Source organism: Amycolatopsis sp. NPDC000009, from assembly GCF_055563465.1.
The window spans coordinates 46,339-102,042 of sequence record NZ_JBVHDI010000014.1 but is presented as its reverse complement, the minus strand read 5'-3'; the positions used below and the strand labels follow the sequence as shown (position 1 = coordinate 102,042).

At 69.2% G+C, this 55,704-nt stretch carries 56 protein-coding genes (1 of these 56 only partly in view); 20 read left to right on the top strand and 36 right to left on the bottom strand.

The window, feature by feature from the left end:
• From ACZ3HL_RS30420 to ACZ3HL_RS30375, 10 genes are all read right to left on the bottom strand, one after another.
• Positions 1-569, bottom strand: the 5' portion of a protein-coding gene (locus tag ACZ3HL_RS30420) for a M48 family metallopeptidase (protein WP_465418883.1). It extends 472 nt beyond the left edge of the window; 569 of the gene's 1,041 nt are visible here — the first part of the coding sequence; it begins with the start codon at positions 567-569; its stop codon lies off the left edge, out of view.
• Between the two features lie 98 nt (positions 570-667).
• Positions 668-1,273, bottom strand: a complete 606-nt coding sequence (locus ACZ3HL_RS30415; protein WP_465534961.1) for a DUF2567 domain-containing protein — start codon at positions 1,271-1,273, stop codon at positions 668-670.
• 139 nt (positions 1,274-1,412) lie between these two features.
• Positions 1,413-1,616: a biotin synthase auxiliary protein BsaP gene (gene bsaP, locus ACZ3HL_RS30410; protein WP_126733760.1), complete on the bottom strand. Its 204-nt coding sequence runs from the start codon at positions 1,614-1,616 to the stop codon at positions 1,413-1,415.
• Complete coding sequence (gene bioB / locus ACZ3HL_RS30405) at positions 1,603-2,619, bottom strand: biotin synthase BioB (protein WP_400562928.1); 1,017 nt, start codon at positions 2,617-2,619, stop codon at positions 1,603-1,605. The genes bsaP and bioB overlap by 14 nt, the downstream gene beginning before the upstream one ends.
• Positions 2,620-2,703: 84 nt before the next feature.
• Entirely contained in the window at positions 2,704-3,420 is a 717-nt protein-coding gene (gene bioD / locus ACZ3HL_RS30400; RefSeq protein ID WP_465419064.1) for a dethiobiotin synthase, read from the bottom strand.
• 53 nt (positions 3,421-3,473) lie between these two features.
• On the bottom strand, positions 3,474-5,681 hold the full coding sequence (locus tag ACZ3HL_RS30395) for a SulP family inorganic anion transporter (protein ID WP_465535033.1): 2,208 nt from the start codon (positions 5,679-5,681) through the stop codon (positions 3,474-3,476).
• Between the two features lie 252 nt (positions 5,682-5,933).
• Positions 5,934-8,192 carry a bifunctional SulP family inorganic anion transporter/carbonic anhydrase gene (locus ACZ3HL_RS30390; RefSeq protein WP_465534960.1) on the bottom strand — a complete coding sequence of 753 codons (2,259 nt, stop codon included), beginning with the start codon at positions 8,190-8,192 and terminating at the stop codon, positions 5,934-5,936.
• 239 nt (positions 8,193-8,431) lie between these two features.
• On the bottom strand, positions 8,432-9,712 hold the full coding sequence (locus ACZ3HL_RS30385) for an adenosylmethionine--8-amino-7-oxononanoate transaminase (RefSeq protein WP_465534959.1): 1,281 nt from the start codon (positions 9,710-9,712) through the stop codon (positions 8,432-8,434).
• Between the two features lie 25 nt (positions 9,713-9,737).
• Positions 9,738-10,937, bottom strand: a complete 1,200-nt coding sequence (locus ACZ3HL_RS30380; RefSeq protein ID WP_465534958.1) for a cytochrome P450 family protein — start codon at positions 10,935-10,937, stop codon at positions 9,738-9,740.
• Positions 10,938-10,962: 25 nt separating this feature from the next.
• Entirely contained in the window at positions 10,963-11,316 is a 354-nt protein-coding gene (locus ACZ3HL_RS30375) for an SRPBCC domain-containing protein (RefSeq protein ID WP_465419068.1), read from the bottom strand.
• Positions 11,317-11,440: 124 nt separating this feature from the next.
• On the opposite strand from ACZ3HL_RS30375, the gene ACZ3HL_RS30370 reads away from it, so the two are divergent.
• Complete coding sequence (locus ACZ3HL_RS30370; protein ID WP_465534957.1) at positions 11,441-12,064, top strand: nucleoside/nucleotide kinase family protein; 624 nt, start codon at positions 11,441-11,443, stop codon at positions 12,062-12,064.
• Positions 12,065-12,068: 4 nt separating this feature from the next.
• On the opposite strand, the gene ACZ3HL_RS30365 is transcribed toward ACZ3HL_RS30370, so the two are convergent.
• The 4 genes from ACZ3HL_RS30365 to ACZ3HL_RS30350 all read right to left on the bottom strand — a co-directional run bounded on the left by ACZ3HL_RS30365 (position 12,069) and on the right by ACZ3HL_RS30350 (position 16,666).
• Positions 12,069-13,226 (bottom strand): glycosyltransferase family 4 protein, encoded by a 1,158-nt coding sequence (locus ACZ3HL_RS30365; protein ID WP_465418897.1) that lies wholly within the window; start codon positions 13,224-13,226, stop codon positions 12,069-12,071.
• A 77-nt stretch (positions 13,227-13,303) separates the two neighbouring features.
• Complete coding sequence (locus tag ACZ3HL_RS30360) at positions 13,304-14,356, bottom strand: C40 family peptidase (protein ID WP_192741106.1); 1,053 nt, start codon at positions 14,354-14,356, stop codon at positions 13,304-13,306.
• A gap of 445 nt (positions 14,357-14,801) precedes the next feature.
• Positions 14,802-15,044, bottom strand: a complete 243-nt coding sequence (locus ACZ3HL_RS30355) for a hypothetical protein (RefSeq protein WP_192741105.1) — start codon at positions 15,042-15,044, stop codon at positions 14,802-14,804.
• Between the two features lie 233 nt (positions 15,045-15,277).
• On the bottom strand, positions 15,278-16,666 hold the full coding sequence (locus ACZ3HL_RS30350) for an NYN domain-containing protein (RefSeq protein WP_465418902.1): 1,389 nt from the start codon (positions 16,664-16,666) through the stop codon (positions 15,278-15,280).
• Positions 16,667-16,751: 85 nt separating this feature from the next.
• Here ACZ3HL_RS30350 and ACZ3HL_RS30345 point away from each other — a divergent pair, with 85 nt between their 5' ends.
• Together ACZ3HL_RS30345 and ACZ3HL_RS30340 are read left to right on the top strand one after the other, a co-directional pair.
• On the top strand, positions 16,752-18,470 hold the full coding sequence (locus ACZ3HL_RS30345) for a DEDD exonuclease domain-containing protein (RefSeq protein ID WP_465534956.1): 1,719 nt from the start codon (positions 16,752-16,754) through the stop codon (positions 18,468-18,470).
• Between the two features lie 161 nt (positions 18,471-18,631).
• Entirely contained in the window at positions 18,632-18,916 is a 285-nt protein-coding gene (locus tag ACZ3HL_RS30340) for an Lrp/AsnC family transcriptional regulator (RefSeq protein ID WP_126733773.1), read from the top strand.
• A 76-nt stretch (positions 18,917-18,992) separates the two neighbouring features.
• Here ACZ3HL_RS30340 and qcrB read toward each other — a convergent pair whose 3' ends face one another.
• Genes qcrB through ctaE form a run of 4 tightly spaced genes read right to left on the bottom strand, consistent with a single transcriptional unit; the run spans position 18,993 to position 23,323 of the window.
• Positions 18,993-20,660: a cytochrome bc1 complex cytochrome b subunit gene (gene qcrB, locus ACZ3HL_RS30335; RefSeq protein WP_465534955.1), complete on the bottom strand. Its 1,668-nt coding sequence runs from the start codon at positions 20,658-20,660 to the stop codon at positions 18,993-18,995.
• Entirely contained in the window at positions 20,657-21,790 is a 1,134-nt protein-coding gene (qcrA, locus tag ACZ3HL_RS30330) for a cytochrome bc1 complex Rieske iron-sulfur subunit (protein WP_465534954.1), read from the bottom strand. The genes qcrB and qcrA overlap by 4 nt, the downstream gene beginning before the upstream one ends.
• Complete coding sequence (qcrC, locus tag ACZ3HL_RS30325; protein WP_465534953.1) at positions 21,787-22,644, bottom strand: cytochrome bc1 complex diheme cytochrome c subunit; 858 nt, start codon at positions 22,642-22,644, stop codon at positions 21,787-21,789. The genes qcrA and qcrC overlap by 4 nt, the downstream gene beginning before the upstream one ends.
• A gap of 55 nt (positions 22,645-22,699) precedes the next feature.
• Positions 22,700-23,323 (bottom strand): aa3-type cytochrome oxidase subunit III, encoded by a 624-nt coding sequence (ctaE, locus tag ACZ3HL_RS30320; protein ID WP_409495809.1) that lies wholly within the window; start codon positions 23,321-23,323, stop codon positions 22,700-22,702.
• 95 nt (positions 23,324-23,418) lie between these two features.
• Between ctaE and ACZ3HL_RS30315 the strand changes: the two genes are divergently transcribed.
• From ACZ3HL_RS30315 to trpD, 3 genes are all read left to right on the top strand, one after another.
• On the top strand, positions 23,419-23,835 hold the full coding sequence (locus tag ACZ3HL_RS30315; RefSeq protein WP_465418913.1) for a hypothetical protein: 417 nt from the start codon (positions 23,419-23,421) through the stop codon (positions 23,833-23,835).
• A gap of 61 nt (positions 23,836-23,896) precedes the next feature.
• Positions 23,897-24,307 carry a hypothetical protein gene (locus ACZ3HL_RS30310; RefSeq protein WP_016336048.1) on the top strand — a complete coding sequence of 137 codons (411 nt, stop codon included), beginning with the start codon at positions 23,897-23,899 and terminating at the stop codon, positions 24,305-24,307.
• Between the two features lie 4 nt (positions 24,308-24,311).
• Positions 24,312-25,343: an anthranilate phosphoribosyltransferase gene (gene trpD, locus ACZ3HL_RS30305; protein ID WP_465534952.1), complete on the top strand. Its 1,032-nt coding sequence runs from the start codon at positions 24,312-24,314 to the stop codon at positions 25,341-25,343.
• Positions 25,344-25,360: 17 nt separating this feature from the next.
• Here the strand turns inward: trpD and ACZ3HL_RS30300 are convergent, their stop codons facing one another.
• Complete coding sequence (locus tag ACZ3HL_RS30300) at positions 25,361-25,582, bottom strand: hypothetical protein (protein ID WP_465534951.1); 222 nt, start codon at positions 25,580-25,582, stop codon at positions 25,361-25,363.
• A 7-nt stretch (positions 25,583-25,589) separates the two neighbouring features.
• Here ACZ3HL_RS30300 and ACZ3HL_RS30295 point away from each other — a divergent pair, with 7 nt between their 5' ends.
• Complete coding sequence (locus ACZ3HL_RS30295; protein WP_465534950.1) at positions 25,590-26,030, top strand: hypothetical protein; 441 nt, start codon at positions 25,590-25,592, stop codon at positions 26,028-26,030.
• 132 nt (positions 26,031-26,162) lie between these two features.
• Here the strand turns inward: ACZ3HL_RS30295 and ACZ3HL_RS30290 are convergent, their stop codons facing one another.
• Positions 26,163-27,128: a helix-turn-helix domain-containing protein gene (locus tag ACZ3HL_RS30290; protein WP_465418921.1), complete on the bottom strand. Its 966-nt coding sequence runs from the start codon at positions 27,126-27,128 to the stop codon at positions 26,163-26,165.
• Between the two features lie 52 nt (positions 27,129-27,180).
• On the opposite strand from ACZ3HL_RS30290, the gene ACZ3HL_RS30285 reads away from it, so the two are divergent.
• Entirely contained in the window at positions 27,181-27,576 is a 396-nt protein-coding gene (locus ACZ3HL_RS30285; protein WP_465418923.1) for a cupin domain-containing protein, read from the top strand.
• Here the strand turns inward: ACZ3HL_RS30285 and ACZ3HL_RS30280 are convergent.
• On the bottom strand, positions 27,573-28,535 hold the full coding sequence (locus ACZ3HL_RS30280; protein WP_465534949.1) for a GlxA family transcriptional regulator: 963 nt from the start codon (positions 28,533-28,535) through the stop codon (positions 27,573-27,575). The two genes, ACZ3HL_RS30285 and ACZ3HL_RS30280, sit on opposite strands and share 4 nt — an antisense overlap.
• An 82-nt stretch (positions 28,536-28,617) precedes the next feature.
• Between ACZ3HL_RS30280 and ACZ3HL_RS30275 the strand changes: the two genes are divergently transcribed.
• Complete coding sequence (locus ACZ3HL_RS30275; protein ID WP_465534948.1) at positions 28,618-29,493, top strand: DMT family transporter; 876 nt, start codon at positions 28,618-28,620, stop codon at positions 29,491-29,493.
• 64 nt (positions 29,494-29,557) lie between these two features.
• On the opposite strand, the gene ACZ3HL_RS30270 is transcribed toward ACZ3HL_RS30275, so the two are convergent.
• Both ACZ3HL_RS30270 and ctaC read right to left on the bottom strand, forming a co-directional pair.
• Complete coding sequence (locus ACZ3HL_RS30270; RefSeq protein WP_125787918.1) at positions 29,558-29,977, bottom strand: cytochrome c oxidase subunit 4; 420 nt, start codon at positions 29,975-29,977, stop codon at positions 29,558-29,560.
• 40 nt (positions 29,978-30,017) lie between these two features.
• Positions 30,018-30,956: an aa3-type cytochrome oxidase subunit II gene (gene ctaC, locus ACZ3HL_RS30265; RefSeq protein WP_465418930.1), complete on the bottom strand. Its 939-nt coding sequence runs from the start codon at positions 30,954-30,956 to the stop codon at positions 30,018-30,020.
• A gap of 192 nt (positions 30,957-31,148) precedes the next feature.
• Between ctaC and asnB the strand changes: the two genes are divergently transcribed.
• The gene (gene asnB / locus ACZ3HL_RS30260; protein WP_465534947.1) at positions 31,149-33,083 is read left to right on the top strand and encodes an asparagine synthase (glutamine-hydrolyzing); all 1,935 of its coding nucleotides are present in this window, start codon (positions 31,149-31,151) and stop codon (positions 33,081-33,083) included.
• Between the two features lie 36 nt (positions 33,084-33,119).
• Positions 33,120-33,770, top strand: a complete 651-nt coding sequence (locus ACZ3HL_RS30255; RefSeq protein WP_465534946.1) for an alpha/beta fold hydrolase — start codon at positions 33,120-33,122, stop codon at positions 33,768-33,770.
• Between the two features lie 59 nt (positions 33,771-33,829).
• On the opposite strand, the gene ACZ3HL_RS30250 is transcribed toward ACZ3HL_RS30255, so the two are convergent.
• The gene (locus ACZ3HL_RS30250) at positions 33,830-34,819 is read right to left on the bottom strand and encodes a carbohydrate kinase family protein (protein ID WP_465418936.1); all 990 of its coding nucleotides are present in this window, start codon (positions 34,817-34,819) and stop codon (positions 33,830-33,832) included.
• A 141-nt stretch (positions 34,820-34,960) separates the two neighbouring features.
• Between ACZ3HL_RS30250 and ACZ3HL_RS30245 the strand changes: the two genes are divergently transcribed.
• On the top strand, positions 34,961-35,149 hold the full coding sequence (locus tag ACZ3HL_RS30245) for a hypothetical protein (RefSeq protein WP_126733786.1): 189 nt from the start codon (positions 34,961-34,963) through the stop codon (positions 35,147-35,149).
• A 72-nt stretch (positions 35,150-35,221) separates the two neighbouring features.
• Here ACZ3HL_RS30245 and ACZ3HL_RS30240 read toward each other — a convergent pair whose 3' ends face one another.
• Positions 35,222-35,599, bottom strand: coding sequence for a HesB/IscA family protein (locus tag ACZ3HL_RS30240; RefSeq protein ID WP_005164197.1), 378 nt, complete (start codon positions 35,597-35,599; stop codon positions 35,222-35,224).
• 143 nt (positions 35,600-35,742) lie between these two features.
• On the opposite strand from ACZ3HL_RS30240, the gene ACZ3HL_RS30235 reads away from it, so the two are divergent.
• On the top strand, positions 35,743-36,399 hold the full coding sequence (locus ACZ3HL_RS30235; protein WP_465418939.1) for a DUF3043 domain-containing protein: 657 nt from the start codon (positions 35,743-35,745) through the stop codon (positions 36,397-36,399).
• 55 nt (positions 36,400-36,454) lie between these two features.
• The gene (locus tag ACZ3HL_RS30230) at positions 36,455-37,444 is read left to right on the top strand and encodes an aldo/keto reductase family protein (protein WP_465534945.1); all 990 of its coding nucleotides are present in this window, start codon (positions 36,455-36,457) and stop codon (positions 37,442-37,444) included.
• A gap of 79 nt (positions 37,445-37,523) precedes the next feature.
• Here the strand turns inward: ACZ3HL_RS30230 and ACZ3HL_RS30225 are convergent, their stop codons facing one another.
• The 3 genes from ACZ3HL_RS30225 to ACZ3HL_RS30215 are packed head-to-tail and all read right to left on the bottom strand — an operon-like array spanning position 37,524 to position 39,341.
• Complete coding sequence (locus tag ACZ3HL_RS30225) at positions 37,524-37,751, bottom strand: hypothetical protein (RefSeq protein ID WP_034321469.1); 228 nt, start codon at positions 37,749-37,751, stop codon at positions 37,524-37,526.
• Complete coding sequence (locus ACZ3HL_RS30220; protein ID WP_465534944.1) at positions 37,744-38,595, bottom strand: phosphoribosylaminoimidazolesuccinocarboxamide synthase; 852 nt, start codon at positions 38,593-38,595, stop codon at positions 37,744-37,746. The genes ACZ3HL_RS30225 and ACZ3HL_RS30220 overlap by 8 nt, the downstream gene beginning before the upstream one ends.
• Positions 38,592-39,341, bottom strand: a complete 750-nt coding sequence (locus ACZ3HL_RS30215) for a GntR family transcriptional regulator (protein ID WP_465418946.1) — start codon at positions 39,339-39,341, stop codon at positions 38,592-38,594. The genes ACZ3HL_RS30220 and ACZ3HL_RS30215 overlap by 4 nt, the downstream gene beginning before the upstream one ends.
• 170 nt (positions 39,342-39,511) lie before the next feature.
• Here ACZ3HL_RS30215 and ACZ3HL_RS30210 point away from each other — a divergent pair, with 170 nt between their 5' ends.
• The gene (locus ACZ3HL_RS30210; RefSeq protein ID WP_465418948.1) at positions 39,512-39,916 is read left to right on the top strand and encodes a hypothetical protein; all 405 of its coding nucleotides are present in this window, start codon (positions 39,512-39,514) and stop codon (positions 39,914-39,916) included.
• Here the strand turns inward: ACZ3HL_RS30210 and ACZ3HL_RS30205 are convergent.
• Complete coding sequence (locus ACZ3HL_RS30205) at positions 39,913-40,581, bottom strand: IspD/TarI family cytidylyltransferase (RefSeq protein ID WP_465535032.1); 669 nt, start codon at positions 40,579-40,581, stop codon at positions 39,913-39,915. The genes ACZ3HL_RS30210 and ACZ3HL_RS30205 overlap by 4 nt on opposite strands.
• A gap of 93 nt (positions 40,582-40,674) precedes the next feature.
• Between ACZ3HL_RS30205 and cobT the strand changes: the two genes are divergently transcribed.
• Entirely contained in the window at positions 40,675-41,751 is a 1,077-nt protein-coding gene (cobT, locus tag ACZ3HL_RS30200; protein WP_465534943.1) for a nicotinate-nucleotide--dimethylbenzimidazole phosphoribosyltransferase, read from the top strand.
• Between the two features lie 157 nt (positions 41,752-41,908).
• Here the strand turns inward: cobT and ACZ3HL_RS30195 are convergent, their stop codons facing one another.
• Positions 41,909-43,012 (bottom strand): branched-chain amino acid aminotransferase, encoded by a 1,104-nt coding sequence (locus ACZ3HL_RS30195; RefSeq protein WP_465534942.1) that lies wholly within the window; start codon positions 43,010-43,012, stop codon positions 41,909-41,911.
• Positions 43,013-43,129: 117 nt separating this feature from the next.
• Between ACZ3HL_RS30195 and ACZ3HL_RS30190 the strand changes: the two genes are divergently transcribed.
• Positions 43,130-43,450, top strand: a complete 321-nt coding sequence (locus tag ACZ3HL_RS30190; protein WP_465418954.1) for a hypothetical protein — start codon at positions 43,130-43,132, stop codon at positions 43,448-43,450.
• Here ACZ3HL_RS30190 and ACZ3HL_RS30185 read toward each other — a convergent pair.
• Both ACZ3HL_RS30185 and ACZ3HL_RS30180 read right to left on the bottom strand, forming a co-directional pair.
• Positions 43,447-44,073 carry a DUF402 domain-containing protein gene (locus tag ACZ3HL_RS30185; RefSeq protein ID WP_465418957.1) on the bottom strand — a complete coding sequence of 209 codons (627 nt, stop codon included), beginning with the start codon at positions 44,071-44,073 and terminating at the stop codon, positions 43,447-43,449. The genes ACZ3HL_RS30190 and ACZ3HL_RS30185 overlap by 4 nt on opposite strands.
• Entirely contained in the window at positions 44,066-44,941 is an 876-nt protein-coding gene (locus ACZ3HL_RS30180) for a hypothetical protein (RefSeq protein WP_465534941.1), read from the bottom strand. The genes ACZ3HL_RS30185 and ACZ3HL_RS30180 overlap by 8 nt, the downstream gene beginning before the upstream one ends.
• Positions 44,942-45,052: 111 nt before the next feature.
• On the opposite strand from ACZ3HL_RS30180, the gene ACZ3HL_RS30175 reads away from it, so the two are divergent.
• From ACZ3HL_RS30175 to ACZ3HL_RS30165, 3 genes are all read left to right on the top strand, one after another.
• A complete protein-coding gene (locus ACZ3HL_RS30175; RefSeq protein ID WP_465534940.1) occupies positions 45,053-46,555 on the top strand; it encodes a leucyl aminopeptidase in 1,503 nt (500 codons plus the stop codon).
• A gap of 369 nt (positions 46,556-46,924) precedes the next feature.
• Complete coding sequence (locus ACZ3HL_RS30170) at positions 46,925-48,058, top strand: nucleotide disphospho-sugar-binding domain-containing protein (RefSeq protein WP_465534939.1); 1,134 nt, start codon at positions 46,925-46,927, stop codon at positions 48,056-48,058.
• 39 nt (positions 48,059-48,097) lie between these two features.
• Positions 48,098-49,531 (top strand): cation:proton antiporter, encoded by a 1,434-nt coding sequence (locus ACZ3HL_RS30165; protein ID WP_465534938.1) that lies wholly within the window; start codon positions 48,098-48,100, stop codon positions 49,529-49,531.
• Between the two features lie 138 nt (positions 49,532-49,669).
• Here the strand turns inward: ACZ3HL_RS30165 and ACZ3HL_RS30160 are convergent, their stop codons facing one another.
• From ACZ3HL_RS30160 to ACZ3HL_RS30145, 4 genes are all read right to left on the bottom strand, one after another.
• Positions 49,670-50,944, bottom strand: a complete 1,275-nt coding sequence (locus ACZ3HL_RS30160; protein ID WP_465534937.1) for a class I SAM-dependent methyltransferase — start codon at positions 50,942-50,944, stop codon at positions 49,670-49,672.
• A gap of 117 nt (positions 50,945-51,061) precedes the next feature.
• Positions 51,062-52,042 (bottom strand): DNA polymerase domain-containing protein, encoded by a 981-nt coding sequence (locus ACZ3HL_RS30155; protein ID WP_465534936.1) that lies wholly within the window; start codon positions 52,040-52,042, stop codon positions 51,062-51,064.
• Between the two features lie 19 nt (positions 52,043-52,061).
• Positions 52,062-54,347: an ATP-binding cassette domain-containing protein gene (locus ACZ3HL_RS30150; RefSeq protein ID WP_465534935.1), complete on the bottom strand. Its 2,286-nt coding sequence runs from the start codon at positions 54,345-54,347 to the stop codon at positions 52,062-52,064.
• Positions 54,348-54,412: 65 nt separating this feature from the next.
• Positions 54,413-55,537 carry an ATP-dependent DNA ligase gene (locus ACZ3HL_RS30145; protein WP_465534934.1) on the bottom strand — a complete coding sequence of 375 codons (1,125 nt, stop codon included), beginning with the start codon at positions 55,535-55,537 and terminating at the stop codon, positions 54,413-54,415.
• Positions 55,538-55,704 lie beyond the last annotated feature (167 nt).

The following is a 55,704-nucleotide window of genomic DNA, read 5'->3' as shown; positions in this document are numbered from 1 at the left end:
CACGACAGTTCGGCCTTGCGGTACCACTCGCGCAGCGCGGCGATGACCACGCGGATGCCGATCGCGCTCACCGGCGTCCACGACATCGACATCTGCAGGCCGATCAGCCGGATCATGATCGTGCGGTACACCGCGTGCCCGGACAGCACGTGCCCCATCTCGTGCCCGATCACGAACCGCAGCGACGCGAGGTCCATCGCCTCGACGGCCGCGGTGTTGAGCACGATGAACGGCTCGTCCATGCCGATCGTCTGCGCGTTGACCTCGGGGCTGCGGGCGACGAACAGGTTCGGCACGCGGTCGAGGTCGAGCGTTTCGGCGCATTCGTTGCGCAGTTTGTCCAGCTCGGGATACTGCTTCGGGCCGACCCTGATCGCGGACGCGAGGGCCATCAGCCGCTCGCCGCGTTCGGCGTAGAAGCCCGAAACCGCCTTCACGACCTGCGCGAATCCGGGAACGGCGCGCAGCGTGGCCAGTGCGCCGCGGTCCACGGGGTGTTCGTAGGCGCGCGGGCTGATACCCGGGAAGCGGACGGCGTTGTGCCGGGAAACCTCGATGTCGTCGGTCAAGAGAATGTCCCCCCTTGCCCCCGCCACCACCCTCAGCGGAGGCGCTCGCGCCCAGTATCGAATCCAGAGAAGTTGCCGCCCACCCTAGAGGAAATTCGTCAGCCGAGGCGGCGGCCCAGGTCTTCCCGTCCGTTCCACGCGGTCAGCAACGTGTACGCCAGCGTGGTCATCAACGGCGCGGCGAGCATGATCCACGGGGATTCGATCTGCGGCGCCTTCGCGATGACGTCGCCGACGGCGGGCGCCGCGCCGATCTCGTAGCGGCCGTTGGCGAACGCGACCCCCATCGTCGTCCCGAGCCAGCCCGCGAGGGTCGCGCCGCCGGTCGCGGCGATCAGCACGACCGGACCGCGGCGCTCCCGCAGCAGCCAGGTCACGATGCCGATCAGCAGCCCGGCGCCGAGCGCGAGGAAACCGTAGACGGCGAGGTCGTCGAAGCGGTGCCAGCTCTCCAGCTCCAGTGGGGCGAGGGTGCCGCGGTCGTTGATCACGCGCATCCGCTGGGGCGGCGCGAGCCGCGACCAAAGCCAGGCCAGCGGAAACCCGAGCAGCCCCGCCGTGGACAGGACGCTGACCGCCGGCAGCAGATCGGCCTTGACGACGACCTTGGGGTGCGGGCGGCGCGGCCTCGGCAGCACGGGCACCGACCAGGGGTCGGGCACGCTGGAAGACAGGTGCGCCGGTTTACCGGTCGTCTCGCCCAACCCCGGACTCCTCCCTCGTGCGGCTTGTGCAGAGCGTAACCAATGACGCCCGCAGCGCACGCGCCTCCACCGCGTTTCGTCCTCTGAATGCGGTCGTTGCGCGTGCAACTACCGCATTCAGAGGACGAAACGCGGGAAGTCAGCCGGCGAGTTCACCGTGACGGCTGCACCGGGCCGTCCAGCCGACCGGGGTGATCTGGACGACCATCCGCCGCGCGCAGTACGTGCAGTAGCGCGGCGGTTCGAGCGCGGTTCTCGGGTTGTGGCAGGCCGGATGTTCCGCGCCACCGTCGGACGGCTGTCCACAGTGGACGCAGAACGCGGGTTCGTCAGAGGACGTCACTGATCGCCTTCACCGGCATCTTCAGCTCGTCGAGCATCGCCAGGTCCGCGGTGGCCGGGCGGCCGAGGTTGGTCAGGTAGTTGCCGACGATGATCGCGTTGATGCCGCCGAGCATGCCCTGCTTGGTCCCCAGGTCGCCGAAGGTCAGCTCACGGCCGCCGGAGAAGCGGAGCAGCGGACGGGGCATCGCCAGCCGGAACGCGGCCACGGTCCGCAGCGCGTCCTTGCCCTCGACGACCTCGTATCCCTCGTACGGCGTACCCGGCTGCGGGATGAGGAAGTTCATCGTGCACTCGTCGGGGTTCAGTTCGGCCAGCTGCGCCGCGAACTCGGCGCGCTGCTCGATGCTCTCCCCCATGCCGATGATGCCGCCGCAGCAGACCTCCATGCCCGCCTCGCGGATCATGCGCAGGGTCTCCCAGCGCTCTTCCCACGTGTGCGTGGTGACGACGTTCGCGAAATGCGAGCGCGCGGTCTCCAGGTTGTGGTTGTAGCGGTGCACGCCCATCTCGACGAGCTCGTCGACCTGCTCCTGGGTGAGCATGCCGAGCGAGCAGGCGATCTGGATGTCGTTGCCGTCCTCGCGGATGGCCTTGATCCCCTCGCGGACCTGCGAGAGCAGCCGCTTGTCGGGGCCGCGGACGGCGGCGACGATGCAGAACTCGGTCGCGCCGGTCTCGGCGGTCTGACGGGCGGCCTTGACCAGGCCGGGGATGTCCAGCCACGCCGAACGCACGGGCGTCGGGAAGCGGCCGGACTGCGAGCAGAAGTGGCAGTCCTCCGGGCAGCCGCCGGTCTTGAGGCTGATGATGCCCTCGACCTCGACCTCGGGGCCGCACCAGCGCATCCGGACCTCGTGGGCCAGCGCCAGCAGGTCGGTCAGGTGGTCGTCGCCGAGCCGCAGGACCTCGAGGATCTGCTCTTCACTCAGCCCGACACCACGCTCGAGGACCTGGTCACGCGCCACGGCGAGGATGTCGACGGTCTCCGGGGCAGTGGTCACGAGGCGGCTCCTGTTCGGGGTGGGGCGGTGAAGCGAAGGCACATCATCGTGCACGACCGGGCGTCCCGGCCACAGCGACGCAGGTCACTTCTGGGCCGACGCGCGGCCGACGAAGCATTCGGGGTCGAACTCCCCGCCGAACCACGGCGAGAGACCCGCCTTGGCCAGGTCGACGAACTCGGAGTGCCCGGCCGAGCCCAGGCCGGCCGGCAGCGCGCCCAGCAGCGGGGCGCCGGCGGCGACCGGCAGGTCGGCCAGGTTCGACACCGCCGCCAGGTCCGGCTCGTCCGGCCACGAGCCGATGATCACCCCGGCCACGGTGAGCCCCCGTTTGGTGGCGACCTCGGCGGTCAGCGCGGTCGCGTTGAGCGTGCCCAGCCCGGCCTCGGCGACGATGATCACCAGCGCGCCCAGGGACCACGCGACGTCGGCCAGCGTGGCCCCGTCGGCGTCGAAGCGGACCAGCAGGCCGCCCGCGCCCTCGACGAGCGTGAGGTCGTGATCGCCGTCGAGGTCGCTCGCCGCGGCGGCGATCTCGCTCGGCGTCAGCGCCGGGAGTCCCGAGAGCCTGGCGGCCGCCTCCGGCGACAGCGGATCCGGGTATCTTCGCAGCTCACGCGTGGTGACCGGACCGGCGAGCCGGAGCACGTCGGCGAGGTCGCCCGGTTCGTCCGGGCCCACCCCGGTCTGCGCCGGTTTCAGCACGGCGACACGCTGGCCCTGACCGGCGGCCAGAGCGGCGATGGCGGCGGTGGAGATCGTCTTGCCGACACCCGTACCGGTGCCGGTCATGACCAGCATGCTCACGTGCGTTGAACTTAGTGGGTCGGAGTGAAGGATGGCTGAACGGGCCGTCAGCTCCCCTGCCGGGGCACGGCGGCGACGGCGCCGACCGGGGTGAACGCCGGGCTCTCGTCGTCGGACAGGTAGACCTGCGCCGCCCCGACGTCGAAGTACATCCCGGTCAGGTGCAGTTCGCCGCGTGCCTCCGCCTCGGCGATCAGCGGGTAGTGGCGCAGGTGCTCCAGCTGTTGCAGCACGTTCTGCAGCGCCAGCCGGTCGACCTCGGTGGCCGGGCGTTCACCGTCGAGGGTCACCGCCGCCTTGCGGTTCGCGCTCGGCTCGGCGTGCCGCAGCCACGAAGCCAGCATCGGCGCCCCGTCCGGGGCACCGGTGGCCAGCGCCTGCATCGCGCCGCAGCCGGAATGCCCGCAGACCACGATCTCCCGCACCTTCAGCACACCGACGGCGAACTCGACGGTGGCACCCATCGACGGGTCCGCCCGGCGGGCGGGTACCAGGTTCCCGATGTTGCGGACGGTGAACAGGTCGCCGGGACCGCTGGTGGTGATCATGTTCGGCACGATCCGCGCGTCACCGCAGGTGATGAACAGGGTGTGCGGCGACTGGCCGCCCGCCAGCTTGCTGAGCGCGGGCTGCATGAGCGCGGCGGTACGCCGCTGGAACTCGGTCGCCCCGCGCAGGGTGGGCCCGCCGCGCTGCCCGGGCACCTGGATGTCCTTGGCCTGCCAGTCGGACCACGGCGCGAGGAATCGCGGCACCGACCGCACCGCGGCCGTCCTGCTCAGCGTGGGGTCGCCGGATTTGCCGTTGGCGAACCACGGATGTCCGACCTCGTCGACGATCACCTGCCCGCCGGCGCGTTCGTGCGCCTGCTGCCAGTTCGAAAGGCTTTCGAAGGCGGCGTGGTCGAGGTAGTCGACGACCAGTTCCAGAGTCACCTTCGCGCCGTCGGGCACGGTCGCGAGCACCCGGCTGAGCCTCGGCACCGAAAGGAACGTCAGGACGCCTTCGACGACGACGCGCCAATCGTCACCGTCGCGTTCGGCGTGGATCCCGGACCACACCGTGCGCCGCAGCATCAGCAGCACCGAAAGCGCGATCCCGAGCAGAACGCCGGTGAGCAGGTCGAAGACGACGACCCCGGCGAGCGTCACCAGGTACAGCCCCAGGTCGCCGTGTTTGAGGACCTCCTTCATGTGGCCGGGGTTGACCAGCTTCGCGCCGACGTGGACGAGCAGGCCCGCCAGTGCGGCGAGCGGGATGTTCTGGATCAGCCCGGCGAACGCCGCGACGAAGACCAGGATCCAGACGCCGTGCAGGATCGCGGACAGGCGGGTGCGGGCGCCGGCGGCGACGTTGGTGGAACTGCGGACGATCACACCGGTGACCGGGAGCCCGCCCAGCGCGCCGGAGGTCATGTTCGCGGCGCCTTGCCCGACCAGCTCGCGGTCGAGGTTCGATCGCGGCCCGGTGTGCATCTTGTCGACGGCGACGGCCGAGAGCAGGCTTTCCACGCTGGCGATCAGCGCGATGGTGATGACCGCGACGGCGAACGCGCCCCAGCCGGCGTCCGGGAATTCCGGCGCGAAGCGGATGGTGAGCAAGTCACCCGGGAGGTTGACGCGAGGCAGCGTCATCCCGGCGGCGACGGACAGCACGGTCACCAGCGCGATCGCGGCGAGCGGGCCGGGCACCTTGCGGACGGACTCGGGAAGCCGCGGCCAGAGCAGCAGGATGCCGATGGTGAGCACGCCGATCAGCGCGGCGGTGTCGTGGTGCCCGACGATCTGCGCGGGCAGTTCGGCGATGTTCTTGAGCGCCGAGCTCTGGGCCGTTCCGCCGAGTACGACGTGAAGCTGGCCGAGGACGATCGTGACGCCGATTCCGGCGAGCATGCCGTGGACGATGGCCGGCGAGATCGCGAGCGCCGCGCGGGCGATGCGGCTCAGGCCGAGCAGGATCTGGAGCGCGCCCGCGGCGACGGTGATCGCGCAGGTGGTCGCCCAGCCGAAGGTCGCGATGGTCTCGGCCATGATCACCGTCAACCCGGCGGCCGGGCCGCTGACCTGGAGAGCAGAGCCGCCGAGGGCTCCGGCGACCACACCTCCCACCACGGCGGCGATCAACCCCGCGACGATCGGCGCCCCTGACGCGAGCGCGATCCCGAGTGACAGCGGGACGGCGACGAGGAACACCACCAACGAGGCGGGCAGGTCGTGCCGGAGCACGGCGAGAGGTTTTTTGATGATCACCATCATGATCACCAGGAAACTGATGAATTGTCCGATATGCACCACCCTATCGAGTGAATATCACCCTGCAGGCGAGTGGTGTGGCCCACTTTCGGCCCGTTTTGTTGCCCGGAGATGTCTCCAGCATTGCGAAAAGCCTTACAGGCTCCCGAATTCTGGGATGTACCGGTCGGCCGCCCGGTCAACTCGACCGTCCGTGAAGGCCTCCTTCCCTACCCTGAAGGTAGGCAAGGAGGCCTTCACGGACTTGCGGAGAACTCAGGACTTCACCGGGGTCGCCGCCGAGGTGAACGACCGCAGCGCCTCGTCGAGCAGGTACACGTTCGCCTTCCCGACGTCGAAGTACATCCCCGTCAGCCGGAGTTCGCCACGCGCCAGCGCGGCCTCCACCACCGGGTACGAGCGCAGGTTTTCCAGTTGCTGCACCACGTTGTGCAACGCCAGCAGATCCGCCTCGTGGCCGGGACGGACACCGTCGAGCAGCACCGGCCCTTCGCTTTCCCTGCGCCGCATCGTCGCCTCGCCGTGCCGCAGCCAACCACCGAGGTGCACGAGACCGGAGGGCGCGTCACCGAGCAGCGCCTTCATCGCCCCGCAGCCGGAATGCCCGCACACCACCACTTCCCGCACCCGCAGCAGCCCGACGGCGTACTCGATCGCCGCCCCCACCGAGAAATCCGCCTCGGCACTGGCGTGCGGGACGAGATTTCCGATGTTCCGCACGGTGAACAGGTCCCCCGGCCCGCTGGTGGTGATCAGGTTCGGCACGATCCGCGCGTCGCCACAGGTGACGAACAACGTATGCGGCCGCTGCCCGTTCGCCAGTCCGTCCCACGTGCTCCGCAGCAGCGGCGCCGTCCGCCGCTGGAATTCCGAAGCACCACGGCACAACGGAACACTGCCGCCGCGCTGGCTCGGCAGTTCGAGATGTCCGGCCTGCCATTCCGACCACGGCGCGAGCCATCGCGGCACCACGCGCGAGGCGACGCCGCGCCGTACGGTCGGGACGCCCGCCTTCCCGCGTCCGAACCACGGATGCCCGATCTCGTCGACGATCACGGTCCCCCCGGCGCGTTCGTACGCGCGCTGCCAGCCGCGCAAGCAGTCGAAGGCGGCGTGGTCGAGGTAGTCGACGAACAGTTCGAGCGTCACCTCCGAACGTCCGGGGACTTCGGCGAGGACGGTCGTGAGCCTTGGCACGGAAAGGAAAGTGAGCGCGCCTTCGATGACGACGCGGCTCCGCGGGCCGTCCCGTTCGACGTGGACCCCGGAGAACAGCATCCGGCGCAGCATCAGCGCGAGCGCCACCACGATCCCCGCGGCGACACCGGTGAGCAGGTCGACCGCGACCGCGCCGAGCAGGGTCGCGAGGTAGACCGGCAGGTCGCCGTGACGGCGGACCTCACGGAGATTGGTGAGGTTGACCAGTTTCGCGCCGACGTAGACGAGGAGGCCGGCGAGCGCGGCCAGCGGGATCAGACGCAGCGCGCCCGCCAGGAACAGGCAGCAGCCGAGGATCCAGACGCTGTGCAGGATCGCCGACATCCGGGTGCGGGCGCCCGCTTCGAAGTTGGTCATGGTGCGTACGACGACGCCGGTGACCGGGAATCCGCCGAGCGACCCGGAGGCGGCGTTCGCCAGGCCCTGCCCGATCAGTTCGCGGTTGAGGTCGGTGCGCGGCCCCTCGCGCAGTTTATCGATGGCGACGGCGGAGAGCAGGCTCTCCAGGCTGGCGATGAGCGCGATGGAGAGGACGGCGGCGACGATCGCGGCCACGGAACCGGACGGCGCCTCGGGGACGAAACCCAGCCCTGGCAAGCCGTTCGGGAGGTCGACACGCGGCAGGTCCATCCCGGCCGCGACGGAAAGGCCGGTCGCCAGCGCGACGGCGGCGAGCGGGCCGGGAACGCGGCGCACCGAACGCGGCATCCGGGTCCAGGCCAGCAGAACACCGACGGTGACGACACCGATCAGTGCGGCCTGGTCGTGGTGCCCGACGATCCGGCCCGGCAGCGCGAGGACGTTCTCGATCGCGGAACTCCGCGGCGTGCCACCGAGTACGACGTGCAGCTGGCCGAGGACCAGGATCAGGCCGATCCCGGCGAGCAGGCCGTGCACGATGGCGGGCGAGATCACCAAGCTCGCCCGCGCGACGCGGCAGACGCCGAAGAGGATCTGGACCACGCCCGCCGCGGCGGTGATGGCGCAGGTGGCCGCCCAGCCGAAGGTGGCGATGGTCTCCGCGATGACGATGGTCAGCGCGGCGGAGGGACCGCTGACTTGCAGAACGGAGGCGCCGAAGAGGCTCGCGACGATTCCGCCGACGACGGCGGAGACGAGTCCGGCGAGCAAGGGGGCCCCGGCGGCGTGTGCGACGCCGAGCGAAAGCGGGACGGCCACGAGGAAGACGACGACCGAAGCCGGGAGGTCGTGGCGAAGGTTCTTCAGGAGGGTCGTTGCGGGATTGCGGCGGCCCGGAGGCCCGGTGTCGTGCTCGTCACCAACGAAGTCGATCATGGGGGCAGGAAACCCGATCCGCGCGCAAAAGTCCGCTACGCAAAGGTTTCTCAGGTTTGCTTGTGCACCAGGGAACTAGGACAAACCACGCTTTCACGACAAAGGGTCCGAGTTGGACCTCGATCGGACTCGCCCGTTCGCTTGACCAAGATCAACTCGCGACCACGCTCTGTACCCAGCGTGGCCTCTCCGGTTTGCTGTGGCCGCTGTCACACTCTTTGGGTTGAATTTCGCCGTTTTTACGCTTTTTGTGCGGCCGAGACCATTGCGGAGGTGATCGCGGCGAGGTCGCCCGCATCGGAGATGTACGGCGGCATCGTGTAGATCAGATTCCGGAACGGGCGCAGCCAGACCCCGTTCGCGGTGAGGATCTCGGTCGCCACCGCCATGTCCACGGGATGGTCCAGTTCCACCACGCCGATGGCGCCGAGCACCCGCACATCGACGACGGCGGGCAGTTCGCGAGCCGGTTCGAGCCCGGCCTTCAGCGCCGCCTCGATCCGCGGGACGTCGGACTTCCAGCCACCCTCGGCCAGGATCCCCAGCGAGGCGTTGGCGACGGCCGAGGACAGCGGGTTCGCCATGAACGTCGGACCGTGCGCCAGCACCGGCAGCTCGCCGCGCGAGATCCCGTCGGCGACCTCCGGCGTGCACAGCGCCGCCGCCATCGTGAGGTATCCACCGGTCAGCGCCTTGCCGAGGCACAGGACGTCCGGCGTGACGCCGGCGTGTCCGGCGGCGAACATCGTGCCGGTGCGGCCGAAACCGGTGGCGATCTCGTCGAAGATGAGCAGGACGTCGTTGGCCTCGGTGATCTCGCGCAGCGCGCGCAGGTACGCGGGCGGGTGGAACCGCATTCCGCCGGCACCCTGCACCACCGGCTCGACGATGACCGCGGCCAGCTCGCCCGCGTGCCGCTCGATCTCGATCGCGAGCAGTTCGAGGTACGCCGGATCCGGCTCGTCGGCGAAACCGCCGGGCGGTTTGGGCAGGAACAGCTGGTCCGGCAGGATCCCGCGCCACAGCGAGTGCATCCCGCCCTTGGGATCGCAGACGCTCATCGGCGTGAACGTGTCGCCGTGGTAACCGCCGCGCCAGGTCATCAGGCGCCGCTTTTCCTTGCGCCCCACCGACTGCCAGTACTGCAGGCACATCTTGACGGCGACCTCGACCGACACCGACCCGGAATCGCACAGGAAGACGTGCCGCAGCCCGTCCGGCGCGAGGTCGACCAGCGTCTTCGCCAGCCTGATGGCCGGTTCGTGGGTGAGGCCGCCGAACATCACGTGGCTCATCCGGCCCGCCTGCTCGGCCAGCGCCGCGTCCAGCACCGGGTGCCGGTAGCCGTGGATCGCCGCCCACCAGGACGACATGCCGTCGACCAGCTCACGGCCGTCGTCGAGGGTGAGCCGGACACCGCTCGCCTCACGCACGAGCAGGGAATCGATCGTGCTCGGCATCGGCCCATACGGGTGCCAGACGTGTTCCGCGTCGAGCGCGAGGAGTTCGGCGGAGTCCATCCGGCGACCCTACGACACCCTCACCTCAGCGCAGGCGCACAGGGAGGGTTTCCAGCCCGTGGACGAGGGTGCTTTCCCGCCACCTCAAGGTTTCCGGCCCGGCGTCCAGGCTCAGCGCCGGAAACCGCTCCAGCAGCCCGCGCAACGCGATCCCGGCCTCCAGCCGGGCCAGCGGGGCGCCGACGCAGTAGTGGATGCCGTGCCCGAACGCGAGATGCCCGGTCGCCGACCGTGTGACGTCCAGCCGGTGCGGGTCCTCGAACCGTCCGGCGTCGCGATTCGCGCCGAGCAGGGAGACGAGCACGAATTCACCCGCCGGGATCTCGACGTCACCGACCGGGACGGGTTCCTTGGTGAACCGGATGGTCGCCAGGTGGATCGCGCCGTCGTAGCGCAGGAACTCTTCGATCGCGCCGGGCAGCAGGGCGGGATCGGCACAGAGCGCGGCCAGCTGTTCCGGCTCCCGAAGCAGCGCGAAGACGCTGTTCGCGATCAGGTTGACCGTCGTCTCGAAGCCCGCCACCAGCAACAGGAACGCCATCGCCAGCAATTCCTCCGCGGAGAGCGAATCACCCTCGTCGCTGGCGTGGATCAGTCCCGAAAGCAGGTCTTCGGCGGGTTCGGCTCGCTTCTCCTCGATGAGGTCGACGAGGTACGCGTGCATCTTCGCCGCCGCGGCCTGGAGTTCCTCCGGCGTCGACCAGGCGACCATCGTGTTCGACCACGTCGCGAACGCGGGCTGGTCGCCCGCGTGGACACCGAGCAGTTCGCAGATCACCCGGATCGGCAACGGGACGGCGAAGGCCGGCAACAGGTCGACGTGCTCGGCGTCGCCGATGCCGTCCAGCAGTTCCGCGGTGATCTGCTCGATCCTCGGCCGCAGCCGGGAAACCGTACGCGAGGTGAAGGCCTGGTTGACCAGTTTGCGCAGCCGGGTGTGGTCCGGCGGATCCGTGTTGAGCATGTGCCCGCCGAGCGCGCGTACCGCGCTGTCGGCCGCCGATTCGAAGCCGTCGCGTTCGAAGAGCCGCCGGATGGCCGCCGGATCCTTGCCGACGCGGGAATCCGAGAGGACCGCTCGGGCTTCGGCGTATCCGGTGACGATCCAGACGTCCAGGCCGCGCGGCATCCGCACCTTGCGGGCCGGGCCCTCTTCGCGCAGCAGCGCCGAAACCCGGTGCGGTTCCTGGACGAGATCCTCGGCCAGGTTCTTCGGTTCCCCCATCGGTACGCCTCCCCCGGCGCGCCGGTCAGCGTTCGGCCAGCGCGGCCACCACTCGCTCGGTCACTTCGGTCCAGTATGCCCGCTGTTCCTCGCGCTCGTCGGCGCCCGCGAGCCACTCCTGGTGGAAGCGGAGCGTGGTCTTCTGCTCGGTTCCGCTCACCGTGATCTGCAGGGTCGAGTCGTGGTCCCAGTCCTTCGGCCGCCAGGTCAGGCGGAGCTTGTCGCCCTCGGAGCGGCCGCGGATCTCGCCGGTCGTCCCGTTCGCCGTCTCGTACGCCGCGCCCAGCTCGGTGCCGAGCTCGGCGCCAGGCCCGAGCCAGATGCCCACGCCCTCGCGTCCGACCAGGAAGTCCCACACCTGGGCGCCGGTGTACGGCACCGTCTGGGAAACGCCTACCTGCCAACCACTCCCGGCTGTTTTGGCCGTTGCTTTTGCCACCTGGCCATCATCCCATCGGGTGTACCGTGCGACGGTCACCGGTCCGGGTGGAGGATCTCTGTCTGTGCGCTACCGTCCGATTTCTCCCGCTCTGCTGGTCTCCGAACTGACCCAGCGCATCACGGCGATCACGGGCCGCCGCCGGATCGCGGTCGCGATCGACGGCGCGGCCGGTGCGACCAACACCACAGAACTCGCCGACGCCCTGGTCGATCCCCTGCGGGTCGCCGGTCACGCGGTGTTGCGGGTCTCGGCGAACGACTTCCTCAGGCCGGCCTCGCTGCGCTTCGAACGCGGCAAGGAAGACCCGGATTCGCGTTACACCGACTGGCTCGACCTCGGCGCCCTGCGTCGCGAGGTGCTGGACCCGCTCGCCGACGACGGCAGCGGGCAGGTTCTCCCGTCGCTGTGGGATCCGGTCCGCGATCGCGCCACCCGTGCCGGACGCGTCGCCCTGCCCGAGGGCGGCGTCGTCCTGCTGAACGGTGAATTCCTGTTCGGGGCCGGGCTCGCCTTCGACCTGAGCGTGCACCTGTGGCTCTCACCGGCCGCGCTCAAGCGGCGGATACCCGAGGAATGGGCGCTGCCCGCGTACGAACGCTACGAACGGGAAGTCGACCCGTCGGCGCTGTCCGACGTGGTGATCCGCGTCGACGATCCGAAGCATCCGGCGCGCTACGAACCCTGACTCCTCACCGCACCGCCGCGACGGGGTCGCCGTCGAGCAGCCCGGAAAGCCTGTTCGCCATGGTGTCCCACCGCCAGTTCTCGCCGACCCAGTCGCGGCCGGCGGCGCCCATCCGCCGCGCCCGCACCGGATCCGCCAGCAACGCGGCCAGCGTCTCCCGAAGCTGCTGCTCGTCACGGCCATCGACGACGTGCCCGGTGACCTCGTCCAGCACCGTTTCCGGCGCGCCACCGGAATTACCGGCGACGACCGGCAGCCCGGTCGCCGAAGCCTCCAGGTACACGATGCCGAGGCCTTCGACGTCGAGGCCTTTCCCCCGCGTCCGCGCCGGCATCGCGAAGACGTCACCCGCGTTGTAGTGCGCGGGCAGCTCCTTCCACGGCACCGACCCGGTGATGACGACGCTGTCTTCGACGCCGAGCGCCTCGACGAGCCCGGTGAGGGTCTTGCGGTACGGTCCGCCGCCGACGAGCAGCAGCGCCGCGTCCGGGATCCGCTTGCGGAGCTCGGGCAGGATCTTGATCAGCATGTCCTGGCCCTTGCGCGGGACCAGCCGCGAAACGCAGACGATCGTCGGACGGTCGCCGAGCCCGTGCCGCTCGCGGATCTCCTTGCCCGCGGCCGGATCCGGGCGGTACAGCGAGGTGTCCACGCCGCACGGGAGCATCTCCAGCCCCGCCATCGGGCCGAAAGCGGCCGAGAACCGGGAGCGCGTGTACTTGCTGACGTAGGTGATCACGTCGACGGTGTCGCCGATCCGCCGCAACGCCTGGCGGGAACCCGGCAGCATCGACCAGCCGACCTCGTGACCGTGCGTGGACGCCAGGACCCGCCGGGCGCCCGCCGACCGCAGCGGATGCCCCAGCAACGCCAGCGGCGCCGCGGCGCCGAACCAGACGGCCTCGCAGTCGCGGGCGCGCATGATCTCCTTGGCCCGTTTGAGCACGTCCGGCGTCGGCAGCATCAGCGACGTCGGGTGGCGCACCACCTCGAACGGGGCGGCGGCGTCGAACTCGCCGTGCGAGCCGGTGCTCGATTCCCAGGACGGCGCGTAGACGACCAGGTCGTCGGCGGGGAGGCGGGTGGCCAGCGAGTTCAGGTAGTTCTGGATGCCGCCTGGCCGGGGCGGGAAGTCGTTGGTCACCAGCAGGGTCCTCAGCACCCCTGCAGGCTACTTGGCCCGCCGCATACGAAAGGGGCGGCACCGCCTGCGCGGTACCGCCCCTTGTCGTCTGTTCGTCAGGCCGTCGGGCGACGGGCGCCGACGTAGTTGTTCTGCAGCGGCGACACCTTGACGACGTCACCGGTGGTCGGCGCGTGCACCATCATGCCGTTGCCGACGTACATGCCGACGTGCGAGACCGGCGAGTTGTAGAACACCAGGTCGCCCGGCTGGAGCTGCGAACGCTGCACCGCGGCGCCGAAGGTCGACTGCTGACGGCTGGAGCGCGGCAGGGTGAGCCCGGCCTGCTTGTACGCCCAGAGCATCAGACCGGAGCAGTCGAAGGACGACGGACCGGTGTCGCCCCAGCCGTACGGGCTGCCGAGCTTGCTCTTCGCGGCCGCCAGTGCGGTCGCGGCGGCGGGACCCGGGGCGGGCACGTTGGGGAACGCGCCGCCCTTGTCCTTCTGAGCGTTGCGATCCGAGGCGCTGAGGTTGTTGCTCGCGCGCTGGATCTCCGCGAGCTGGTCGTTCAGCGTCTTCTGCCGCGCTTCGATGTCCGTGGTCAGCTTGGCGGCCGTGTCACGGGCGGCGGTGGCCGCGTTCTGCGCGTCCGCCGCCTGCTTGGCAGCGGCCGCGGCCTGGGCGACGGCACCGCTCAGGTTGTTCAGCGCGGTGTTCTTGTTCGCGGCGAGGACCTCGAGTGCCGAGGAACGCTCCAGGAAGTCCTGGGTCGACGCGCCCGACAGCAGCGACGACAGCTTGTTCAGCTGCACACCGCTGGTGAAGGAGGCACCGGCGAACTTGTTCACCTCGGCCTGGAACGTCTTCTCGTCACCGGCCGCTTTGACACCGAGTTCCTTGGCGGCGGCGGCGTCGGCTGTCGCCTTGTCGAGCTCGCTCTGCTTCGCGGCGAGGTCGTCCTTCGCCTTGAGGAGGTCTTCGTTCGCCTTCTCCGCCTGCGCCGCGAGGTCGCGGTACTTGGCGAGCGCGTCCGAGCCGGACGGGGGTTGCTGGAGGGCGGGGCCTGGGGCTGCAGTGGCCGGGGCCTGGACGACGGTCACCGCGGTGATCACCGCGGCCGCGGCCAAAGCTCCTGACACCACGCGCTTCACTGGATGCGACTGCACGGTCGCGCGTGTCTCCTTTGCTGTCGGCCACCGACTCGGAACCCGGGACGAAGAGGTCGGGGGCCCTCTTCCGCGAAGCCGCGTCGCCGGCCGTGAGGCCCGCGCGGTTCCCCGCGTTCCCGCCTTGCGCCTGGCCGAGAGCTATCGCAACAGGTTTGGCGCACGGCTGGTTCTGATGCAACTCCCCGACAAAGCTGCCTCGGTGGCGATCCCGTGTCGTCGTCTGGCGACGACTTCCGGCCACGAGATCTCGGACAGGTTACGAAACCACGGGCACGACGTCCACCATGGCAGGCGCAAAAACTCTGCGTGATGCGCCGAAACACCTTCGGACCAGCATGAGCGGAAAGATGTGACGGGCGTTACATCCTGGGACCTGTCGCGACTACCTACCGTTCACCTGATCGGATCGACCACTCGTCGAATGTCCCGGTAGTGGCGTGTCTCAGGCGGTTTTCCGGCGCTCCTGCTCCACGATCGCGACCATCCGGAGGCGCGGGACCATCCCCGCTTCCGCGAGCGCGTCGACCGCTTTCCGTTCGTCGGCGTCCCATTCGAGCGACGGCGGCGCGCCGAGGAGGACGCTGACGACACAGTCATGACATGCGTCACCGCGGACCGCGCACCGGTCGCAATCGATGACGAGCGTCTCTATGTCCGCTATATCGGCGATGGCCTTGTCGTGCATCTCGGGCTCCTCACTTTCAGTGGTGAGGTGCACATTAAGAGCGACCACCGACAGTTTCGGTCTCGTGAGCCCACCGAGACGGCACCTGCGTCCGGCCCGATCACGCGTGATCAGAGCCGTAACTCACGTGATCAGAGGCGTAACTCGCGGGTTTGGACCAGGTACGCCTTCGATCACGCGAGTTACGTCTCCAGTCACGCGAGTTACGCCTTCGATCACGCGTGTTTCGGGAACTAGACCCGGCTGAGCCGTGAAACCAGCACCGCCGACGGCACCGGGTGCGCGCCCTTGCGCCGCACCGAGTCCGCCACCGCCCGGTCCGTGCTCGCGACCACCATCGGCCGCCCTGGCGGCTCCGCCGCGACCAGGGACCGGATGACGTCGTCCGCGAGGACACCGCGTTCGGAGAACAGCACCCGCACCCCGCGCGGCACCGCCGCGGGCACGGAAAGCACACCGGCGCCGTCGAACACCACGGTGACCTCGGCCGAAGTCCGCGCGGCGAGCGCGGAGAGCTGGTGGATCAGCCGGTCTCGCTGGTCCGAAAGCGCCAGCTCCGGATATCCGGTCTTCGTGACGTTGTAGCCGTCGACGATCAGGTGCACGTTGGGCAGCGCGAGATGCCGGTCGAGCCCGGTGACGTCCTGGATCTTGCCGCCCGCCCCGATACCCGACGTCGCGCCGCGGACCATGTCCGCCGGCCGCTGTCCCCGCGCGCTCACCGAAAGTTCCCGGCGCAGCCCGCCGACGGCGCCTTCGATCGTGTCCAGCAGCAGCCCGAGCCGGACCTCGTCGGCCTGACGCGCCTCGCGGGCGGACTGACGGGCGATCTCGGCGTCCGTGACGGCCTTCTCCGCCCGTGCCCGCTCTGCCGCGACACGCTGCCTCTCACGGTCCAGCTGGGCCTTCAGTGCCTTGATCTCCTCGGCGCTCTCAGCGCCGCCGCTTTCCAGCTGAGCATGGGCCTCTGCGACGGCGTCCTTCGCCTGGCGCAGCTGAACGCCTTGTTCCCGCAAGCGCTTCAGCAGCTTCTCGACCTCGGCGTCGCGTTCTCCCCGCGCGCCACTCGCGATCTCCTTGGCCTCGCGCAACTCTTCGCGCAGCTGGGCCAGTTCGGCCTCCAGCCGCTGGTTGCGGGCCAGTGCGGCGTCGCGTTCGGCGCGCAACGCCGTCTCCTCGGCGTTCTTCGCCACCAGCCGGACCCGGCCGGCCGCGCCCGCTTCGCCGAGGAGCACGGCGGCGGCCGCGGCGGCGACGGAATCGGGGGCGTTCGGGTCGAGGGCGTCCTTGCGGTGGTCGCGCAGCCATTCGGTGACCGCGACCCGGAACTGCGAAGACTCCCCCAACGCGGCGAGCAACGCCGTCCCGCCGAGTTTCGCGCGTTTCGCCGGGGCGAATTTCGCGACCGGGCGCAGCTGCCTCGGCACGTCGGCGGACGGCAGTTTGCCGACGGCGGCGGCCGCCAGCTCGGCGATCCGCTCCCGTACGGTTTCCGGCAAGGCCGTCCAGCCTTCGGCGGGCACCTCTTCGGACGTCTCCTCCGCGCCCGCGGACGCCACGACACCCGAGGGGCCACCGATGGCGTCCTCGGGCGTTTCGGGCACTGCGGGCTGCGGTTGCATCGCTCCAGCGTAGGCCCCATCCCCTCGGGGCGCGCTCGATGGGACACCCCGGGATTGTCGGTGCCCGCCCCTACTGTGCCCGACCATGGACACCGGACGGCGGCCCGGCGCGGCGCAACTCGCCTTCGACGAGCTGGGAACTCCTTTGCGGGACATCACTTTCGTCGTATTCGACCTGGAGACCACGGGGACGAAACCCGGTCCGGACGGGATCACCGAGATCGGGGCGGTCAAGATCCGCGCCGGCGAGGTCGTCGGCGAATTCGCCACCTTCGTCAATCCGGGGATGCCGATCCCGCCGCAGATCGTCGAGCTCACCGGCATCACCGGCGCGATGGTCTACGACGCTCCCCGCATCGAGCGCGTGCTGCCGGCGTTCCTCGAGTTCATCTCCGGTGCCGTGCTCGTCGCGCACAACGCCGCCTTCGACACCGGCTTCATGCGAGCGGCCTGCGAGGGCCACGGATACCACTGGCCGAAGACGGCCGTCGTCTGCACGGTCCGGCTCGCCCGCCGGGTCATCTCCCGCGACGAGACGCCCAGCTACCGGCTTTCCGCACTGGCCGCGTTGTTCGGCGCGCGCACGACGCCCAACCACCGAGCGCTCGCGGACGCGCGCGCCACCGTCGACGTCCTGCACGCCCTGCTCGAACGGGTGGGCAACCTCGGCGTCCACACCCTCGAGGAGCTGCTGGACTATCTGCCCGAGGTGACCGCCGCCCAGCGCCGCAAACGTTCGCTCGCCGAGCATCTGCCGTCGAGGCCCGGCGTCTACCTGTTCCGCGGCCCGAGCGACGAGGTCCTCTACGTCGGGACGTCGTCCGATCTGCGCCGCCGGGTCCGCCAGTACTTCACCGGTTCGGAGAGCCGCGGCCGGATCCGGGAGATGGTCGCGCTGGCCGAACGGGTCGACGCGGTCGAATGCGCGCACGCGCTGGAGGCCGCCGTCCGGGAGCTGAGGCTGATCGCCGCCCACCGCCCGATGTACAACCGCCGTTCCAAGAACCCACGGCACTCGTGGTGGGTCGCGCTGACCGAGGAGGCGTTCCCGCGCCTGTCGGTGGTCCGCATGCCGCGAGACGGGATGCTGGGGCCCTTTCGCACCCAGACCGACGCCCGGACCGCCGCGGACACCCTCGCCGGCGCCTCGGGCCTGCGGACGTGCACCCAGCGCATCTCGGCGACTGCGCCGAACGGGACGCCCTGTGTCCTCGCGGAGCTCGGGCGCTGCGGGGCGCCGTGCGCCGGGAAGCAGACGATCGAGGCGTACCGGCCGAGTGTGCTGGCGGTGTCCGGGCTCATCGCCGGGACGGACGGACGTCCGCTGCGGGCCGCCGCCGATCAGCTGGCCCGGCTGTCCGCGGCGGAGCACTACGAACAGGCCGCTCAGCATCGCGATCAGCTGGCCGGGCTGATCCGCGCGGTCGGCCGGGCGCACCGGCAGTCGGCGCTGGCGGGTATCCCGGAGCTGATCGCCGCCGGGCCGGACGGGAACGGCGGCTGGGAACTGGCGGTGATCCGGCACGGCAGGCTCGCGTCGGCGGGGGTCGCGCGGCGCGGCGTGCCGCCGATGCCGGTGGTCGAGATGCTCGTGGCGTCCGCGGAGACGGTGATCCCGGGGCCCGGCCCGCTTTTCGGCGCGATCCCGGAGGAGATCGGGATCCTCCTGCGCTGGCTGACCCGCCCGGGAGTCCGGCTCGTGCGCACGACGCGTCCCTGGGCGGAGCCCGCCGCCGCGGGCGGCTGGCAGGAGTGGCTCGACCTGGCGGCGAGCGCGACGGCGCTGGAACGAGTGGCGGGCTAGGATCTTCCCTTGGCGGGACCGATGCGGTCTCCCCAAGGGCGCCCCGCGCCCGACGGAGACTTCACCTCGCGCGCCTCTTTCGGGCCGAAGGCCCCCGGAAACGCGATGAAGGGGCGCCCTGCCTGGTCGAGTTGGCGCGACAACGAACACAGGAGGACCCTTTGATCACGGCGATCGTGCTGATCCAGGTCGAAGCCGATGCCATCCCCGAGGCGGCACAGGCGATCGCGGACATCGACGGTGTCCGCGAGGTCTATTCCTGTGCGGGCGATGTCGATCTGATCGCTTCGGTCCGCGTCGCGGCCCATGAGGACCTCGCGGACCTGATCCCGGCGAAGATCGGCAAGGTCCCCGGCGTGCTGAGCACGGTCACGCATATCGCGTTCCGCTCGTACTCGAAGGCCGACAGCGAGTCCGCGTTCGACATCGGCGTCGAAGGCGCCTGAACCTCCCCCAAGTACATGAAGGCCCCCTTCCTTGCGCCTGGCGCAAGGAAGGGGGCCTTCATGTACTTCTGACGAGCTAGTGCCCGGAGGTGATCTCCTTGCGCTCCTCGGACGGCTCGCCACCGATGTCGTCGACCTTGCCGTCGCCGTGCCCGTTGGACCGGGCGCGCTCCAGCGCGATCGTCTCCTCGACCGGGTCCGGGGACCAGGTCGAACCGGCGACGGCGTGCCCGGCCGAGCCGAGCTTGTTCATCTTCTTCGGGACCGACGCGCCCTGGTACTCGAGCGGGATCGCGTGGCCGTGGTCGTCCACCGGGCCGAGCGGCTGGTGGATCTCGATGAACTCACCGTGCGGCAGGCGCTTGATGATGCCGGTTTCGACACCGTGCTCCAGCACCTCGCGGTCGGCCCGCTGGAGGCCGAGGCAGATCCGGTAGGTGATGTAGTAGGCGATCGGCGGGGCCAGCAGCACACCGATCCGGCCCGCCCACGTCGTCGCGTTCAGCGAGATGTCGAAGGCGAACGCGATGATGTCGTTGAAGCCCGACAGCATGATGACCGCGAAGAACGTCAGGGCCATGATGCCCAGCGAGGTCCGGACCGGAACGTCGCGTGGACGCTGCAGCAGGTTGTGGTGCGCGGTGTCCTTGGACAGCTTTCGCTCGATCCAGGGATACATCAGCAGCAACCCGATCAGGATCGGCATCCCGAGCCCACCGGCGAAGAACACCGCCGGGACCGTGTAGTTCCCGAGGTAGAGCTCCCATGCCGGCCAGATCCGGAGCAAACCGTCGGCCCAGGCCATGTACCAGTCCGGCTGAGAACCCGCCGAGACCTGCGCCGCGTTGTACGGGCCGATGTTCCAGATCGGGTTGATCTGGAAGAGGCCCGACATCAGCGCGATGACGCCGGTGACCAGCGCGAAGAACGCACCGCCCTTGAGCGCGAAGACCGGCATGATGCGGACGCCGACGACGTTGGTCTCCTTGCGGCGCACGCCCGGGAACTGCGTGTGCTTCTGGTACCAGACGAGCGCGAGGTGCGCGGCCACCAGGCCGAGCATGATGCCCGGCAGCAGCAGGATGTGGATCGTGTACAGGCGCGGGATGATCTCGTTGCCGGGGAACTCCCCGCCGAACAGCGCCCAGTGGATCCAGGTGCCCATGACCGGCACCGAGAGCACGATGCCCGACAGGGTCGCGCGGATACCGGTACCGGAGAGCAGGTCGTCCGGGAGCGAGTAGCCGAAGAAGCCTTCGAACATGCCCAGGACCAGCAGCAGCGCACCGATGACCCAGTTCGCCTCACGCGGGCGCCGGAACGCGCCGGTGAAGAAGATCCGGAACATGTGCACCATCATCGAGGCCACGAAGATCAGCGCGGCCCAGTGGTGCAGCTGGCGGACGAACAGACCGCCGCGGACGTCGAACGAGATGTCCAGCGTGGTCGCGAAGGCCCGCGACATCTCGACGCCCTGCAGTCCGGTGTAGCTGCCGTTGTAGACGACCTCCTCCATGGAGGGGTCGAAGAACAGCGTGAGATAGACACCCGACAGCAACAGGATGATGAAGCTGTAGAGCGCGATCTCGCCGAGCAGGAACGACCAGTGCGTCGGGAACACCTTGTTGAGCTGGTGCCGCATGCCCTTGGCCAGGTGATACCGGTCGTCGGCCCACTTCGCACCAGCGCCCGCGGCCTTCTCGACCGGGTTCGTCCCCTTCGTCGGGGTGGTGAGTGAACTCATGACTTACGCTCCCAAAAGGCCGGTCCGACGGCCTCGTTGAAGTCTCCGCGCGCGATCAGGTAGCCCTCAGAGTCCACTGTAATCGGAAGCTGGGCCAACGGCCTCGTCGCCGGCCCGAAAATCGGCTTGGCGTAGTGGAGCGCGTCGAACTGCGACTGGTGACAGGGGCAGAGGATGCGGTTGGTCCGCTGCTCGTACAGAGAGGTCGGGCAGCCGACGTGGCTGCAGATCTTCGTGTACGCGTAGTAGTCGCCGAAGTTGTAGTCCTCCTGGCCCTGACGCTTGACGACCTTGGCGGCGTCGGTCGGGCGGAGACGGATCAGCATGACCGGGTTGTCGACGCGTTTGAAGGCGGCCGACAGCGCGTGCTCGTCGTCCTTCTCGGACTCGCGGTACGGGAACACCGTCTCCATCGCGCCCGCGTCGAGGTCCTCGACCTTGACCAGGGAGATCTCGTGCGGACGGCCGGTGTTGCGGCGCAGGTAGACCTTCTCTTCCGGGAAGTTCTTCTGCCAGCCCGAGTGCCACAGCGAGTCGCGGTTCTCGGTGTCCTTCCACGGGTCCTTGATGAAGGACGCGACCGGCAGCGCCGCGACGGCGAGGCCGAGCACACCGGCGCCGGCGCCCGCGGACCGCTTGATCATCGAGCGGCGCGCGATGGTGCTGCGGCTGCCCGAGTCGGCGAGCTGGGCGATGATGGTGGCCTTGTCGACCTCCTTGGAACCGCCGTCCCCGCGCTCCTGGACCGAAACCTCGGCCGGGATGAACTTCTTGGTGTAGAGGATCACACCGATGCCGATGCTGAGCACGGCCAGCCCGAGGGTGACCCCGAGCAGCGGCGTGTACAGCGTGTACTGGGTGTAGCCGTGCGTGCCCGGCTCCTTGTACTCGAACCAGTGCGGCCACGCGATGAGGACCACGAACGCGAGGCCGGACAACGCGGCCAGCACGAACCAGAGGGCGACGGCGCGCTCGGCGCGCTTCTCCGCCCGCGTCCCCTCGACCGGCCACGGCTTCGGGTACTCCACGATCTCGACCCCGTCGAGCGCGGTACCCAGCTTGACGAGCTGGTCGCGATCCATGTCCGCCAACTCCGCCTCTGTCGGCGGCTTCGGCCCTTCGGCGCTCATGCCTTCGATCCAATCCACAACGTCACGCCGATCAGCGCGGCGATCCCGACGATCCACGCGATCGCGCCCTCCGAGGCCGGGCCAAGACCGCCGAGCGAGCTACCGCCAGGAGAGTTTTTCCCGTCACTAACGGACTTCACGAACGCGATGATGTCCTTCTTCTCCTCCGGCGACAGCTGCCGGTCGGAGAACTTGGGCATGTTCTGCGGCCCGGTGAGCATCGCGGTGTAGATCTGCTCTTCCGTGGCCGGGTCCAGGTTCGGGGCGAACTTGCCCGAGGAGAGCGCGCCTCCGCGGCCGGTGAAGCCGTGGCAGGAGGCACAGTTGAGGCGGAAGAGCTCGCTGCCGCGCGCGACGTCCTCGCCGCGCAGCGCGTCACCCTTCTCGGCGGGACGCTGCGCGCCACCGCCGTTGGCCTGGATGTAGGCACCCAGCGCGTTGATCTCGGCCTCGTTCAGCTTCGGCGGCTTCCGCTGCGCCTGGGCTTCCTGGCGGACCGCCGGCATACGGCCGGTGGAGGTCTGGAAGTACACGGCCGCGTCGCCGATGCCGATGAGGCTCGGGCCACGGTCCGTGACACCTTCGAGCTTCGGCCCGTGACATTCGATACACGTGTTGTTGTAGAGCTTCTCGCCCTCGCGCAGGAGGGCGGATTCGCCCTGCGCCTGCGCGGTCTGCGGCTCCGGGGCGAAAACGGCGTACAACCCGCCCACGCTCAGCAGCGCGATCCCGAGCGCCAGCGCGCCGGCGAACCGCCTGCGAGCCTTCGACCGCTTGCGGAAGCGGCGCTGCGCCGAATCCCGCCTCCGCGCGGAAGAATCCGTCGGCGGAGTGTTGTTCTTGCTGGAGGTCATCTTGCGGCAACCCTTGCTGTCAGTTCAGGCCGATAGGTCGTGGTGGCGGCTTCGTTCACGGAAGGATGTAGATCACCGCGAACAGGCCCACCCACACGATGTCGACGAAGTGCCAGTAGTACGACACGACGATCGCCGAGGTGGCCTGAGCCGGGGTGAACTTGCTCAGCTTGGTGCGGATGAGCAAGTACACGAACGCGACGAGCCCGCCGATGACGTGCAGGCCGTGGAACCCGGTCGCGAGGTAGAAGACCGTGCCGTACGCGCCGGACGGGATCGTCAGACCCTCGTGAATCAGGTTGATGTACTCGTAACCCTGGCCACCCACGAAGATCGCGCCCATGATCAACGTGATGATGTACCAGCGGCGGAGGCCGAACACGTCACCCTTTTCGGCGGCGAAGACGCCGAACTGGCAGGTGAACGACGACGCCACGAGGATCACGGTGAACGGGATCGCCAGCGCGATGTTCAGGTGGAAGGGCTCACCGTGCAGCGGCGGCGGCCATTGGCCGGACGCGTTCTGCGCCTTCACGGTGAAGAACATGGCGAACAGTCCGGCGAAGAACATCAGTTCGCTGGACAGCCACACGATGGTGCCGACACTGACCATGTTCGGCCGGTTCAGCGAGTGGACCCGCTGGCTGATGGTGGGAGCTGCCGTTGTCACGCGTCGCATTATGTCCTCTCACGCACGGGGCCCGCCGGGTGGGTCCACGGCGGGTCGCGTGCGTGTCGGGTCACATCTGAACGAAAGTGGGAACAGGGCTACTCATGGGTTTACTAGATCGGCTTCGTGACCTGGTCAAGAAGCCGAAGCTCCCAGGCCTGACCGTCGACACGCCCGGCGTGGAGATCGTCGTGGAGGCCTTCGATCCCGCCGAGGCGGATTCCTCGGCGTTGGCGAGATCACCCGCTTGGGTCGCCGAAGCGCCGGCGATCCTTCGCCATCACCTGAAACTGCCGCCCGAAAAGGTGGCGGAGGCGGCCTCGATCCTCGCCCAGGACGGCTGGGAGCTGCGAGAACAGGGTCACGAAGGCGATTTCGCCCTGGCGCACGCGGTGCGGGTCCAGACCCTCGACGCGCTGCACTGCGCGCAGGAACGGTCACGGATGGCGGGCCTCGCGCAGCGGCTCGGCGGGGATTCGCTGGGGTGGGACGCGCTCCAGCCGTCGGGTGCGTCCACGTGATGTCGGTCATGGCGGATAACATCGCGGGGTCGACATGACTAGACGAGGCGGAGGCGCGCTCATGGGCGAGCAGGCGATGCGGATCCTGGTGTTCAGCCACAAGGCGGAGGTACGCGAGGCGATCATCAACGCCGTCGGCCGCAGGCCCGCCGCCGACCTCGGCCGGGTGGACTACACCGAGGCGTCCGGCATCTCCGAGGTCCTCGTCGAGATGGACGCGGGCAACGTGGACCTGGCCATCCTCGACGGCGAGGCGCAGCCGACCGGCGGCATCGGGCTGACCCGCCAGCTGAAGAACGAGATCGAGGACTGCCCGCCGATCGTGGTGTCGGTGCGGCGCAAGGACGACCGCTGGCTCGCGACCTGGTCGCAGGCCGACGCGGTGCTGGTCCACCCGCTCGACCCGCTGACCGCCGCCGAAACCGTCGCCGACGTGCTGCGCGCCCGGCGGGTGCCGGCCGTGCACGGCTGAGCCGATGGGCTCGGCAGCCAAGACCTGGCCGTCCCTGCTCAATCAGCTCATCGCGCGCGCGGATCTGTCCGAGGAGGACACCGCGTGGGCGATGGACCAGATCATGAGCGGGGCGGCGACGCCCTCCCAGATCGCCGGGTTCGCCGTCGCGCTGCGTGCGAAGGGTGAGACACCGGCGGAGATCTCCGGCATGGCCGACGCCATGCTGGCGCACGCCAAACGGGTGACCATCGACAGGCCGTCGGTGGACATCGTCGGGACCGGCGGCGACCGGTCCAACTCGGTCAACATCTCCACCATGGCCACGGTGGTGACGGCCGCGGCGGGCGCCCCGGTGGCCAAGCACGGCAACCGGAGCGCTTCGTCGAAGTCCGGCGCGGCCGACGTGCTGGAGGAGCTGGGCGTCACCATCGACCTGCCGCCCGACATGGTCCAGCGCAGCGTGAACGAACTGGGAATCGGCTTCTGCTTCGCGCCGAAGTTCCACCCCGCCCTGCGTCACGCCGGCCCGACGCGCGGCGAGCTCGGCGTGCCGACGACGTTCAACCTGCTGGGCCCGCTGACCAACCCGGCGCAGCCGCGCAGTTCGCTGATCGGCTGCGCGTACGAGGACAAGACCCGGGTGCTGGCCGAGGTGTTCGCAAGGCGCGGCATGACCGTGCTGCTCGTGCGCGGCGACGACGGGCTGGACGAGATCACGACCACGACCACGAGTTCGGTGTGGGTGGTCTCCGGCGGCGAGATCACCGAGCGGAGCTTCGACCCCGCGTCGCTGGACATCCCCAGGGTGACCGCGGAAGACCTGCGCGGCGGCGACGCCGCGCACAACGCTGAAGTCTTCCGTCAGGTGATGTCCGGGAAGACCGGGCCGGTGCGGGACGCGGTGCTGCTCAACTCGGCGGCCGCGCTGGCGGCCTTCGCCGGGTTCTCGGGGTCGTTGGAAGACGATCTGGCCGCCGGGTTCGCGCGGGCGGCCTCGGCCGTCGATTCGGGCGCGGCGGCGGACCTGCTGAACCGGTGGATCGCCTTCGCCTGACCCTTTGCCATCCGAGGTCAGGCGAAGTTCTCGGCCAAGGACGCGAGATAGGTCCAACGTCGGTTCACGCACATCCAAGGCCACAGGGCCCGGTTTCGCTTCGCTTCAAAGGTCGACGTCTCAATGAGGAGAATCACCTTGAGCATATTCGCTGTAATATGGACCGGTATCGCTTCGAGCTTCACCGCATCCCTGGTGTGGATTTTCGCATTGAGGGCCATACGTCCAAGGCTGGCCATTTCGCCGATGATCGCCTACGAAAATACTTCAGACGGAGGACGTCAGTACACCGTCAAGCTTGTCAATTCGAGCAGGAACGCAGCCGTCGATGTCCGTGTCGAACTGGTCGCCGTGCAAGCACAGTCAACGCAGGGCGGGCAGGTCATGAACCGTACTTACCACGACCTGGCGGAGCCGAACCCGCTTCTGATACAGGGCAGAAAGCGAAACAAGTCCAGCCCATGGAACCTGAGCGCCTATCGAATCAGAACTTCAGCACCATTGCATGAACTGTTCGGACGCGGAGATGAACATATCCGAGTGCGAGTACATGCGAAGCATGAAATCTCGGGGATAGGACGAACTTTCGAACGCTACTACCATCATCCTGAATCGGAATTGACCTCCGGCCGGTTCACACGTGGAAACAGTATCGAAGTCGTCCCTCACGACACCGGCGACTCATGACTTCGAGCCGCCGCTCAAGGACATATGGCCTGGGCGTGTTGATGAAGGATTCGGGACACTGAACGTCCCAAATCCTTCATCAACAGCCCCAGACCAAACCGATCCTGAGACCGACCGGACGAAACGCGTCGGTCACGAGGCGGTGCTGAACCGCGCCCGGTAAGCCGTAGGCGTCAGTCCCGTGGCGCGCCGCAGCTGGGTCCGCAGATTCGCCGCGGTACCGAAGCCCGACGCCCGCGCCACTAGGTCCAGCCGCTGCTCCCCGCGCTCGATCAGCCGGCACGCCAGCGCGATCCGTTCCGTGGTGAGCCACGCCAGCGGCGTCGTCCCCAGTTCGGCGCGGAACCGCCGGTGCAGGGTCGCCTGGCTGGCCGCCGCCCGCGCAGCGAGGTCGGCGACGGTGAGCGGGCGGTCCAGCCGTTCACGCGCCCAGGCGAGCACCGGCGCCAGCGAGGTGTCCGGCACCGGCGGCAGTGGACGCTCGACGAACTGCCGCTGGCCGCCGTCACGGTGCCCGGCGAACACCAGCCGCCTGCTCACCGCGTTGGCGATCTCGGCGCCGTGGTCACGATTGATCAGGTGCAGCCCCAGATCGAGCGCGGCCGCGCTGCCCGCCGCGGTCAGGACGTCGCCGTCGTCGACGAAGAGGACGTCCGGCTCCAGCAGCACTTCGGGATACAGCTCGCGGAACAGTCCCGCCCACTTCCAGTGGGTCGTCGCGCGGCGTCCGTCCAGGACACCCGCCTGCGCGAGGGTGAAGGCGCCGGTGCAGAAACTCACCAGCCGGGCGCCCCGCTCGGAAGCGGCGCGAATGGCCGCCAGCACCTCTTCCCTGGCCGGGGTCTCCGGATCGGGCCGGTTGGGCACGATCACCGTGTCGGCGCTCTCCGCGGCTTCGAGCCCGGCGACCCCGGTGAGCGTGAACATGCCCAGGTGCATGCGCACGGACGGCTCGGCGGTGCACAGGGTGAAGCCGTACCAAGGCCTGTCCAGTTCGGGCCGCCGCAGGCCGAACAGTTCGGTCGCGACACCCATTTCGAAGGGGTTGGATCCTTCGTCGACCAGGACGGCGACCTCGTGCGAGGAATCATGCGACATATGCGATTCCTAGCACTCACCGCTCCGGTGGTCCAGCGGCCAGGATCGGATCATGAGCAAGCAACCGATCGATCTGGGAACCGCGCTGGCCGGTTTCGACGAGATCTGGAGCCCGCGGATCGTCGCCCACGTCAACGACTACGACGTCCGCCTCGCCAAGGTCGCGGGCGAGCACGTCTGGCACGTGCACGAGAACACCGACGAGTTCTTCCTCGTCCTCGACGGCACGTTGGACATCGCGTTGCGCGAGGACGCGGGCGAACGAGTCGTCACGCTCCCCCGCGGCTCCGTGTTCGTCGTCCCGCGCGGCACCTTCCACAAACCGTCCTCAGTGGACGGTGCCTCGCTGTTGCTGTTCGAGCCGACCGGGACGCTGTCGGTCGGCGACGAGCACGACGAGGTCCCCGAGCACGTCCATGTCACGGTAGGGCAGGAAATCTCCTTCTAGCCGACGGAAAACGTCCTTCGGTAAGCACTCGGACTGGTCCCCCGCAGCTTGCCGAACTGATGACGCAGCGCCGCGGCGGAGGCGTATCCACAGGCGACCGCTATGTCCTCAATGGACAGACGGCCTTCTTCGAGCAGCGACTGCGCGCGGTCGAGACGGCGTTCGGTGAGCCACCGGTGCGGCGTCGTCCCGGTGGCCGCCGAGAACCGGCGCAGGAACGTGCGCTCCCCCAATCCGCTGCGACGGGCGAGTTCCGCGACGGTGAACGGCCGGTCCAAACGCCGCTCGATCCATTCGAGCGCTTCGGCGAGCACGGTGTCGTCCGGCGCGGCGGTCTCGGGCACCGGCGCCTGCACGAACTGGGCCTGCCCGCCCACCCGATGCGGCGCCGCGACCATCCGCCTGGCCAGCGTGGTGGCCGCGGCGACGCCGCGCAGTTCCCGCACCAGATGCAGGCACAGGTCGACGGCGGCGACGGTTCCCGCGCTCGTGAGGACGCCGCCGTCGTCGACGTACAACGCCTTCGGGTCGACCTTCGCCGTCGGGAAGCGCGACCGGAACTCCTGCTCGTAGACCCAGTGCACGGTGCAGTTACGCCCGTCGAGAAGCCCCGCGTACCCGAGCGAGAAGACACCCGCGCAGAAGCCCGCGACCCAGGCACCCCGGCTCGCCGCGTCACGCAGGACTTCGAGCACCGGCTCCGGCGGGCTCGCGCTGCGCGGTGCGCAGGTCGGCACGATCAGCAGGTCGGCGGACGCCGCGAAGTCCAGGCTCTCCAGCCCGTCGAGCCCGAAGCCGGACCAGCTCAGGACGTTCTCGCCGCCGGGCGAGCAGACCGCGAAATCCCAGCCCTCGATGCCGTCGGCGCTGCGATCGGTGCCGAAGACCTCGCACGCGACGCCGAGTTCGAACGGCGAGACCTGGTCGGCGAGCACCACTGCGACCTTCTTCACATCCATTCGCCCAGTGTGTCACAAGTTTTGCGGTCGATGTCATCTCTGACACTGGTTGAACGCGCACGCGACGGCGAAAGTGGTCGCCATGAACAAGAACAACCCCGTGTTGCAGTGGACCGCCGCGATGGCACTCTCCGGCACGATCGGTGCCGTCGTCCTCGAAAGCGGTGCCGAAGCGCCCGCCGTGGCGTTCGCGAGGAGCCTGGTCGGCGGCCTGCTGCTCCTGGTGTGGAGCGCCGCCCGGGGCTGGCTCCGCCCGTGGACACTCAGCCGCCGCGACCTGCTGCTCGCCGTCCTCGGCGGCCTGTTCCTGGTCGGGAACTGGGTCCTGCTGTTCGCCTCGTACGCGCTGTCGTCGATCGGGGTCAGCACCGTCGTCTACCACACGCAACCGCTGATGCTGGTCGGTCTCGCGGCGGCGTTCCTCGGCGAGAAGATGGCGAAGAGCCAGCTGGTCCGGGCACTGATCGCGTTCGGCGGGGTGACGCTCATCTCGTTGTCCGCGCACGGCGCCGACGGGAAGCCCATCCGCCTGGAGGGGATCGCGCTCGCCCTCGGCGCGGCCGCGCTGTACGCCGGCGCTTCCTTCGTCGCGAAGCAGCTCAAGCACGTTCGCCCGCACGTCCTGGCGGCCGTCCAGCTGGTGACCGGCACGATCGTGCTCGCCCCCGCGCTGCTGGTCACGCCGCTGCCCACGGACACCTCGGGGCTGCTGTGGCTGGTCCTGCTCGGGACCGTGCACACCGCGCTGATGTACGTGCTGATGTACGCGAGCATCGGGAAGCTGCCGACCACCACGGTGGCGCTGCTGTCCTACGTCTATCCGGTGGTCGCGGTGGTGGTGGACGTCCTCGCCTACGGGCACCGGCCGACGTGGCCGGAGGGCCTCGGGATGCTGGCCGTCCTGGCCGCCGCGCTGGCCCCGAAACGCGCGGAGGCACGCCAACCCGCCCGCGTTTAGTCCTCTGAATGCGAAAAGCGGCGCCCGGTCCGAAGACCGAGGCGCCGCTTTCGGCGTCAGAACGTCACTCGTGGTTCGGACCCGTGTGGTACTCGAACACCAGCCCGCCGATGGCGACGATCACCAGGCCCAGCGCGATGATCAGCAGCCAGATGTGGAAGAACGCGAGCGCGACACCGGTCAGCGCGGCGGCCGCCGCGAGACCGATCGGCCAGTAGCTGCCAGGGCTGAAGAAGCCCAGCTCACCGGCACCGTCGCTGATCTCGGCGTCTTCCCGGTCCTCCGGCCGCGGCTCGATGCGCCGCGCCACGAACTGCAGGTAGCTCCCGGCCAGGAAGGCCAGGCCACCGGTGAGGATCAGGGCCACCACACCGACCGGCTCGACGCCGTCCCGGGTCATCGTTCCGGTCATGTACGCGTAGATACCCGCCACGACGACGGAGAAGACCGCGACGAGGAAGAAAATCCGTCCTTCGACCTTCATGGACGTTGCCTCACTCCTGTTTCGGGCTCGAACAGCCGGGTCAGTTGGACGCGACCCGCGCGGTGCGGTCGGTGTTGAACGGGGTGGTGGTGACGGCGTAGGGCGAGCACAGTTCGCCGCAGTTCATCGCCGTCAGCGCCTCGGAGGCCGTGTTCGGCTTGCCGCTCTTCGGGTTCACCGTGCCGCGGAGCTGGATGTACTGCGCGTACTTGTCCGGCGAAAGCGCCCTGACCTCGAAGTTCATCCCCGAGTGGTAGGTGCCGCACAGTTCGGCGCAGCGGCCGACGAACGAACCTTCCTTGTCGATCGAGTTCTGGAAGGTGAAGTCCTGGTTGTTCTTCTCCGGGTCCGGCATGACGTCCCGCTTGAAGTGGAACTCCGGCACCCAGAACGAGTGGATGACGTCGGCCGACCGCAGGTTGTACTGGATCGTCTTGTTCGTCGGCAGGACGAGCAGCGGGATCTCGGTCGAGCTGCCGACCGTGGTGATCTCGGGGTCGTCGTGGTTCTTGGAGTCGCTCTTGTACTTGAACTCCCAGTTCCACTGGAACGCGACGATGTCGACCGTGACGTCCGGGTTCTCCGTCTCGGCGAGCACGCGGTTCTCGGTGGTCGCGGTGAAGAAGAACAGCACGCAGACCATGATCGTCGGGACGACGACCGTGAAGATCTCCAGCGGGATGTTGTACTGGAACTGACGGGGCAGTTCCTCTTCCGCGCCGTCGGCGGTCTTCTTCTTGCGGTGGAAGATCGCGGTCCAGAAGATCAGCGCCCAGACGATGGCGCCGACGACCAGCGCGGCGATGACGGTCCACGTCCACAGGGTGCGCATGTCGTGCGCCTGCGGGGTCACCCCGGCAGGCCAGCCGAAGCGGAGGATCTCTTCCCCGGAACAGCCCGTCGCGGTCAGCATCACCAGCACGGCGAGCGCGACTACGCGACCAGACCGCTTGACTGGGGTGCGCTCTGGATTTCCCACTGCGCCTTGCCCTTTCACCCAGAGCCTCCTCGACCGATCTTCGTGACAGGCGGAGCCTAGCCGAGTTGTGGCGCCGCGCTGACCAAGGGGTGACCCCAACACGCGTATCCCCCACCACATCCGGGTGTACACACCCACCGGCATACTGGGCCCTTCTCCCCGCTCGGCCAACAAGAGGTGTGTGAACTAGACGTGTGCGGCCTGCTTGGACTGATCTGTTCGACCGAAGCCGACGCTGCGAGCGCCCGTGACGCCGTCGACGCGGCCATGCGCTGCCAGCGGCACCGTGGCCCCGACGAGCACGACACCTGGGCCGACGCCGAGGTCGTCTACGGCTTCAACCGGCTGGCCTTCATCGACGTCGACCACGCCCACCAGCCGCTGATCTGGGGTCCGCCGGAGGCCCCCGAGCGCTACACGCTGAACTTCAACGGCGAGATCTACAACTACAAAGAGCTGCGCGACGAGCTGGCCGCCGGGCACGGTGCGAAATTCGCCACAGAGGGCGACGGCGAGGCGATCGTCGCGGCGTACCACTACCTCGGCGACGACGCGGTGAAGAAGCTGCGCGGGATGTTCGCCTTCATGATCTGGGACTCCCAGGAGAAGGTCGTCTTCGGCGCGCGCGACCCCTTCGGCATCAAGCCGCTGTTCTACTCCGCCGGCCCCGGCAAGGTCGCCTTCTCCAGCGAGAAGAAGAGCCTGCTGGAGCTCTCCGGCGTCCTCGGGGTCGAGGACGAGCTGGACAAGACGGCCCTGCAGCACTACCTGGTGCTGCAGTACGTGCCGGAACCCGAGTCGATGCACACCGGGGTCCGCCGCGTCGAGTCCGGCACATCGTTCCGGGTCGTCCCCGGCGGTGACGTCGAGTTCACCCGGTACTTCCACCCGCAGTTCAACGCGAAGCCGGTCAACAACCAGGCCGAGGCCGACGAGCTGTACGAACGCATCGCCGATGTGATGCGCGACTCGGTCGGCAAGCACATGATCTCCGACCCGGACGTCACGGTCGGCGCGTTCCTCTCCGGCGGCATCGACTCCACCGCGACCGCGACGCTGGCCAAGGAGCACAACCCGAACCTGATCGCGTTCACCACCGGGTTCGAGCGCGAGGGCTACTCCGAGGTCGACGTCGCCGCCGAATCGGCCGCCGCGATCGGCGTGAAGCACGTGGTCCGCACGGTGTCGGCGGACGAGATGATGGAGGCGCTGCCGCTCATCGTCTGGTACCTCGACGACCCGGTGGCCGACCCGGCGCTCGTGCCGCTGTGGTTCATCGCGCGCGAAGCCCGTAAGCACGTCAAGGCGGTGCTTTCCGGTGAAGGCGCCGACGAGCTCTTCTGCGGCTACACGATCTACAACGAGCCGATCTCCCTGGCGCCGTTCGAGAAGATCCCGGGCGGGATGCGGAAGATCATCGGCAAGGTCTCCACGAAGATCCCGGAGGGCACCCGCGGCAAGGACCTGCTGCGGCGTGGAGCCCTGCCGCTGGAAGACCGCTACTACGGCAACGCGCGCAACTTCCGCGACGACCAGCTCCGCAAGGTGCTGCGCACGTACGAGGACGGGATCGGCTTCAAGGACGTCACCGCGCCCTGGTACAAGATCTCCGAGAACTGGGACCCGGTCGCGCGGATGCAGCACGTCGACCTCTACACCTGGCTGCGCGGCGACATCCTGGTCAAGGCCGACAAGGTGACCATGGCGAACTCGCTGGAACTGCGCGTGCCGTTCCTCGACGCCGAGGTGTTCAAGGTCGCCTCGACCATCCCGCTCGACCAGAAGCTCGCGCACGGCACCACGAAGTACGCGCTGCGCCAGGCGCTGGCGAAGATCATCCCGGGACACGTGCTGAACCGGCGCAAGCTGGGCTTCCCGGTGCCGATCCGGCTGTGGCTGCGCAACGAGATGTACGACTGGGCCAAGGGCATCATCTCGGACTCGCAGACCGACGCGCTGCTCGACAAGAAGGCCGTCCTGGCGCTGCTCGAAGAGCACAAGGCCGGGCAGCTCGACCGCAGCCGTCAGCTGTGGGCGCTGCTGGTGTTCATGCTGTGGCACGGCATCTTCGTCGAGAACCGCATCAAGCCCGAGGTGCCGGAACCCGTCTACCCGGTGAAGCTCTAGTCACGACTCGTGCGGGCGGCCTTCACCGTGGATGCGGTGGAGGTCCTCGTGCACGGCACGACGCAGGGCCCGGCGGGCTGGGACCGCGTGGCCAAGCTGCTCACCGCCGCCGGGCATCGCGCGATCGCCGTGGACCTGCTGGCCCCGGCGGATCTGCCGATCGAGGGCTACGCGCAGCACGCGCGGGAACAGTACGGCGGAGGACGGCCGGTCGTCGTGGCCCATTCCGGGTCCGGAGTGCTGCTTCCCGCGATCGCCGAAGCGCTCGACGCGCGGGCGCTGGTGTGGGTCGCCGCCTACATCCCCGACTTCGCCGGCGGCCGGAGCCTGCGCGACGAGGCACCGGCCGTGCTCCGACCCGACTGGATCGGCGTGGACCCGACGGCCGATCCCGCGAAAGCGTCGGAATTCCTCTTCCACGACTGCGATCCCGAGACCGAACGGCCGGCGCTGGACAGCCTGCGGTCGTTCGACCCCGCGGTGCTCGCGACGCATCCCGCCGGGGCCGCGCCGGAGATCCCGTCGACGGTGATCGTCCCCACGCGGGACCGCACGCTCCGGCCGGAGTGGCTGCGGCGTGCCGCCCGGGAACGGCTCGGCGTCACGGCGATCGAGATCGACGCCGGGCACTGCCCGCAGCTGTCCCGGCCCGCCGAACTCGCCGCCATCCTGACCCACCGCGCGTGAAGGCCCCCTTCCCGCGGCTGAGCCGAGGGAAGGGGGCCTTCACGCGTTAGAAGTCCGGCTCATGCGGGCAGGATCGCCGCGATCTCCTCGGCGGACTCCGGCCCGAAGGCCTCCTTGAGGCGGCCCAGGACGTCGGCGCGGTCGAAGGACCACTCCTGCGTGCCCACGGTCTCCAGCACCAGCACGGCGATCAGCGAGCCCAGCTGCGCCGAACGCTCCAGGCCGAGCCCGCCGTCGATACCGGCGATGAACCCGGCGCGGAAACCGTCGCCGACGCCGGTCGGGTCGACCTTGCCGCGTTCCGGGACGGCGCCGATCTGCAGCGCGAGGCCGTCCTTGCCGACGATCTCGACGCCCTTCTCCCCGAGCGTCGTGATCCGCATGCCGACACGGTCGAGGACGTCGGCCTCGGACCAGCCGGTCTTCTGCAGCAGCAGTTCCCATTCGTAGTCGTTGCTGAACAGGTACTTCGCGCCCTCGACGAAGGCACGCACCTGCGCGCCGTCCATCCGGGCCAGCTGCTGCGAGGGGTCGACGGCGAAGGTGTAGCCGCGCTGGCGGCACTCCTCGGCGTGCCGGACCATGCCTTCGGGGTCGTCCGGGCTGATCAGCACGAGCGACAGGTCACCGGCGTGCGCGGCGATCGGCTCCAGTTCGATGTTGCGGGATTCCGCCATCGCGCCGGCGTAGAAGGTGGCGATCTGGCAGAGGTCCTCGTCGGTGGTGCAGACGAAGCGGGCGGTGTGCGCGACCTCGGAGACCAGCACGCCGGCGGTGTCGACGCCGTGCCGCTCGAGCCAGGACCGGTAGTCGGCGAAGTCCGAGCCCACCGCGCCGACCAGGATCGGGCGTTTGCCCAGCACACCGAGCCCGAACGCGATGTTCGCGCCGATCCCGCCCCGCCGGACGACGAGGTCATCGGCCAGGAAGCTCAGGGACACCCGGTGCAGCTGCTCGGCGATGAGCTGCTCGGCGAACCTGCCTGGGAAGTGCATGAGGTGGTCGGTTGCGATACTGCCGGATACCGCGATCCTGGCGTTGTCTGCCACCGGTTCTCCTTGGTCGGTCGGCCCCGCCGAGGCGAGGACGGCTAAGTTACCCGCAGGTCATGCCCCATACGGGTTGCTTCGGGCACGGCCATCGACACTACCGGTTGGTAGTGGTGTCCTACTCGAACACGAGTCATTAGCTTGTCGTTCGTGACCACTTCCACGTATCACCTCGAACCGGAATCGATCGGCGAACTCATCGCCGACTGTGCCGGCATCCCGGCGTCCCTCCAGGCCGAGAACCTGCCCCTGCCCCGGCAGATCGCTCCGCCCTGGACCGTGGACGAGCGATGCCTCGCCCAGGTGGCCGATCTGGACGCCTACGTCTGATCCCGTTCCGGGCATGAAGAAGGGCCGCGACCTGGGTGAGGTTCGCGGCCCTTCTTCATGCCTCGACGCGGATCAGTGGAAGCTGTCGCCGCAGGCGCAGCTTCCGGTCGCGTTGGGGTTGTCGATCGTGAAGCCCTGCTTCTCGATCGAGTCGACGAAGTCGATCACGGCGCTCGACACGTACGGCGCGCTCATCCGGTCGACGGCGACGCGGAGGCCGTCGAAGTCACGGAACAGGTCACCGTCGAGCGTGCGCTCGTCGAAGAACAGCTGGTAGCGCAGGCCCGCGCACCCACCGGGCTGGACGGCGATGCGCAGGTGCATGTCGTCGCGGCCCTCCTGCTCGAGCAGGGCCTTCGCCTTGACGGCGGCGGCGTCGGTCAACGTGACGCCGTGGGTCTCCTCGGCGGTTTCGGCCTGAGCTGCGGCTGCCTGCTCAGCGGTCGTCATGGTTCTCCCTCTGGTCGAACTCGCTGCGGGTACTCGTCTTGCACATGGTCCAACACGTCGGAGTCCCGATCTGTTCCCCACCATGGTGACATATCGCTCGGCCTGGTGCGTGGGACCGTGACGCCCGCGACTACCCTGGTGGGGTGAGGTTCCTGCGCCGTAGCACCACAGACTCCGCCACGACGGACACCGAGACCCCCGGCGACGAGGCCGTCGAGGTCCAGGCCAAGTCGTACACGCCCGGAAAGGGCAAGGCCACGCCCAAGCGGCGTGAGGCCGAGGCCAAGCGCCGCGGCCCGGTGGCGCCCCCGCCGACCACCATGCGGGAGGCGATGAAGCGCAACAAGGAGCTCCGGAAGTCCGCGAAGGCCGACCCGGAGTACAAGCTCAAGCAGCGCAACGCCGCCAAGGAACGCCGTGAGCGGATGATGGCGGGCGAGGACAAGTACCTGCTCCCCCGTGACCGCGGCCCGGTCAAGGCCTACATCCGTGACCTGGTCGACTCGCGGCGCAACCTGCTCGGCCTGTTCATGCCGCTGGCGATCCTGGTGTTCGTCGCGCTGATCCTGCCGTATCCCGAGGTCCAGCGGTACGCGACGCTCCTGTGCACCGTGATGCTGCTCGGCATGATCGTCGAGGGCTTCCTCAGCGGGCGCCGGATCGCGAAGATGGTCCGCCTGAAGTTCCCGAACGAGACGGTCAAGGGCACCTCCGTCGGCTGGTACTCGTTCATCCGCGCGAGCCAGATCCGCAAGCTGCGGGTCCCCAAGCCGCGCGTGAAGCCCGGCGACAAGGTCTGAGCAGGCGAAACCCGGGTCGTTAGCGTGGCTAACGGCCTGGGGTAGAGTCGCGCCCATGGAGTTTCGACGACTGGGCCGCAGCGGCCTCAATGTCAGTGAGATCTCGTACGGCAACTGGCTCACCCACGGGTCCCAGGTGGAAGAGGACCAGGCCCAGGCCTGCATCAAGGCGGCGCTCGACGTGGGCATCACCACGTTCGACACGGCTGATGTCTACGCGAACACGGCCGCCGAATCGGTACTCGGCCGCGGTCTGAAGGGCCTGCGCCGCGAAAGCCTGGAGATCTTCACCAAGGTCTACTGGCCGACCGGCCCCAAGGGCCCGAACGACCAGGGCCTCGGCCGCAAGCACATCATGGAGTCGGCGAACGCTTCGCTGAAGCGGCTCGGCACCGACTACGTCGACCTCTACCAGGCGCACCGGTTCGACCGGACCGTCCCGCTCGAAGAGACGTTCCTCGCCTTCGCCGACCTCGTCCGCCAGGGCAAGGTGCTCTACGTCGGCGTCTCCGAGTGGACCGCCGAGCAGATCACCCAGGGCGCGGCGATCGCGCGCGAGCTCAAGGTGCCCCTCATCTCGAACCAGCCGCAGTACAACGCGCTCTGGCGGGTCATCGAGGCGCAGGTCGTCCCGGCCTCCGAACGCGAGGGCATGAGCCAGATCGTCTGGTCGCCGATCGCGCAGGGCGTGCTCACCGGCAAGTACAAGCCCGGTCAGCCGCTGCCCGAGGGCTCCCGCGCGACCGATGAGAAGGGCGGCGCCAACATGGTCGCCCGCTTCCTCAACGACGACGTCCTCGAGCGCGTCCAGCGGCTCCAGCCGATCGCGGACAAGGCGGGCCTCACGATGGCCCAGCTGTCCGTGGCGTGGGTGCTGCAGAACCCGAACGTCGCCTCGGCGATCATCGGCGCCTCGCGGCCGGAGCAGGTGCACGAGAACGTGAAGGCGGCAGGCGTGAAGCTGGACGCGGATCTGCTCGCCGCGATCGACGAGGCCCTCGACGGCGTCACCGAGACCGACCCCACCCTGACCCGCTCCCCCTGATCCCCCGGAACGCAGTCAGTCGGCTAAATGCGGACGCTTTTCCCGCATTTAGCCGACTAACTGCGACGGTCGTCGTGCGTCAGTCGCCGTGCACGCGCGAGTGGTAAGCGATCTGGCCGTCGAGGTCGAGGGCGTCACCGGGGGCGCGCAAGGGATCGATGCCCAAGCCCCGCAGCAACCTGCTCGCGCCGGCGACCCGGTCGCCGGTCCGGCCGTCGAGCCGCTCCGGCCGGTGGCCCCGCTGGATCAGCAGGCCCTCGACGTCGTCGATCAACCGGTACGGGTCGTAGACCTGCTGTTCAGGCATGACCACCACCGGGAATCCAGGTCTTCCCGGTGATCCTTTCGTAGACCTCGGTGTAGCGCTCGCGGGTCGCCTCGACGATCTCGTCCGGGATGGCGGGGCCGGGCGGCGTCTTGTCCCAGCCGGTCGTCGTGGACCAGTCGCGGACGAACTGCTTGTCGAACGCGTGCTGCGTACGGCCGGGCTCGTACTCGTCGGCGGGCCAGAACCGCGACGAGTCCGACGTGAGCACCTCGTCCCCGAGCGTCAGCACACCGTCGGCGTCGAAACCGAATTCGATCTTGGTGTCGGCGATGATGATGCCGTTCTTCGCCGCGTGCTCCGCCCCCCTGGTATAGACCTCGAGCGTCAGCTCGCGGAGGCGGTCCGCGGTCTCCTGGCCGATCTCGTTCACGACGTCGGCGAAGGTCATGAACTCGTCGTGGCCGGTGTCGGAGATCTTCGTGGTGGGCGTGAAGATCGGCTCCGGCAGCTTGTCCGCCTCGACGAGACCGGCGGGCAGTTCGACGCCGGAAACCTTGCCGTCGCGCCGGTATTCACGCATTCCGAGACCGGTGAGATAACCGCGCGCGATGCACTCGACCTGGATCATCTTCAGCGGCTTGCACCGCATGGCGCGGCCGGCGAATTCGGCGGGGACGTCCGTCGTGGAGAGGACGTGGTTCGGCACCACGTCGGCCATCTTTTCGAACCACCAGGCGGAAAGCTGGTTCAGCAGCGCACCCTTGTCCGGGATCGGGGTCGGCAGCGAGACGTCGTAGACCGAAACGCGATCCGAGGCGACGAGCAGAATGTCGCCGTCGATTTCGTAAAGGTCCCGGACCTTACCCGCGTGAATGTGCTTCATGCCCCGTCCTCGATGTCGTATTCGTAGAAAATCCAGTGGTCCGGCAAGGCCGCCGATTCGCCGTACTCGAGTACGTCGCCCTCGGCGGACATGAACCTGTTGCGACTCAACAGAATCGCCGAACCTTCGGCCACGCCGAGTTCCGCCGCGTCCTCGGCACCCGCCAGCCCCGCGGCGTGCTGAGAATGAGTCGAGGTCAGAACCCGGCCTGTCCGGTCCGCCACATACTTGACCGTTCCTTCGACGATCCGCACCGGTTCGAAGAGCAACGGAGCCTTCGACGCGACAGCGCCGTCGAACCACGAGACCGACGTCGACACCGGCCGGCCTTCGCTCGCGTACGTGGTCCTGCGCCGCCGGATCACCGGAGCGCCTTCATCGATTCCGAGCGCGCCCGCCACCCTGTCCGGCGCCGGCAGGAGGCCGGCTTCACGGATTTTCGCGTAGTGGCCCGGCGGATAGACCTTGCCGGTTCGCGCGATCGAGATCGTCCGATCGTGCGCGGACCGGTGCAGTGTCCTGGTCTGCACCACTGTGCCGACCCCGCGTACCGCGCGGACCAGACCTTCGGCGCGGAGCGTCGAGAGCACCTTCATGGCCGTCGCCATCGCGACGTTCCAGTTCCTGGCTATCTCACGCGCGGACGGAACCGCGTCGCCTTCCTTGAGCCTGCCCGAAACGATGTCGTCGCGAATGGTGCCCGCGATCTGGAGATACGGCGGTTCGGGTCGATCGACGGCGGGCAAGGTGACTCCTCACAAGGTCGCGCGGTGCGCACAAGCGTTCTAGCACACCAATGGGCGAGCACCAAGGATCCTGCTCACACCCCATTATTGCGTACTAGTACACATTCTGGACGGTGCTCTAGTACACCTGTTACTCTCCGAGAAGTTCCCGAAACCCGTTGGGGGGCTCGATGAACCATCTGAGCATCGACGAACTGCTCGAAGAGCTTCGAAGACGCAGGTGGGTCGTCTACATCTTCGGCCCCCGGGAGGAACCGGAGGTCTGCGCCGCGGTCTTCCAATGGGACACCTGCGCCGACGTCCTCGTCCTCCGCGGGGAGGAACGGGCGAGCGCCTTCCGCGTCACCACGGTCGCCGACACGGACGTCTTCCACCCGGCGCTCGTCTCGTGGCAGTACCACTCCACGGCCGACTGGACCCTGCGTGCCGTGCTCACCATCCCGGCGCCCGGCGAAGCCGCCGCGCCGATCCAGCTCCTGCAACCGCATCCGGACTGCGTGATCCCGATGGAGGCGCGAAGACCGGTCACCATCCTGCCCGCCATACCGGCCAAGGCCGACCAGGGAGATCCCTAACCTCGGCCGATCACCTGCTCGGCGACAACGAGGTCGTGCGGGTAGGTGATCTTGAGGTTCTCCGCGCTGCCCGGAACCCACCGCACCGGCAGCGCGGAGAACCTTTCCATGCACGAAGACGTGTCCGTGCCGACGAAACCTTCCCGCTCGGCCGTTTCGTAGGCTTCGAGCAACGGTGCGGCGCGGAAACCCTGCGGTGTCTGCACTCTGATCGCCCCGGGCAGCGCACCGGAAACCGTGTCGCCGTCGACACGCACGATGTCGTCGGCCGCGACGCCGGGCACCGCTCCCCCGTGGCGCTGGGTGGCGGCGAGGACGTCCTCGATCAGTTCCGGTGTGACGAGCGGACGGGCCGCGTCGTGCAGCAGTACCGCGTCGATCTCGCCGCTCTCGATGCGGGAAGCCAAGTGGCGCAAGGCGTTCAGCTCCGAGCCCTGGCGCGTCGCGCCGCCGTGGACGAGTTCGACCTCGCCCGGATGCGCGGCGAGCACCTCCCGCGCGAGTTCGGTGTCCTGCGGCCGGATGACCAGCACGAGCACGTCGATGCCGGGCACGCGGGCGAAGGCGGCGAGCGACCACGCGACGACCCGTTCGCCCGCCACCGGCAGGTAGACCTTGTTGAGTGCGGCGCCGACCCGGGTGCCCGCGCCGCTCGCGAGCACCACCCCGGCGGCCTTCGTCTGAGCCACAGGCAACTCTTGCACAGGCGGGTGGGTAGGTTGGGTCCGGCCACCGAAGCGATCCGAAGGGGCAGGGCGTTGGACGACGAAATCCTCGAGTTCGCCGAAGTCGAGCAGCCTGATGAACACGCGCGCTCGGCGGCGATCGCCCTGCACTCGAAACTGATCAAACCGGCCGGTTCGCTGGGCAGGCTCGAAGAACTGGGCGTCTGGGTCGCGGCCTGCCAAGGCCAGTCGCCGCCACGGCCGTTCACGCGGCCACGGGTCGTGGTGTTCGCCGGAGACCACGGCATCGCCGCGAAGGGTGTCTCGGCCTATCCGGGTGAGGTCACCGCGCAACTCGTCGGCAGCATGCTGACCGGCGGCGCGGCCATCAACGTCCTGGCGGCCTCGGCGGGCGCGAGCGTCCGGGTCGTCGACATGGCCGTCGACAGCGACGCCCCCGCGACCCGGTCGATCGGCGAGTTCAAGGTGCGGCGCGGCTCCGGCTCGATCGACGTCGAGGACGCGCTGACCGACGAGGAGGCGCGTGCCGCCGTCCGCGCGGGCCGGGCGATCGCCGACGCCGAGGTCGACGGCGGGGCCGACCTGCTCATCGCGGGCGACCTCGGGATCGGCAACAGCACGCCCGCCTCGGTGCTGGTCGCGGCGCTGACCGGCAGCGAGCCGGTGGCCGTCGTCGGCCGCGGTTCCGGGATCGACGACAACGCCTGGATGCGCAAGGCCGCGGCGGTCCGGGACGCGCTGCGGCGCGCGCGGACCGTGCTGGCCGACCCGGTCGCCCTGCTGCGCACCGCCGGGGGCGCCGACATCGCCGCGATGGCGGGTTTCCTCGCGCAGGCGTCGCTCCGGAAGACGCCGGTGATCCTCGACGGACTGGTCGCCTCCGCGGCCGCGCTGGTCGCCGAGGAACTCGTCCCCGGCGCGCGCCAGTGGTGGGCGGCGGGCCAGCGTGGCGGCGAACCCGCGCACGCGCTGGCGCTGGAGCACCTCGATCTGGACCCGATCCTGGACCTGGACGTGCGCCTCGGCGAGGGGACCGGCGCGGTCGCGGCGCTGCCGCTGGTGTTCATGGCGACGCGGGTGCTGGCGGAGATGGCCACGCACGAGCAGGCCGGGGTGAGCGAGCCGCTGATCGAGGCTCCCCCTGCCTGACGCCCCCGCCGACTTCCGCATTCAGTCCTCTAAATGCGGAAGTCCGTGAAGGCCTCCTTGAGGGACTTGAATCAGCGCTGCGGCGCGAAGCGCCTCCGTTGAGGGTGGTGGCGGGGGCATGGATGGACCCTCAAGGAGGCCTTCACGGACTTGGGCGTCAGCCCAGCGGGTACATCCAGCCTTCCGGGGCGGGCCGGGTGCCCTCCTGGATCCCGGTCAGCGCGCCGCGCAGCTTCATCGTCAGCTCGCCGGGCTGCCCGCCTGCGACGGAGAATTCGCCACCCGCGTGCTTCACGTGCCCGACCGGCGTGATGACCGCCGCGGTCCCGCAGGCGAACACCTCGGTGAGTTCGCCCGAAGCCGCCGCCTTCTCCCACTCGTCGGTGGAGATACGCCGCTCCTCGACCCGGTGGCCGAACGACTTCGCCAGCTCCAGCAGCGATTTGCGGGTCACGCCCGGCAGCAGCGAGCCGGTCAGTTCCGGGGTCACGACGCGGGCCTCGTCACCGGAGCCGAAGACGAAGAACAGGTTCATCCCGCCCATCTCCTCGACCCAGCGCCGCTCGACCGCGTCGAGCCACACGACCTGGTCGCAGCCCTTCTCCACGGCCTGCGCCTGCGCGACGAAGGACGCCGCGTAGTTGCCGGCGCACTTCGCCTCGCCGGTACCACCGGGGACGGCGCGCACGTACTCGGTCGAGAGCCACACGCTCACCGGCTTCACGCCGCCCGAGAAGTACGAGCCGGCGGGCGAGCCGATCAGCGCGTAGAGGTACTCGTTCGCGGGCCGGTTGACGCCGAGCCCGGCTTCGGTGGAGATCATGAACGGCCGCAGGTACAGCGACTCGCCCGGCTTCGTCGGGACCCAGCGGGCGTCGACCGCGATGAGCTCGCGGATCGAGTCGAGGAAGGTCTCCACCGGCAGCTGCGGCATGGCGAGTCGCTCGGCCGAGTTGCGGAACCGGATCGCGTTCGCGTCGGGGCGGAACGCCGCGATCGTGCCGCCGGGCTGGCGGTAGGCTTTCAGGCCTTCGAAGATCGCCTGGCCGTAGTGCAGCACGGAGGTCGCCGGGTCGAGCGTGAGTGGCGCGTACGGCCCGACCGTGGCGTCGTGCCAGCCCTGCTCGGCGCTCCATTTCACGGTCACCATGTGGTCGGTGAAGTGCAGGCCGAAGCCGGGTGCGGCCAATACGTCCGCGACGCGTTCCGGGCTCGCGGGGCTCGGGTGCGGGAGGTGGGTGAACTGCGTCGAGGTCGTCATGGCTAAGACGATAACGCTTGGTCGGACCCACGTTAGTCGGACGTCCGCATATCTTTACCTCCCTCGATCCGTCCGTCACGACGAACACGGGAGGGTCCTCGCCCCTAGGATGGCGGTGTGACGTACAACCAGATGCAGCCCGCCCACCCGGCCCACCCGGCCAAGTCCGCCACCCCCGGCGCGGGGGCCGACGTCAAGACCTTCGTGACGGCCGTGCTGCTCACCTTCGGCACCGGCGTGCTGATGATGGACGGCTGGGCCCTGCTCGACAGCGGCTTCGGCGCGTTCCTCGGCCTGATCGCCGGCGGTTTCGGCGTCTTCTGGTGGAAGAGCATCCACGGCAAGGTGTTCCCGCGCGAGCTGTCCACCAAGTCGGTGGTCATCCTCACGGTGATCAACGTCGTGCTGGTGCTGTTCCTGCTCCTCCAGGTGAGCTAGAGCAACCCCTCGGGGAGGCCGGGCGCCGGCCAGCCCGGGTCGGGCCGGAAGTCGGTCCACGTCCCGTCGAAGGGGAACCGGCCGGCGTCCGCGAGCGCCCCGATCCGCTCGCCCTCGGCGCGCAGCCGCTCCAGCTGACCGGCGGTGATGCGGCCGGCGAGGACGGCCTCCTCCGCCTCGTCCTCGTCCTTCCACCGCCAGCGTCCGCCGGGCTCGACGGCGACGTCGAGGATGCCGTCGATGCGGTCCGGTCCCGACGGCGTGCGCCCCAACGGGACCTCGAGGTTGACGTACCAGTTCAGGAAGCGGCCGCCGGAGTCGAAGAACCACCAGACCGACGACCATTCGTCGTCGGCGATACGGCGCAGCGTCGAGGTGTCGCGCCAGAAGTCGGCCACGCGCACCCTCGGCACCCGGAACCGCTCCTGAAGCGGCGCCTCGCGGAAGAGCCGCCCGTCGGCGAGCCTGCTGCCGACGATCGGGGTGTCCGCGGGCAGCCAGCCGAGCAGCACGGTGCCGTCGTCGGAGATGACGCGCAGCGGGTGGTGCTGACCGATCGAGCCGTCCGGTCGCAGGAAGCGTTCGACGACCGTGTCGCCCGGGGTCCAGTGAGGATCACGCACGCCTTGAACGGTACCGACGGGCGCGGACCCGCAGAACCAGTTCGGCGAGCGTTCCCACTCCCGCGAGCCCGAGGGCCACGACCGGCCCAGCGAAGGCCGCGGCCACGGCCACGATCAGTCCACAAGCGAGTGTCGCCTTCGGACGTTCCGGGGAAAGCCGCTCGCGGCCGTCGGTGAAGGCGTCCACCGCGACGGGAACGGTCGCCACGGCGACCACGACGGTCAGCACCGGCAGCAACGAGACCGCGTCCGCCGCGGCGAGGAGCTCACGGAACGACGTCGCCGAAAGCCCCAGCCGGATCGGTCCCAGCTGATAGAGCGCGACGGCGGTGATCGCGACGGCCACGACGCCCACCGCGGCGGCCCGGCCCGCGCCGGGACGGCGGGGCGAAAGGAACGGCAGCAGCACCAGCACGGCGAGGCCCAGTCCGGGCACGGACGGCGGGTCCGGCGCGATGAACTGCGCCAGCGGCGGGATCCCGACGCAGATGGCGATCAGCGACGCGGCCGCGACGAGCAGCAGACCGGTGACCCAGCGGGCGGCGTAGTCGCCGAGGCGGACACTGGCCAGGTCGGCGATGGTCACCACGACGGCGAACACCGCGGCGGCGGCTCCCGGCGCGGACGGGAAGAGGTACTGGCCGAACGTCGTCGCGAAGACCAGGACCAGGCCCAGGCGCGAAACGGAGCCCGCGATCCGGTCGAGCCGGGTGTCGCCCACCGGCGGCAGCAGCGCCTCCGCCGCGACGGCGAGCACGGCCGCGACCACGGCGGCGGCGAGTACCCAGTAATCCGCTCCGGAGGTGCCCACCGCCAGTGCGATGAGCAGACCGCCAGCCAGCCGCATGCCGTCTCCCGTCCAGTACATCCAGTTACCTGGTCGGCCCCGCTGTTACCCCAGGTCCCGCTGTCATTAGCATGGCTCACGATCCAACCGGGCGGCCGCCCGGTACCACCGCGAACGCGCGAGGAGCCAGAAGTGACCGTGCCGAAGCTTGCCCTGACCGAGAACGCCGAAGCGGCGCTTGCCAAGACGCGCGCCGACGTCGTCGTCATCGGAACCCTGCAGGGCGAGGACGGCCTGGCGCTCGCCGCCGGCTCCTCCGTCGCCGACACCGCCTTCGACGGCAAGCTCGCCGACGTCCTCGGCACCCTCGGCGCGTCCGGCAAGGCCGACGAGATCGTCAAGGTACCGACGCTGGGCAAGCTGTCCGCCGGTGTCGTGCTGGCCGTCGGCCTCGGCAAGGCGGGCGCGGACGGCGTCACCGCCGAGCAGGTCCGCCGGGGCGCCGGTGCCGCCGCGCGGGCGCTGAGCGGGACCGACCGCGCGTTCGTCACGCTGTCGGCGATCGACCTGCAGGCCGCCGTCGAGGGCACCGTGCTCGGCTCGTACAACTTCACCGAGTACCGCTCCGAGAAGGGTGACGGCCCGGTCGCCAAGGTCGACTTCGTGAGCCCCGAGGAGGGCACCGCGAAGGACCACAAGGCGACGCTGAAGGCCGCCGGCCTGATCGCCGAATCGGTCATCGTCGCCCGCGACCTGATCAACACCCCGCCGAACGACCTGTTCCCGGCCTCCTTCGCCGACCGCGCGAAGACGCTGGCCGAGGCGAACGGCCTCGACGTCGAGGTCCTCGACGAGAAGGCCCTCAAGCGCAAGGGCTTCGGCGGCATCCTCGGCGTCGGCGGCGGTTCGTCGCGTCAGCCGCGCCTGCTGCGCCTCGCCTACAAGCCCGCGAAGGCCTCGAAGAAGGTCGCGCTGGTCGGCAAGGGCATCACCTTCGACTCGGGCGGCATCTCGATCAAGCCCGCCGCGAACATGGACCACATGACCTCGGACATGTCGGGCGCGGCGGCCGTGCTCGCCTCCGTGGTGCTGGCCGCGAAGCTGAAGTACCCGCTCGAGGTCGTCGCGCACATCCCGCTGGCGGAGAACCTGCCCTCGGCCACCTCGTACCGGCCGGGCGACGTGCTCAGCATGTACGGCGGCAAGACCGTCGAGGTGCTCAACACCGACGCCGAAGGCCGCCTCGTGCTGGCGGACGCCATCGTGCGCGCGGGCGAGGAGAACCCCGACTACCTGATCGAGACCTCGACCCTGACCGGCGCGCAGGTCGTCGCGCTGGGCAACCGCACCGCGGGCGTCATGGGCTCGGACGAGTTCCGCGACCGCGTCGCCTCGATCGCGCAGGCCACCGGTGAGGGCGGCTGGGCCATGCCGCTGCCGGAGGAGCTGCGTGCCGACCTCGACTCGCGCCTCGCCGACCTGGCCAACGTCACCGGGCACCGCTGGGGCGGCATGCTCGCCGCGGGCATCTTCCTGCGCGAGTTCGTCACCGAGGGCCTGCCCTGGGCGCACATCGACATCGCGGGCCCGTCGTTCAACACCTCCGCTCCGTGGGGTTACACCGGCAAGGGCGGCACCGGCGTCCCGGTCCGCACCATCGCCGCGGTCCTCGCGGACATCGCCGCGAACGGCTGAGGCGGCCTGACAAGGTGTCGATCCCGGCCCGTCCGTGAAGGTCTCCTTGCAGGGACCTTCACGGACTGAGGTGAGCAAGAAACTTCGGTACCGATGGGGCCGGGCCTCGTGACCGATCGGACGACACGCGTGATCCGGCGGACGACACGCGTGACTGGACGGACGACACGACCGGGGTTCACCACGTGTCGTCCATCCGATCACGCGTGTCGTCCATCCAGTCACGCGAGAGCGCCATCCGTGCACCAGCAGTAGATGCGCAAGACGCGGTTGGGCCCAACGTCACTTACCGCTCACGACCACCCGCACCGGTCCGGGTCGCAACCCACAAGACGCGGGTGCCGGACCGCGAATGCGACCTTGATCGATGTGCGCATTGCCTTCACCGCGATCGGCCTGCCGGGACACTTCTATCCACTGGTGCCCCTCGCCTGGGCGTGCCGGGCGGCGGGACACGACGTCCTCATGGTCACCACGGACGGCTTCACCGCCGGGGCCGTCCGGTCCGGGCTGCCGGTCGCCTCGTGCGGTCAGTCGGCGGACTTCGTCGACCTGGTGACCCACGGCGGGGTACAGGACGAGGAGTACGCCAACGGGCGGGCGTTCGGCCGGATCGCCCGCCAGCGGCTCCCCCGTACCGAGCGGCTGTTCCGCGACTGGCGGCCCGACCTCGTGGTCAGCGAACGCGCCGAATTCGCCGGCCCGATCGCGGCGCACACCCTCGGCATCCCTCAGCTCGAGTTGCACTGGGGCCGCGCGGCGCTACCGCAGTACCGGATCGCCGCGGCCGACGAACTCCGGCCCACCCTCGCCGCTCGGGGACTGACCGGACTGCCCGCCCCGCGCGCCTCGCTCAACCCGTGGCCGCCCGGGCTGCGGCTGCCCTACGCCGACGGCCATCTCAGCGTGCGCCACGAGTCGTACAACGGTGACGCGCTCGTCCCCGGCTGGGCACTCGAACGCCGCACCAGGCCCCGGGTCTGCCTGACACTCGGCACCGTCGTCCCCCGCATCGGCGAGGACGTCGTGACGGCGTGGCATCCGGTCCTGCTCGCGCTGGCCGGACTGGACGTCGAACTCGTGGTCGCCGTCTCCGAAACCGTGGCGGCCCGCTGGCCCGCCCTGCCGGACGCCGTGCGGCACTTCGGCTGGCTGCCGCTGTCCCAGTCGCTCGGCGCCTGCGACGCGGTGATCCACCACGGCGGACAAGGCACCACGCTCACCGCGCTCGCCACCGGACGGCCACAGGTGATGCTTCCCGTCTTCGACGACCAGTTCGACAACACCGAAGCGGTGGTGCGGGCGGGTGCCGGGCTGCGGCTCTTGCCGGACGAGGTGACTCCCGCGTCCGTCGCCGCCCGCACCGCCGAGGTCCTCGCCCGGCCCGGATACGCGCGCGCCGCGGCGGACGTGGCCGCCGAGATCGCCGCCCAACCGTCCACAGCGGACACCGTGCGGATACTGGCGGACCTGGCGCGGGAGCCGCTCGGCCGAGCCGCCTGACCGGTCGCCCCGATGGCACACGATGAGGGAGTGATGGGTATGTCCGAGCCAACGTCCGAGCGCACGACCGCGCGATCACGGTACGGCCGTGCGATCGCCGTCTACGCCCTGCTGGTCGTCGCGCCGGTGCTGCTGGCGGTCGGGCTGCTCGTCGGCGGGGAGGACGAGGGCACTTCCGCGACCGCGGTGGAGACTGTCACCGGGCACCCTCTCGCGCACCTCCTGCTCGCGATCGCGGTCGTGGTGGCGGCCTGCAAACTCGCCGGGGCGCTCCTGCAGCGGATTGGCCAGCCGCCGGTCATCGGGGAGATCGCGGCGGGCATCCTGCTCGGCCCGTCCGCGCTCGGCGCCGCCTGGCCGGAAGGCGCGGCCGCGTTGTTCCCCGCTTCGGTGCTCCCGGAGCTGAACGCCCTCGCGCAGGTGGGGGTCGTGCTGTTCGTGTTCCTCACCGGCCTCGAACTCAACACCCGGCTGCTGCGCGGCAAAGGCCATCTCGCGGTGGTGGTCAGCCACGTCAGCATCGCGGTGCCCTTCCTGCTCGGCGTCGCGCTCGCGATCGTCGCCTACACGCGGTTCGCGCCGGAGGGCATCGGTTTCCTCGCGTTCGCGCTGTTCTTCGGTGTCTCGCTGAGCGTGACCGCGTTGCCGGTGCTGGTCCGGATCCTCCAGGACGTCGGGCTGTTCCGCACCGAGGTGGGGGTCGTCGCGCTGACCTGCGCGGTGGTGGACGACGTCACGGCGTGGACGCTGCTCGCGGTCGTCGTCGCCCTGGTGACGGCGTCTTCGCTGACCGGTGTCGTGGTGACGCTGGTGCTGGCGGCGGTGTTCATCGCGTTCCTGCTCCTGGTGGCCAGGCCGCTGCTGGAACGGCTCGCGCGGCGCACCTCCGAGAGCACCTTGCGCAAGCTGGCCCCGCTCGCGCTCGTCGGCGTGCTGCTGTGCGCGATGTCGACCGAATGGATCGGCGTGCACGCCATGTTCGGTGCCTTCATGTTCGGCCTCGTCTTCCCGCGCGACAACGTGGCCGAATCGTGGCTGCGCCAGAACACCGGCGGGCTGACCGCCGCCGTCCTGCTGCCGCTCTTCTTCGCCTACAGCGGTTTGCGGACCGACATCGGCCTGCTGGCCGACGGTGGGCTGTGGCTGTGGTGCGCCGCGATCGTGTTCGTGGCCGTGGTCGGCAAACTCGGCGGTGCCGCGATCGCGGCCCGCAGCGTCGGCGAGACCTGGAACCGGTCGCTGCAGATCGGCACCCTGATGAACTGCCGGGGCCTCACCGAACTCGTGGTGCTGAACGTCGGCCTCCAGCTCGGTGTCCTGTCCCCCACGCTGTTCACGATGCTGGTGCTGATGGCGCTCGTCTCGACCGCGATGGCCGCTCCGCTCGCGGCGTGGTTCGCGCGGCGGGAAGGGACGCTGGTGGAGGTGCCCCGGCAGCGGCGCTCGAGCCGGCTTCCCGTACCGCGCCCCTGACCGTAGGCGTAACTCGCGTGCTTGGAGCCGTAACTCGCGTGCTTGAAGGCGTAACTCGCGAGTTACGGCTCCAAGCACGCGAGTTACGGAAAGGACGATGCCCCGTCGCGGAAGCGACGGGGCATCGGCGGGTCCGGCTCAGGCCGCGGCGGCGTCCCGCCACCGGCTCGAAACCACGCGAGGCGACGGGATCGGGACCACGAACCGGCCGCCCGCGTCCAGGAACTCGTGCTCGTTCGCGATGATCTCGTCGGCGTAGTTCCACGCCAGCAGCAGGTAGTAGTCCGGAGGCGTGTCCTTGGCCTCCTCCGGCGAGCACACCGGGATGTGCGTCCCTGGGGTGAGCTTGCCCTGCTTGCCCTTGGTGGTGTCGGTGACGAACTCGATCTCCGCCGCGGTGAGCCCGCAGAACTGCAGCAGCGCGCAGCCCTTCGACGGCGCGCCGTAGCCCGCGACCCGCTTGCCCATGGCGACCAGGCCGCGCACGAAGTCGCGGATGTGGTCGATCACCGACGCGGTGTTCGCCGCGAACTCCAGGTACGGCCGGTCGCTGTGCAGCCCGAGCGCGCGCTCGTGCCCGAGGATCGCCCCGACGGTGTCCCGCGTGGCCACCGGGCTGTCCTGGGGCGTGGCGAAGACGATGATCGACCCGCCGTGCACCGGCGCCCGCTGGACGTCGACGAGCCGGAGACCGTGCGAGGAGAACAGCCTGTCCAAAGTGGACACCGAGTAGTACGAGAAGTGCTCGTGGAAGATCGTGTCGAACTGGTTCTCCGCCAGCAGATCCACCAGGTAGGGCACCTCGATGGCGAGGACGCCGTCGTCGGCGATCACCGACGTCACCCCGTCGAGGACGTCGTGCACGTCCGGGATGTGCGCGAAGCACTGCCTGCCCAGCACGAACTTCGCCTTGCCGTGCTCGGCCGCGACCCGCGCCGCCGATTCGCGGCCGAAGAACGCGGCACGCGACGGAACGCCGTTCTCGTTGGCGATCTCGATCAGGTTGCGCGCCGGGTCCACGCCGAACACCCGCAGCCCGCGGCGCTGGAAGTAGGTCAGCTGGGTGCCGATGTTGCTGCCCAGCTCGACGACCAGGTCGCCCTCGGTGAGGCCGGCGCGCTCGTGCGCCCAGTCGACGATCCGCTCCATGTGCCCGGCGATCAGCGCGGACTCCGAGGTCACGTAGACGTAGTCGCTGAACATCACGTCCGGCCGGACCTCGTGCCGGATCGACATCAGCCGGCAGTCCCGGCACACCACGACGTCCAACGGGAAGGCGGGTTCTTCGGGGAGCGGGTCCGCCGGCTCGAGGAAACCGTTCGCCAGGGGGTGCGAACCGAACGAATAGACCTCGAGCCAGTCATCGGCGCCACACACCCGACAGGTGTCGATTGTCCTGATGACGTCCTGCATCGTGCCTCCTGATGGAAGTGATCGTTCGCCTGCTGCTGCTGCGGGGTGACTGTCTCCAGATCCATGGTCGTCCGCGCACGCGAAGGCGGCGTCTCCTGACCTGCCGAGGAAAGCCGCTCAGCGCAGGTCGGGAAGGCCGTCGCGCTCGTCGCGCTCGGCCTGCTCCAGCAGCGGTGTCAGGTCGTGGCCGGCGTCGTCCAGCCACGCGTGCCGATCCCCCACGGCGGCGAAGCGGACGGGCATGGTGCGGATGTCGAAGTCGGCGGGTTCGGCATCGGCCAGCTCGTCCCAGGTCAGCGGGGCGGACACGAGGCCGCGTGCGGTGGGGCGCACCGAGTACGCCGAGCCGACCGTCGCGGCGACCTGGTTGTAGTCGAAGTACACCCGCGAACCGCGGTTCTTCTTGAACCACTCCATGGTGACCAGTTCGGGCCGGCGCCGGACGAGTTCCCGGCCCAGCGCGATCGCGGCCCGGCGGACGTCGGCGAACGACCACTTCGGCGCGATGGGCACCAGGACGTGCAGGCCGCCCTTGCCGGAGGTCTTGGGCCCGGCGGTCATCCCGTACTCCGCCAGCAGCGCACGCAGCTCCTGGGCCACCAGGACGATGTCGGCGAACGTGCGTCCAGGACCGGGGTCCAGGTCGATCTGGAGCCGGTCCGGGCGGCCGAGATCGCCTTCACGGACCGGCCACGTGTGGAACGTCAGCGTGCCGAGGCTCGCTCCCCACACCAGCACCGCCAGCTCGGTCGGGCAGACCTCGTCGAGGACGATGTCGTCGCTCACCGGGACGCGGACCGTCCGGACCCAGTCCGGTGCGCCCTTGGGGAGCCGCTTCTGGAAGAACGCCGAGCCGCGCGCGCCGTTCCATTCGGTGAGTTTGGATTCGGGCTGCACACCGCCCGGCCACCGTTCGAGGGTGGTCGGGCGGTGCAGCGTCGCGGCCAGCAGCCCGGCCCCGACCGCGATGAAGTACTCGATCAGTTCGAGCTTCGTCGCGCCGAGGTCCGGGAAATAGATCTTGTCCGGATTGGACACTCGGACGGCGCGTTCACCCTCGGGCGAACGCACCTGCAGCTGAAGGTACTTGGCCGCCATCTCCGAGTGCCGCCTCCGATCAGCCGCAGTGCCGCTTGAGGTGCTGTCCGGTCAGCGAGGTGCGGTGCTTCACCAGATCCGCGGGCTTGCCGGTGAAGACGATCTCGCCACCGGCGGTGCCGCCCTCCGGGCCGAGGTCGATGATCCAGTCGGCCTGGCGGATCACGTCGAGGTTGTGCTCGATCACGATGACCGTGTTGTTCTTTTCGACCAGCGTACCGAGAATCCCCATCAACGTGTCCACATCGGACAGGTGCAGGCCGGTGGTCGGCTCGTCGAGCACGAACACCGAACCCTCGCGATGCAGTTCGTTCGCCAGCTTGAGCCGCTGGCGCTCACCACCGGAGAGCGTGCTGAGCGACTGACCGAGGCTCAGATAGCCGAGGCCGACCTCGACCAGCGCCTTCAGCTTCGGCGCCAGCGCGGGCTCGGTGAAGAACTCGGCCGCTTCCGAGATCGGCATCTCCAGCACGTCGGCGATCGACTTTCCGCGCAGCTCGTGTTCGAGCACCGCGTCGGTGAACCGGCGGCCGCCGCAGCTCTCGCATTCGCTCGTCACCGGGTCCATGTACGCGAGCTCGGTGATGATGACCCCGCGGCCCTCGCACTCCTCGCAGGCGCCCTTGGAGTTGAAGCTGAACAGGCCTTCGGAAACCTTGCCCGCCTTGGCGAACAGCTTCCGGATGCCGTCCATCACCCCGATGAACGTCGCCGGCGTGGACCGCAGCGAGGCCGAAATCGGCTTCTGGTCCACGAAGATCGCGTCCGGGTACTCGGCGAGGAAGACCTGCTCGACGAGCGTCGACTTGCCGGAACCGGCGACACCGGTGACCACGGTGAGCACCCCGGCCGGGAACTCCACCGACACGTTCTTCAGGTTGTGCAGAGCGGCCTTCTTCACCGGGAGCTTGCCCGACGGCGTGCGCGGCGTCGTGTTGAGCTTCGTGGGCGCGCTCAGCGCCTTGCCGGTGGCCGTCGACGACTTGCGCAGCGCGGCGACCGTACCCTCGAAGACGACCTCGCCACCGTGCACGCCCGCGCCGGGACCGAGGTCCACGACGTGGTCGGCGATCGCGATGACGTCCGGGTCGTGCTCGACGACGAGGACGGTGTTCCCGCGGTCGCTCAACGCCTTCAGCAGCGCCGTGAGCCTGCCGACGTCGTGCGGGTGCAGGCCGGTGCTCGGCTCGTCGAAGATGTAGAGCATGCCGGTCAGGTCGCTGCCGAGGTGCCGGACCAGCTTCAGGCGCTGCGCCTCACCACCGGAGAGGGTGGAGGTCTGCCGGTCGAGGGTCAGGTAGCCGAGACCGATGGCGGCCATCCGCTCCAGGCCGACCCGCGCGTTGTCCGCGATGGCCTTCACCGTCGCGCCGGTGAGCTTCCCGAGCAGTTCGATCAGCTCGTCCACCTGCAGGGCGGCCCATTCGGCGATGTTCTTGCGCTGGATCTTGGTGGCCAGCGCGGCCGCGTTGAGCCGGGTGCCGCCGCAGGAGGCGCATTCGCCGTCGGTGACGAACTGCTTGACGGTCTCCCGCTTGCGCTCGCTCAGCGTGCTGATGTCGCGCTTGAGGTAGAGCCGGGTGAACCGGTCTTCGAGACCTTCGTAGTTCGTGGCGAAGGAGGTGTTCTTGGTCTTGACCGTGACCTTCCCGCCGGTGCCGTGCAGGAAGTCCTCCATCTCCTTCTTGGTGAACCGCTTGAGCGGCTTGTCCGGGTCGTACATCCCGGAGTTCGCCCAGATCTGGAAGTCCGGGCCACCGACCTTGTACTCGGGGAACAGCACCGCGCCGTCGTTGAGGGACTTCGAGGTGTCGAGCATCCGGTCGAGGTCGAGCCGCACGGATTTGCCGAGCCCGTCGCAGTCGGGGCACATTCCCTGCGGGTTGTTGAAGGAGTACTGCGAAGGCCGCCCGTGTTCGGGGTCGGCGTGCCGGGCGAACAGGGTGCGCAGCACGGGCAGGATGTCGGTGATGGTGCCGACCGTCGAGCGCGCGCTGCCACCGAGGGGTTTCTGGTCGACGAGCACCGGCGTGCCGAGACGCTCCACCGCGTCCACCGCGGGCCGCTCGTAGCGCGGCAGCTGATTGCGGATGAACCAGGGGAACGTGCTGTACAGCTGGCGCTGGGCCTCCACACCGATGGTGTCGAACACCACGGACGACTTGCCGGAGCCGGAGACACCGGTGAAGACCGTGATCTTCCCGGTCGGCACGGACAGGGTGACGTCCTTCAGGTTGTGGACACGTGCGCCCGATACGCGGATCTCGTCGACCGAGGACGAGTTCGTTCGTTTGGTGCCACTCACTATTATCCCCAATCCAGTTTCTAGTCGCCAGGCAACTATGCCGCGAACGGGGATTCGGGACTTCTCTATTCGTGCCGCATCGGACGATTCGCCCCGATCACCCGATCGAGATCGACCCGGACCGGCCTTTCCAACTGTGAGTAGCGGCAGGATTCCGGGTCGCGGTCCGGGCGCCAGCGGACGAACTGGACGGGGTGCCGGAACCGCACGCCTTCGAGATAGTCGTACCGGACCTCCACCACCCGTTCGGGCCGCAACGGCACGAAAGTCGGATCCTTCTCCCGGTTCCACCGGCTCGCGCCCTGGCCGAGCCGTTTGCGTTCCTCGATGGTGTCGGCCATCCAACCCCAGGGGTGCCGGTCGAAATCCGTGACGAGCGGCTGGAGTTCCTCGAACAACTCCTCGCGCCGCACCATGCTGAACGCGGCCGAGACCCCGACCGGGGCCAGGCCGTCGACGAGGGTCACCCACTGTTCGAAACCCGCCCAGGCGCCGATGTCGTCGTACAACCCCAGAAGCAGCGAACCGATCCGGTCCGGTCCCGATTTGTGCACCCGGTAGCCGGCGACGACGCAATCCGCGGTCCGCACGTGCTTGATCTTGGCCTGCACCCGTTTTCCGGGCAGATACGGCTGATTCGGATCTTTGGCGATGATGCCGTCGATACCGGCGCCTTCGAATTCGGCGAACCACCGGCGCGCCTGGTCGATGTCCCGCGTCGCCGGGGTCACGTGGACCGGCGGGCCCGCGTCGGCGAGCGCCTCCTCCAGCCGGGCGCGGCGGATTTCGAACGGTTCTTCACGGAGGTCGATGTCGCCGAGGGCGAGGAGATCGAACGCGACGAACGACACCGGTGTGTCCTCACTGAGCTGCTTCACGCGGCTCGCCGCCGGGTGGACCCGTTGCTGCAGCGCGAAAAAGTCCAACCCCTGACCGTCTTCGGCGAAGACGACCGCCTCGCCGTCGACCACGCAACGCTCGGGTAGCCGACGGCGCGCGGCCTCGACGAGATCGGGGAAATACCGGGTCATGGGCTTCTCGCCCCGGCTGCCGATCTCCACGTGGTCCCCGTCGCGGAACACGATCGTGCGGTAGCCGTCCCATTTGGGCTCGTAGAAGCAACCCTCGGGGATCGCGGTCAGCGGCCTCGCGAGCATCGGGGCGACCGGAGGTCCGAAGGGCAGTGCCATGGCGGCGATTCTGCCCCCGCGGTCCGCCTCCGGCCACTCCGGTCGTGCCCCACACAGACGGGTCGTGGAGGGGAGCCTACCGAAAATTATGGTATTTCACTAAGCCAAAAGCAACCCCCCCAACCGGGGACCCAACACACTTACAAGCCCCCCGACAAGAACCCGTA

Excerpts from the sequence above, each read along its gene's own strand:
- ACZ3HL_RS30165 (WP_465534938.1), top strand. The coding sequence starts at position 48,098 with ATGTCCGAGCCAACGTCCGAGCGCACGACCGCGCGATCACGGTACGGC.
- ACZ3HL_RS30220 (WP_465534944.1), bottom strand. The coding sequence starts at position 38,595 with ATGAAGCACATTCACGCGGGTAAGGTCCGGGACCTTTACGAAATCGAC.
- ACZ3HL_RS30395 (WP_465535033.1), bottom strand. The coding sequence starts at position 5,681 with ATGATGGTGATCATCAAAAAACCTCTCGCCGTGCTCCGGCACGACCTG.
- ACZ3HL_RS30180 (WP_465534941.1), bottom strand. The coding sequence starts at position 44,941 with ATGTACTGGACGGGAGACGGCATGCGGCTGGCTGGCGGTCTGCTCATC.
- ACZ3HL_RS30345 (WP_465534956.1), top strand. The coding sequence starts at position 16,752 with ATGGACACCGGACGGCGGCCCGGCGCGGCGCAACTCGCCTTCGACGAG.
- ACZ3HL_RS30155 (WP_465534936.1), bottom strand. The coding sequence starts at position 52,042 with ATGGCGGCCAAGTACCTTCAGCTGCAGGTGCGTTCGCCCGAGGGTGAA.
- ACZ3HL_RS30355 (WP_192741105.1), bottom strand. The coding sequence starts at position 15,044 with ATGCACGACAAGGCCATCGCCGATATAGCGGACATAGAGACGCTCGTC.
- qcrC (WP_465534953.1), bottom strand. The coding sequence starts at position 22,644 with ATGACCTCCAGCAAGAACAACACTCCGCCGACGGATTCTTCCGCGCGG.
- ACZ3HL_RS30160 (WP_465534937.1), bottom strand. The coding sequence starts at position 50,944 with ATGCAGGACGTCATCAGGACAATCGACACCTGTCGGGTGTGTGGCGCC.
- ACZ3HL_RS30385 (WP_465534959.1), bottom strand. The coding sequence starts at position 9,712 with ATGGACTCCGCCGAACTCCTCGCGCTCGACGCGGAACACGTCTGGCAC.
- ctaE (WP_409495809.1), bottom strand. The coding sequence starts at position 23,323 with ATGCGACGCGTGACAACGGCAGCTCCCACCATCAGCCAGCGGGTCCAC.
- ACZ3HL_RS30195 (WP_465534942.1), bottom strand. The coding sequence starts at position 43,012 with ATGACGACCTCGACGCAGTTCACCCACCTCCCGCACCCGAGCCCCGCG.
- qcrA (WP_465534954.1), bottom strand. The coding sequence starts at position 21,790 with ATGAGCGCCGAAGGGCCGAAGCCGCCGACAGAGGCGGAGTTGGCGGAC.
- ACZ3HL_RS30285 (WP_465418923.1), top strand. The coding sequence starts at position 27,181 with ATGAGCAAGCAACCGATCGATCTGGGAACCGCGCTGGCCGGTTTCGAC.
- ACZ3HL_RS30300 (WP_465534951.1), bottom strand. The coding sequence starts at position 25,582 with ATGGCCAGCCTTGGACGTATGGCCCTCAATGCGAAAATCCACACCAGG.
- ACZ3HL_RS30310 (WP_016336048.1), top strand. The coding sequence starts at position 23,897 with ATGGGCGAGCAGGCGATGCGGATCCTGGTGTTCAGCCACAAGGCGGAG.
- ACZ3HL_RS30280 (WP_465534949.1), bottom strand. The coding sequence starts at position 28,535 with ATGGATGTGAAGAAGGTCGCAGTGGTGCTCGCCGACCAGGTCTCGCCG.
- bioD (WP_465419064.1), bottom strand. The coding sequence starts at position 3,420 with ATGCTGGTCATGACCGGCACCGGTACGGGTGTCGGCAAGACGATCTCC.
- ACZ3HL_RS30225 (WP_034321469.1), bottom strand. The coding sequence starts at position 37,751 with ATGCCTGAACAGCAGGTCTACGACCCGTACCGGTTGATCGACGACGTC.
- ACZ3HL_RS30230 (WP_465534945.1), top strand. The coding sequence starts at position 36,455 with ATGGAGTTTCGACGACTGGGCCGCAGCGGCCTCAATGTCAGTGAGATC.
- trpD (WP_465534952.1), top strand. The coding sequence starts at position 24,312 with ATGGGCTCGGCAGCCAAGACCTGGCCGTCCCTGCTCAATCAGCTCATC.
- ACZ3HL_RS30295 (WP_465534950.1), top strand. The coding sequence starts at position 25,590 with ATGATCGCCTACGAAAATACTTCAGACGGAGGACGTCAGTACACCGTC.
- ACZ3HL_RS30350 (WP_465418902.1), bottom strand. The coding sequence starts at position 16,666 with ATGCAACCGCAGCCCGCAGTGCCCGAAACGCCCGAGGACGCCATCGGT.
- ACZ3HL_RS30210 (WP_465418948.1), top strand. The coding sequence starts at position 39,512 with ATGAACCATCTGAGCATCGACGAACTGCTCGAAGAGCTTCGAAGACGC.
- ACZ3HL_RS30240 (WP_005164197.1), bottom strand. The coding sequence starts at position 35,599 with ATGACGACCGCTGAGCAGGCAGCCGCAGCTCAGGCCGAAACCGCCGAG.
- ACZ3HL_RS30145 (WP_465534934.1), bottom strand. The coding sequence starts at position 55,537 with ATGGCACTGCCCTTCGGACCTCCGGTCGCCCCGATGCTCGCGAGGCCG.
- ACZ3HL_RS30270 (WP_125787918.1), bottom strand. The coding sequence starts at position 29,977 with ATGAAGGTCGAAGGACGGATTTTCTTCCTCGTCGCGGTCTTCTCCGTC.
- ACZ3HL_RS30290 (WP_465418921.1), bottom strand. The coding sequence starts at position 27,128 with ATGTCGCATGATTCCTCGCACGAGGTCGCCGTCCTGGTCGACGAAGGA.
- qcrB (WP_465534955.1), bottom strand. The coding sequence starts at position 20,660 with ATGAGTTCACTCACCACCCCGACGAAGGGGACGAACCCGGTCGAGAAG.
- ACZ3HL_RS30390 (WP_465534960.1), bottom strand. The coding sequence starts at position 8,192 with ATGATCGACTTCGTTGGTGACGAGCACGACACCGGGCCTCCGGGCCGC.
- ACZ3HL_RS30275 (WP_465534948.1), top strand. The coding sequence starts at position 28,618 with ATGAACAAGAACAACCCCGTGTTGCAGTGGACCGCCGCGATGGCACTC.
- ACZ3HL_RS30315 (WP_465418913.1), top strand. The coding sequence starts at position 23,419 with ATGGGTTTACTAGATCGGCTTCGTGACCTGGTCAAGAAGCCGAAGCTC.
- ACZ3HL_RS30380 (WP_465534958.1), bottom strand. The coding sequence starts at position 10,937 with ATGGGGGAACCGAAGAACCTGGCCGAGGATCTCGTCCAGGAACCGCAC.